The organism is Nocardioides sp. 1609, assembly GCF_004522105.1.
GTDB lineage: Bacteria > Actinomycetota > Actinomycetes > Propionibacteriales > Nocardioidaceae > Nocardioides.
Window position 1 is genome coordinate 1 of the sequence record NZ_SPUJ01000008.1, and the last position, 56,192, is coordinate 56,192.

Sequence of the window (56,192 nt, forward strand, 5' to 3'; positions counted from 1 at the left end):
GACACTAGCTTTCGCCAGAATCATTGCCGAAAAAAACCATCCAAACCCTCAAGAAAAGAGGACAGGACATACAAACTAATCCGTCGACTATGACACACTGTTGAGTTCTCAAACATCAGACGCACACGCCCTCAAGATCCTTGCGAGACCCGATCTGGCGCAACCTGTGAAACCTTACCTGGCCATCTCCACCGCGTCAACTCGAGGTTTCGGCGGCCGGTCCGGCCGGGTGCCGGGCGTGCAGACTCCCATCGTTCTTGGGCCTCCTGGCCCCGACTGGGAGTCGCTCACCGCGACGAACAGAACGTTAGAGCACGTCCCCGGGTCATGCAAAATCGGGTCCTCCGAAGCGTGCTCTAGCCCGTCGTTCCGGGCTCTACGACCGCTCGCGGGTGCCGTCGGTACGCCGAGACGGTCGGGTCGCCCGGGACCCAGAACCGCCACGGCCGGTCGGGCGCGCGGCGCAGGCCGGTCCGCGGTCCGCGCTCGTGGGCGGCGGCCGGCTCCCCCATCTCGAGGGTGACCGGTCCCCGCCGGAGGTCGGTGCCGTCGTGCGCCAGGCCGATGCCCAGCGCCCGGCAGAGGAGGGCCGGCCCCCGGGCCAGGTCCCTCCCGGCCACGCCCGGTCGGCGGTCGGCGACCGCGTCGTGACCGGCGACCACCTCGCCGGCGCGGAGCAGCACCGCGGCGGCGGTGCCCTCCTCCCCCACCACCACGTTGGCGCACACGTGCATCCCGTAGCTGAGGTAGCAGTAGAGCGACCCCGCGGGCCCGAACATGATCCGGGTGCGCGGGGTCGGTCCCCGGAACGCGTGCGAGCCGGGGTCGGCGGTGCCGGCGTAGGCCTCGACCTCGGTCAGGCGCACGGCGACGTCGCCGAGACGGAGCACGGCGCCGAGGAGTCTCGGCGCCACCTCCTCGGCGGGGCCGAGGAGGTCAGGCCAGTCGCTCACGGTGGGTGGCCGAGAGTGCCCGCAGCTCGGCCAGCTGCTCGCGGACCCGGACCGGAGCGGTGCCGCCACGCCCGTCGCGCGAGGCGACCGAGCCCTCGGCGGTGAGCACGAGCCGCACCTGCGGCGTCAGCACGGGCGAGATCGCGGCGAACTCCTCGTCGGTGAGGCCGTCGAGGTCGGTGCCCTTGGCCTCCGCCGCGCGGACGCACGCCCCGGCCAGCTCGTGGGCGATCCGGAACGGCGTCCCCTCGCGCACCAGCCACTCGGCGATGTCGGTGGCCAGTGAGAACCCCTGCGGGGCGAGCTCGGCCATCCGCTCGGTGTTGTAGACGAGCGTGGCCACCTGACCGGTGAACGCCGGGAGCAGCACCTCGAGCGTGTCGAGGGAGTCGAAGACCGGCTCCTTGTCCTCCTGGAGGTCGCGGTTGTAGGCCAGCGGCAGCGCCTTGAGCGTGGTGAGCAGGCCCGTCAGGTTGCCCACCAGCCGTCCGGCCTTGCCGCGTGCCAGCTCGGAGATGTCGGGGTTCTTCTTCTGCGGCATGATGCTCGACCCCGTCGACCACGAGTCGTGCAGCGTCACGAAGTCGAACTCGCGGGTCGCCCAGACGATGATCTCCTCGGCGAGGCGGGAGACGTCGATGCCCGTCTGGGCGCACACGAAGGCGAACTCCGCCACGAAGTCGCGCGAGGCCGTGCCGTCGATCGAGTTGGCGCTCGACCCCGTGAAGCCCAGCTCGGTGGCCACCAGCACCGGATCGAGCCCCAGGCTCTGGCCTGCGAGCGCCCCGGAGCCGTACGGCGAGTCCGACACCACCCGGGCGTGCCAGTCACCGAGCCGGTCGACGTCGCGCAGCAGCGTCCACGCGTGCGCCAGGAGGTGGTGGGACAGCAGCACCGGTTGCGCGTGCTGGAGGTGGGTGCGGCCCGGCATGATCGCGCCGAGGTGGGTCTCGGCCTGCTCCGCGAGTGCGTCGACGAGGTCGAGGACCAGGGCGGCCACCACCCGGCCGTGGTCGAGCAGGTAGCACCGGAACAGGGTGGCGATCTGGTCGTTGCGCGAGCGGCCCGCGCGGAGCTTGCCGCCGACGTCGGCGCCGACCTCCTCGATCAGGAGCCGCTCCAGCGCACCGTGCACGTCCTCGTCGGACTCCGCCGGCCGCAACCGGCCCGCGGTGAACGCCCCGGCGAGCACGTCGAGGCCCCGGTGCAGCTCGTTCTCCTCCGGCTCGGTGAGCAGTCCCGCGGCACCGAGCGCCTTGGCGTGGGCGTGCGAGCCGGCGATGTCGTAGAGCGCGAGGCGCCAGTCGAAGTGGGTCGAGCGGGAGAGCCGCTCGAGCTCGGGCGACGGCCCGCCCTCGAACCGGCCGCCCCACAGCTTGCCCTCGTTGGTCGTGCTGACCTCGCCCATCAGTCGGTACCGAACTCCATCGCCGCGGCGTCCAGCGCCTCGTCGCTGGTGTCGCGGCCGGCGTTCGGGTTGGCGGTGATCCGGTCGTAGCCGCCGCTCTCGATCTCGCCGAACAGAGTGCCGTTCTCGACGAGCACGTGACCCTGGTCGTGCGGCTGGTCGGCGTACAGCTCGAGCTTGGCGCGGGAGTCGGCGATGTCGAGGTTGCGCATCGTGAGCTGCCCGATCCGGTCGGTCGGGCCGAAGGCGGCGTTCTCGGTGCGCTCCATCGAGAGCTTGTCGGGGTGGTAGGAGAACGCCGGCCCGTCGGTGCGCAGGACCGTGTAGTCCTCGCCGCGCCGCAGCCGGATCGTCACCTCGCCGGTCACGACCGAGGCGATCCAGCGCTGGATCGACTCCCGCAGCATCAGCGCCTGCGGGTCGAGCCAACGACCCTCGTAGAGCAGCCGGCCGAGCCGGCGTCCCTCCGCGTGGTAGCTGGCGATCGTGTCCTCGTTGTGGATGGCGTTGAGGAGCCGCTCGTAGGCGATCCACAGCAGCGCCATGCCCGGCGCCTCGTAGATGCCGCGCGACTTGGCCTCGATGATCCGGTTCTCGATCTGGTCGCACATGCCGAGCCCGTGCCGACCGCCGATCGCGTTGGCGTGGTGGACCAGCTCGACGGCCCCGTCGGGCCCGTCGAAGACCTTCCCGTCGATCTCGACCGGACGGCCGCGCTCGAAGCGGATCGTGACGTCCTCGGTGTCGATGGCGACCGACGGGTCCCAGAACTTCACGCCCATGATCGGCTCGACGGTCTCGAGCGAGACGTCGAGGTGCTCGAGGGTCTTCGCCTCGTGCGTGGCGCCCCAGATGTTGGCGTCGGTGGAGTAGGCCTTCTCGGTGCTGTCGCGGTAGGGCAGCCCGTTCTCGACCAGCCACTGGCTCATCTCGGCGCGGCCGCCGAGCTCGCTGACGAAGTCGGCGTCGAGCCAGGGCTTGTAGATGCGGAGGTTCGGGTTGGCGAGCAGCCCGTAGCGGTAGAACCGCTCGATGTCGTTGCCCTTGAACGTCGACCCGTCGCCCCAGATGTCGACCCCGTCGTCGTGCATCGCACGGACCAGGATCGTGCCGGTGACCGCGCGCCCGAGCGGCGTGGTGTTGAAGTAGGTGCGGCCGCCGGAGCGGATGTGGAAGGCGCCGCACGCGAGGGCGGCCAGTCCCTCCTCGACGAGCTGGGGCTTGATGTCGACGTGGCGGGCCAGCTCGGCGCCGTACTCGAGCGCGCGACCGGGGACGCCGGCGATGTCGGGCTCGTCGTACTGGCCGATGTCGGCGGTGTAGGTGCACGGGATCGCACCCTTGGCCCGCATCCAGGCGACGGCGACGGAGGTGTCGAGGCCGCCCGAGAAGGCGATGCCGACCCGCTCGCCGACGGGGAGGGACGTCAGGACCTTGCTCACTGGTGCTCCTTGGGTTCGTGGTGCGTGTCGGTGGGTGCCGCGAGCGACAGGAAGCGGCGGGCGAGCGACTCGCCCCCCGCCGGGTCGCGGCCGATGACCAGGACCGTGTCGTCGCCGGCGATGGTGCCGAGGACGTCGGGCAACTCGGCCCGGTCGAAGGCCGAGGCCAGGAACTGGGCGGCGCCGGGCGGGGTGCGCAGGACGACGAGGTTGGCGCTGTGGTCGGCGCTGACCAGCAGCTCGCCGCAGAGCCGGGCCAGCCGGGCCACGGCGGCCACGGTCTCCCCCGGCGACTGCAGGCGGCGGTCGCCGCCCTCGCCGGGGACGGCGTAGACCAGCGACCCGGAGGCCGAGCGGACCTTGAGCGCGTCGAGCTCGACGAGGTCGCGCGACAGGGTCGCCTGCGTGACCCGGAGCCCCTCGTCGCCCAGCAGCCCGGCCAGCTCGGCCTGCGAGTGCACCTCGTGGTGGGTGACCAGGTCGACGATCCGCTGGTGGCGGGCGTTCTTGGTGACCGGGACCCGGGCGCTCCCGGTCTGGGCCTGGGCGGTCACCGCGACTCCTCGAGCAGGAACGCGAGCACGGCCTTCTGCGCGTGGCGTCGGTTCTCGGCCTCGTCCCACACGACGCTCTGCGGCCCGTCGAGCACCTCGGCGGCGATCTCCTTGCCGCGGTAGGCCGGCAGGCAGTGCAGGGCGATGGCGTCGGGACGGGCGAGCGCCATCAGCGCCGGCGTCAACGAGTAGGGCGCGAGCACCTCGGCGCGGGCGGCCTCCTCGGCCTCCTTGCCCATCGAGATCCAGGTGTCGGTGACGACGACGTCGGCGCCGGCGACCGCCTTCTCGGGCTCCGCCACGACGGTCGCGGACCCGCCGGTGGTCGCGGCGATCTCGCTCGCCCGCTCGACCATCGCGGCCCGCGGGGCGTAGCCGGCCGGAGCCGACACGCGCACGTGCATGCCGGCGGTGGCTCCGGCCAGCAGCCAGGAGCTGCCCATGTTGCAGGCCGCGTCGCCGACGAAGGCGACGGTTCGTCCGGCGAGACCACCCAGGTGCTCGCGCACGGTCAGCAGGTCGGCGATGAGCTGGCAGGGGTGGAAGTCGTCGGTGAGCGCGTTCACGACGGGGACGCCGGCGTGCGCGGCCATCGTGTCGAGGTCGCCCTGGTGGAAGGTGCGCCACACCACGACCGCCACCTGGCGCCCGAGGACGCGGGCGACGTCCTCGACGGACTCGCGGACGCCGATGCCGGCCAGCCTGCCCTCGACGAGCATCGGGTTGCCGCCGAGCTCGGCGATGCCGGCGCCGAAGGAGACCTGCGTGCGCAGGGTCGGCTTGTCGAAGATCATCGCGACCGAGCGCGGCCCCGCGAGCGGCCGGCGGGAGTACGGCAGCGCCTTCATCTCGGCGGCGAGGTCGAGCAGCCGCGCCTGCTCGGCGGGCGTGAGGTCGTCGTCGCGCAGGAAGTGTCGGATCGTCACGGGCTCTCCCCCATCGCGTCATCGAGGATCGCCGGCCACGCCGCCAGGAACGCCGTGGCGTCGTCGTCGGTGAGGACGAGCGGCGGCGCGAGCCTGATCCGCCGCGGTGTCGGGTTGTTGACGATGAAGCCGTGCGCGAGGGCGGCCGCGGCCACCTCGGCGGAGGCGTCGGCGGCCAGGTCGAGCCCGATCAGCAGCCCCTCGCCGCGGACCTCGGTGACCCGGGGGTCGGTGCGCAACCCGTCACGCAGCCTCCGACCGAGCGCCGTGGCGTGCTCGAGCAGTCCCTCGGCCTCGATCGTGCCCAGGACGGCGAGCGCGGCCGCGCAGGCCACCGGGTTGCCCCCGAAGGTGGAGCCGTGGTTGCCGGGCTGGATGAGGTCGGCGCTCGCCCCGAGCGCGAGGCACGCGCCGATCGGGAACCCGCCGGCCAGGCCCTTGGCCAGGGTGACGACGTCGGGCACCACGCCGCTGCGCTGGTGCTCGAACCAGAGGCCCGTGCGGCCGGCGCCGGTCTGGATCTCGTCGAACCACAGCAGCGCGCCGTGCTCGGTGGTGGTCTCGCGGGCACGGGCCAGGTAGCCGTCCGGCGGGACGACGACACCGGCCTCGCCCTGGATCGGCTCGAGCAGGACGGCGGCGGTCTCGTCGGTGACCGCCGCGGCCAGCGCCTCCGCGTCGCCGTACGGGACGAAGGTGACGTGCCCCGGGAGCGGCTCGAACGGCGTCCGGTAGGCCTCCTTGGAGGTCAGCGCGAGCGCACCCATCGTGCGGCCGTGGAACCCGCCCTCGGCGGCGACAACGTGGGTGCGACCCGTGCGGCGGGTGAGCTTGAACGCCGCCTCGACCGCCTCGGTGCCGGAGTTGGTGAAGAAGACCTTGCCCCCGGCCGGCCGGTCGTCACCGCCCAGCAGGGCCAGGAGCCGCTCGGCGAGCTCGACCTGCGGGGCGCTGGCGAAGAAGTTGGAGATGTGGCCGAGGGTCGACAGCTGGGCCGTGACGGCCTCGACGAGCGCGGGGTGGCCGTGGCCCAGGGCGTTCACGGCGATGCCGCCGAGCAGGTCGACGTACTCCGTGCCGTCGGTGTCCCACACGTGGGCACCCGCGCCGCGGGCGAGGGTGAGCCTCGGCGGGCCGAAGGCGTTCATCATCGACGCCGCGTGGCGCGCCCCCCAGGCCTGTCCGGGCGTGGCGTCACTCACCGGCGTCCCTCGCCTTCCGGGTCTTGGTCTCGACGCCGGGCAGCACCTGCGTGCCGACGCCCTCCTGGGTGAACAGCTCGAGCAGCACGGCGTGTGCCTCGCGGCCGTCGACCACGGTGGCACGCGGGACGCCGCCCTGGACGGCCTGGAGGCAGGCCTTCATCTTCGGGACCATCCCGCTGGCCAGGCTCGGGAGGATCTCGGCGAGCGCCTCGGGGCTGATCTCGCCGATCACGTCCTCGGAGCTCGGCCAGTCGAGGAACAGTCCCTCCACGTCGGTGAGGACGAGGAGCTTCTCGGCGCCGAGCGCGAGGGCGAGGGACGCGGCCGCCGAGTCGGCGTTGACGTTGTGGACCAGGCCGTCGGCGTCGGGCGCGACGCTCGAGACGACCGGGATCCGTCCGGCGCCGATGATGTCGAGGACCGCCTCGGGGCGCACGTGGGTGACCTCCCCGACCAGGCCGAGGTCGACCTCCTCGCCGTCGACGACCGTGTTGGTCGGGGTGGCGGTGAAGAGCTGGGCGTCCTCGCCCGAGAGCCCCACCGCGAGCGGGCCGTGCTCGTTGATCAGGCCGACGAGCTCGCGCTGCACCTTGCCGACGAGGACCATCCGGACGACGTCCATCGCCTCCGGCGTCGTGACCCGCAGGCCGCCGCGGAACTCCGACTCGATGCCGAGCTGGTCGAGCATCGCCGAGATCTGCGGCCCCCCGCCGTGGACGACGACCGGCTTGAAGCCGGCCAGCCGCAGGAACACGACGTCCTCGGCGAAGGCACGCTTGAGCGTGTCGTCGGTCATGGCGTTGCCGCCGTACTTCACCACCACGATCTTGCCGTGGTAGCGCTTCAGCCAGGGCAGCGCGCCCGCGAGGGTGCGGGCCTTGGCGGGGTCCGGCCGCGAGGGGTCGTGCCGTGACGGGTCGTTCGCAGTGGTGTTCATGAGGAGTAGGCGCTGTTCTCGTGGACGTAGGCGTGGGTGAGGTCGTTGGTCCAGACGGTGGCGCGTTCGCCGCCGGCCTTGAGGTCGATGGTCACGCTGACCTCGCGCGGGGCGAGGTCGACGAGGGCGGGGTCCTCGGCCGGGGTCGAGCTCCGGCAGACCCAGACGCCGTTCATGGCGACGTCGAGGTCGGCGGGGTCGAACGCCGCGGACGTCGTCCCGAGGGAGGCCAGGACGCGGCCCCAGTTGGGGTCCTTGCCGAAGACCGCGGCCTTGAAGAGGTTGCTGCGGGCGACGCTGCGGCCGACCTCGACGGCGTCGTCGGTGGAGGCGGCGTTGACCGTCGTGATCGCGATCTCGTGGTCGGCGCCCTCGGCGTCGCGGAGCAGCTGCATCGCGAGGTCGGTGCACAGCTGGGTGAGCGCCTCGGTGAAGTCGGGCAGCGACGGCGTGATGCCGCTGGCGCCGGAGGCGAGGACCGTGACGGTGTCGTTGGTCGACATGCAGCCGTCGGAGTCGAGCCGGTCGAAGCTGACCCGGGTCGCCGCGCGCAACGCGACGTCCAGGTCGGTGGCCGGGACGACGGCGTCGGTGGTGACGACGACCAGCATGGTCGCGAGCTGAGGCGCGAGCATGCCGGCGCCCTTGGCCATGCCGCCGATGCTCCAGCCCGCCCCCTCGACGACGGCCTGCTTGCTGACCGAGTCGGTGGTCATGATCGCGTGGGCGGCGTCGTCGCCGCCGTCGGGAGAGAGCGCGGCCTGCGCGGCATCGACGCCGGCGAGGAGGTCCTCGCGCGAGTTGGCCAGGCCGATGAGGCCGGTCGAGCAGACGACGACGTCGACCGCGCCGATGCCGACGGTCTCCCCGACGCGCTCGGCGACCGCGTGGGTGGTCTGGAAGCCCTCGTGGCCGGTGTAGCAGTTGGCACCGCCGGAGTTGAGGACGACGGCGCGCACGACGCCGTCCTTGACGACCTCCTGGCTCCACAGCACGGGGTTCGCCTTGCAGCGGTTGGCGGTGAAGACGCTGGCGGAGTCGAACGTCGGGCCGTGGTTGACGACGAGGGCGAGGTCCTTGGCGCCGGTGGACTTCAGCCCGGCGGCGACGCCGGCGGCCGAGAAACCGGCGGGGGTGGTGATGCTCATGGCGGTTCCTGGTCTGTGTGGTCAGGCGGGCGTGGCGAGGACGACGGTGTGTCCTCGTCGTCGCCACGCCTCGCCCGCGCGCTCGGCGGCGTCGGCCGAGACCAGCATCCAGACGTGGTCGTAGGCGGTGAGCACCTGCACCGCGATCGACTCCTCCGCGAGCGGCTCGAGCAGACCCACCAGCACGCCGGCGGTGTCGGCGGCACCGGCCGCGCCGGCGGCCTGGAACCCGATCAGCCCCCGCACTCCAGGCACCTTCTTCGGCACGCTGCGCCCGGCGCAGACGACCGTGGTCGCCGCCGCGGTCGCGGTGATCGAGAAGATCGAGGACGACTCGGCCCACTCGGGGATGTCGGCGCCCGAGGCGAGCTTGAGGACGGCGATCTTCTCGGGGAACTGCTCGATGGTGAGCAGGCCGTCGGTCGGGACGTCGGTCGGGTTGTCGGTGTTCACGGTGCGATTCCCACTGTCGTCAGGCCCAGGGTCTCCTCGAGACCCAGGGCGAGGTTGAGGCACTGCACGGCTGCGCCGCCGGTGCCCTTGGCGAGGTTGTCGACGGCTCCGACGGCGACCAGTCGGCCGGCCGCCTCGTCGACGGTGACCTGCAGGTGCACGGCGTTCGAGCCGAGCACCGACTGGGTCTGCGGCCACGAGCCGGGCGGCAGGACGTGCACGAACGGCTCGTCGGCGTAGGCCTTCACGTACGCGGCGTGCGCGTCGTCGGCGGTGATGCTGCCCGCGGCCCCGCGGAGCGGGGCCGAGCAGGTGGCGAGGATCCCGCGCGACATCGGCACGAGCAGCGGGGTGAAGCTGACCCGGACGACGCCGGCCCCGGCGAGGGGCTGGAGGTTCTGGGTGATCTCGGGCGTGTGGCGGTGCACCCCGCCGACGCCGTACGCGCTGGCGTTGCCCAGCACCTCGCTGCCGAGCAGGTGGGTCTTCGCGGCCTTGCCGGCGCCGCTGGTGCCGGAGGCGGCGACGACCACGAGGTCGGGCTCGACCAGACCTGCGCCGAGCGCGGGCGCGAGGGTCAGCGACGACACGGTCGGGTAGCAGCCGGGGACGGCGATGCGCGTGGCGCCCCGCAGCGCGTCGCGCCGGCCGGGGAGCTCGGGGAGCCCGTAGGCCCAGGTGCCAGCGTGCGGGCCGCCGTAGAACCTCTCCCACGCGGCGGGGTCCTCGAGCCGGAAGTCGGCGCCGCAGTCGATCACCACGACGTCGTCGCCGAGCGCCTCGGCGATCACCGCCGACTGGCCGTGCGGCAGCGCGAGGAAGACGACGTCGTGGCCCGCGAGGACCTCGACCGTCGTCGGCTCCAGGACCCGGTCGGCCAGCGGCACCAGGTGTGGCTGGAGCGGGCCGAGGTTCTCACCGGCGTTGGAGCCGGCCGTCAGGGCGCCGATCTCGACCGCGGGGTGGCCGAGCAGGATCCGCAGGACCTCGCCCCCGGCGTACCCGCTGGCGCCCGCGACGGCTACGCGCGACTTCGTCGTCATGCGCATGACAATACAGTCTGATGAATGTTCATGCACATCGGGGTGGTCCACGCGACGGGTCCCGGCGCCTGTCGGCGCCCGCGCCTACCGTGAGGACATGACGCGTCTCGCCTTCCCCGACTACCTCGACCGTATCCGCTCGGAGTCCGCCCGGCTCGCCGCCGTCCTCGCCGACTGTGATCCCGAGGCCCGGGTCCCGGCCTGCCCCGACTGGAGCGCCGACGACCTGCTGTGGCACCACTCCGAGGTGCAGTGGTTCTGGAGCGAGGTCGTCCGGCGACGGCCGGGCGGGCCGCCCGACGACGAGCTCCGGCGCGGCCGCGCCGACACGCACGCCGGGCTGGTGGAGCAGCACGCCCAGAGCTCGGCGTCGCTGGTCGACGCGCTCGCCCGGGCCGAGCCGACCGAGGCCGCCTGGACCTGGGCGCCGGAGCAGACCGTGGGCTTCACCTACCGCCGCCAGGCGCACGAGTCGTTGATCCACCGGCTCGACGCCGAGCAGACCGCCGGCGTCGAGTCACCGCTCGACCCGGCCCTCGCGGCCGACGGCGTCGCGGAGCTGCTGGAGGTGATGTACGGCGGCGAGGCGCCCGAGTGGGGTCGGATCGAGCCCGGCGCCCGGCACGTGCGCGTCGACCTCACCGACACCGGCCACGCCCTCTGGACCCAGCCGTGCACCTTCCTCGGGACCCACCCCGAGTCCGGGAAGGTCTACGACGGGCCGCACGTGCTGCTCGTCGCCGACCCCGGCACCGAGCCGGACGCCGTCGTCGCCGGCACCGCCGCCCACGTCGACGCGTGGCTGTGGAAGCGGCGCGAGCGCGACGGCATCACCGTCGAGGGAGACCCAGCGGCGTTCGACGCCCTGCTCGCCGCCGTCAGCCCGCCGCTGGACTGAGCCGGCCCGGGGTCTCGTCGGCGCTCGCTGGCGCTCCCTCGCCCGACCTCCGGAGCGTCAGGAGCTCGCTGGTGCCGAGGGGTCGGCGGCCGGGCGGAACCAGTGCTGCGGCGCCGGTGCGGTGTTGGTCCAGATGTGCTTGGTCTCGCGGTACTCCTCGAGGCCGGCGGCGCCGAGCTCGCGGCCGATGCCGGACTGCTTGTAGCCGCCCCACTCGGCCTGGGCGACGTAGGGGTGGTAGTCGTTGATCCACACCGTCCCCATCCGCAGCCGGGCCGCCACCCGCCGCGCCAGCGCCTCGTCGGTGGTCCACACGGCCCCGGCCAGGCCGAAGATCGAGTCGTTGGCCAGGGCGACCGCCTCGTCCTCGTCGGCGAAGGTCTCCACGGTCAGCACCGGCCCGAAGGACTCCTCCGACGTCACCGCCATCGACGAGGAGCACCCGTCCAGGACGGTCGGCAGGTAGTAGAAGCCGTCGGCCAGCGCCGGGTCGTCGGGACGCCGTCCGCCACAGCGCAGCACGGCGCCCTCGGCGAGCCCGGCGGCGACGTAGGCCTCGACCTTGTCGCGGTGCGCCGCGCTCGTGAGCGGGCCGGTCTCGGCGTGCTCGTCGAAGGGCCCGCCGAGCCTGATCCGCTCCGCGCGGGCGACGAGCTCGTCGACGAAGCGGTCGTGCAGGTCCTCGTGGACCAGCAGCCGGGCGCCGGCCGAGCAGACCTGCCCGGAGTGCAGGAACACCGCGGTGAGGGCGAGGTCGAGGGCGGCCTCGACGTCGGCGTCCGCGAAGACGATGTTGGGGTTCTTGCCCCCGAGCTCCAGCGCGACCTTCTTGACCGTGCCGGACGCCGTGGCCATCAGCTGCTTGCCCGTGCTCAGGCCGCCGGTGAACGACACCAGGTCGACGCGGGGATCCTCGGCCAGCGGGGCTCCGGCGGAGGGGCCGGCACCGAGGACGAGGTTCGCGACGCCCGGCGGCACCCCGGCCTCCTCCAGGATCCGCACCAGGTGGATCGCCGTGTGGGGGGTGATCTCGCTCGGCTTGAGCACGAACGTGCAGCCCGCGACCAGGGCCGGCGCCACCTTCCAGGAGGTCTGGAGCAGCGGGTAGTTCCACGGCGTGATCAGGCCGCAGACGCCGACCGGCTCGTGCACCACGACCGAGTGGGCGTCGTCCCGCCCGGTGTCGATAGTGCGCGGCTCGTCGGTCACGGAGGTGGCGTAGTGCCGGAAGACCGAGACCACGTCGTCGACGTCGTACTCGCTCTCGACCAGGCGCTTGCCGGTGTCGAGCGACTCGGCGCGGGCGATCGCCGCCCTGTCCCGCTCGAGCAGGTCGGCGACGCGGGTCAGGACCGCTGCGCGCTCCGCGACGCTCAGCCCCGGCCACGGTCCGAGGTCGAAGGCCACCCGGGCGGCGCCGATCGCGTCGAGCGTGTCGAGCGCCGACGCCTCGTCGACCGTGCCGACCAGGGACCCGTCGGCCGGGCAGCGGATCTCCCGCGTCCCTCCCTCGGTCGCAGCCCGCCACCGGCCGCCGATGAACAGGTCCGGCATGCAGCTCCTCCGTCGGTCCCTCGTTGCTCGGGCGCACCACCAGGTGCGACGAGCGACCACCCTGGCGGGGGCCCGTCGCCGGTGTCAACGTGACGTCCCCGCGCGCCGCCGGCCGGAGACGGTCGCGGCCTGTGCCGCACCCCCGCCGGGGCGTGAAACCGGCGTGAAGGCGACCTGAAACCGGCCCGGCACAGTCTGGCCGGCATGAACCGACTCACGCTCCCCGCTCCGCACGGGGCCGTCCCCGGCGGCGACACGCACGACCTGGCCGTCCACGCCACCGGCCTGGTCAAGACCTTCGGTGGCGTCAATGCCGTCGACGGCATCGACCTGCAGGTGCGCCGCGGCGAGGTGTTCGGCGTCCTGGGGCCCAACGGCGCCGGCAAGACCACCATGATCCGGATGCTGGCCACCCTCCTGCCGATCGACGGCGGGGAGGCCAGCATCTTCGGCGTCGACGTCCGCCGCCGCGGCCACGAGGTGCGTCAGCTCGTCGGCGTCACCGGCCAGTACGCCTCCGTCGACGAGAACCTCACCGCCCGCGAGAACCTGTGGCTCTTCGCCCGGCTGCAGGGCATCCCCTCGCGGCGCGCGAGGGCGACCGCCGAGGAGCTGCTCGCGAGCTTCGAGCTGGAGACCGCGGCCGACCGGCCGATCTCCCAGTTCTCCGGGGGCATGCGCCGCCGTCTCGATCTCGCGGCCAGCCTCATCACCCGTCCCCCGCTGATCTTCCTCGACGAGCCGACCACCGGGCTCGACCCGCGCACCCGCGGCCAGATGTGGGACACCATCCGCTCGCTGGTGGCCGACGGCTGCACCGTGCTGCTGACGACGCAGTACCTCGACGAGGCCGACCAGCTCGCCGACCGGATCGCGGTCATCGACCACGGCCGGACCGTGGCGGAGGGCACGCCCGACCAGCTCAAGTCCGGCGTCGGGACCTCGACGCTCCAGCTGAGGCTCGCCGACACGACGCGCTCCGCCGACGCCGCGGACGTCGTCCGCCGGCTCCTGGGCGAGGAGCCGGCCCTGACACCGGAGTCCGGCGGCCTCAACGTCGCGCTCACCGACGCCGACCGCGCCGCCGACGTCCTCATCGCGCTGCGGCAGGCGCAGATCTCGATCGCGTCGGTCAGCGTCGCGAAACCCACTCTCGACGAGGTGTTCCTCGCCCTCACCGGCCGGCCCACCGACGACGAGACCACCACGACCCCGGAGGCCTCCTGACATGACGACGCTCCTTCCCTCCGCCGACCCCGGGTCGGCGACCGCCGAGCGGGTGCTCGCGCCCCACGTCTCGCTGCGCGACACCGTGAGCCAGACGCTCTCGATGGCGTGGCGCGCGACGAAGAAGATGCGCCGCAACCCGGAGCAGTTCTTCGACGTGACCTTCCAGCCGATCCTCTTCACCGCGATGTTCGCCTACATCTTCGGCGGGGCGATCTCGGGCGGCGTCGCGGCGTACCTGCCGCTGATCATCCCGGGCATCCTGGCCCAGACGGCGCTGACCGCCTGCATGGCCACCGGCATCCAGCTGCGCGAGGACATGGACAAGGGTGTCTTCGACCGCTTCCAGTCGCTGCCTATCGCCCGGATCGCGCCGCTCGCCGGGCCGATGGTGGCCGACCTGCTGCGCTACGCGATCGCCGCGACGCTCACCGTCGCCGTGGGCCTGCTGATGGGCTACCGCCCCGGCGGCGGCCCGCTCGGCGTCCTGGCCGGCATGCTGCTCACCGTCGTCGCGGGCTGGTCGCTGGCCTGGATCTTCACCTGGCTCGGCACGGTCGCGCGGACCGCGCAGAGCGTGCAGGGCATCTCGATGATGATCATGTTCCCGCTGACGTTCCTCTCGAACGCCTTCGTGCCGGTCGACACCCTCCCGGGCTGGCTCGCCGCCTTCGTGCGGGTCAACCCGGTCAGCCACGTCGTCTCCGCCGTGCGCGACCTGATGAACGACGGCGCGGTGACCGGCGAGGTCGCGTGGGCGCTGCTCGGCTGCGCAGTCGTCGTCGCGGTCTTCGCGCCGCTCGCGGTGCGCTCCTACAGCCGGACGGTGTGACCCGGCCGGGGCGGCCGGCGCGCGCGGCCGGCCGGCCCTACCCCAGCCGCGCGAGGGCGGCGCGGGCCGCGGCGACGACGTCGGCGCCGCGGCGGCCGTCGTAGGACGCGACCACGCGGTCGAGCTCGCCGGGGGCGGCGGCCTCGGCCGCGGCGGCGAGGGGCTCCCAGGCCATCGAGGGCGAGTAGCGGCTGTAGGAGCAGCGCTCGGCGAGGGCCAGCAGTCCGACGCCCCGGTCGACGTCGCCCTCGCGCAGCAGCGCCCACGCGCCCAGGCCGAGCAGCACGCAGCCGACCACGGGCAGGTCGAGGCGGACCCGGTCGGGGTCGAGCACCCGCTCGGCCTTGCCGAGCAGCGCCAGGTGGAGCAGGTCACCACCCCGGCCGCCGCCGTGGCGGGCGTGGGCGGTGAGCGCGGCGCTCTCGGCGAACAGGGTCCAGGGCTCGAAGCCCTCCTCGATCCGGAACCCCGGGAACCGGAGCACCCGCACGTGGGCGACGGCCTCGTCGTACAGCGCCAGACCGTCGGCCACCTCGCCGCGGGCGAGCGCGAGCTCGGCGCGGGTGGCGGGGACGACGACGGTGCCGCCCCACAGTCCGGTGCTGCGGCGCGCGGCCATCTCGTCGAGCAGCCGCTCGGCGTCGTCGAGGCGGTCCGCGAGGATGGCGCCGTAGGCCAGGATCGCCCGGAGCTGGATGGCGTCGTCGTCGGCCTCGAGCGCGTCGAGGACGGCGAGCGCGGCGTGGGCGTGCGGGGTGGCGAGGTCCATGCGTCCCAGCTGCGAGTAGATCCCGGCGAGCTGGGTCTGCTGCAGGGCCCGGGTCCACGGGCCGTCGTCCTCGCGCCAGAGGTCGAGCGCGCGCAGCGCCGCGGCGGCCGCGCCCTCCGGGTCGCCCCGGTTCTCGAGGCCGTGGCTCGACCACTGCAGCGCGAGCATCGCCAGGTGGCGGTCGGGGTCGTCGGCGAAGGCCATCAGGTCGGGATCGGTGATCTCGTCGGAGGCCGACAGCAGCCTCGACAGCGCCCGGGTGCCGGGGTCGCGCGACGCCGGCGCCAGGCGCTCGAACAGGGCCCGGACCCGCGGGGGCTGGGTCATCTCGGCGACCGCGGTGTTCATGACCAGGACGCCGGCCGCGCCCGCCGTGGCGTCGGCCAGCTCTGCGGGCGGGTCCCACCCGTCCACCACCTGCTCGAACGCGTCGAGGACGGCGATCACCCGGGCGTGCTCGCCCCGGATCGTCCACGAGCTGCCGAGCGCCCCCAGCAGGACGACGGCGGTCTCCGGGTCGCCCTGCGCGAGCGCCTCGCGGAGCACGTCGGCGAGGTTGTTCTCCTCCACGACCAGGCGACGCACGACGGCCACCTGGTCCCGTCCGTACAGGCCGGTCGCGGCGCGGGCGGAGACGTCGACCGCCCAGGCCCGCAGCGCCGAGCGGGCGTCGTCGTGCTCGTCGACGTCGTCGAGGCGCTGGCGCCCGAACTCGCGCACCGTCTCGAGCATCCGGTAGCGCATCGCGTCGTCGTCGTCGCGCACCGTCACCAGCGACTGCCCGGCCAGCGACTCCAGCGCGGCGAGCGCCTCGGGACCGACCAGCGCCTCGGCCCCGTCGAGGGAGAAGCCGTCGTGGAAGACCGACAGCCGGCGCAGCGCGCGCTGGTCACCGTCGTCGAGCAGGTTCCAGGACCAGTCGATGACCGCGAGCAGGGTCTGGTGGCGGTCGGGTGCGCCGCGGTCGTGGCCGCGCAGCAGCGCGAACCGGTCGTCGAGGCGGCGGTCGATGTCCGCGACCGACATCGCCCGGACCTTCGCCGCGGCCAGCTCGATCGCGAGCGGGAGCCCGTCGAGCCGGGCCACCACCCGGCGCACGGCGTCCTCGTCGAGGCGGACGCCGGGGCGGGCGGCCTCGGCGCGCTGCCGGAACAGCAGCACGGCGGCGTCCTCGTCGAGCTGGCGGAGCGCGAAGACCCGCTCGGCGGCGATCGCCAGCGGCGCCCGCGTCGTCGTGACCACCCGCAGGCGGCTGGTGGAGGCGACGAGGGCCGCGACCAGGTCGGCCACGGCGGCGACGACGTGCTCGCAGTTGTCGAGGATCAGCAGGGTCGGCGCCTGGTCGAGCTGCTGGGCGATCCGGCCGCGCACGTCGGCGCGCTGCTCGGCGGTGAGCACCCGCCGTCCGCTCACCGAGTCGCGGACGCCGAGCGCGGAGCCGACCTCGCCGACGACGTCGTCCGGGGAGGCGACGCCGGCGAGCTCGACGAAGTGGACGACGGGCTGCTCGGCCTCGCGGCCGAGCAGGTGGGCCAGCCGGGTCTTGCCGAGGCCACCCGGCCCGAGGATGGAGGTGACCCGCGACTCGCGCACCAGGGCGCGCAGCGCCCGCACGTCGTCGTCGCGCCCGACGAGCGTGGTGGCGTCGAACCGGACGCCGGTGCGGACCGGGTTGTCGGCGGCGAGCAGGTCGGCGTGCACGGCCTGGAGCGCGGGGCCGGGGTCGACGCCGAGGCGGTCGCGCACCGAGGTGCGGTGGGCCTCGTAGCGCGCCAGCGCGGTCGGCGCCCCGTGCACGGCGGCCTCGCTGCGCAGCAGCGCGGCCAGCGTCGCCTCGTCGGGCTCGGGCACGCCGAGCAGCAGGGCGAGGGCCTCGGCGTGCTCGCCGAGCGCCGAGCACGCGCGGCCCAGGACACCGACCGCCTCGGCCTGCAGGGTGCGTGCGGTCGTCCGGGCGTCCTCGACGGCGTCCGGCGCGGCGCCGGTGTCCGCGACCGGGACGGCGAGCGCGGGCCGCGCGTGGTCACGGGCCCCGACGAGGTCACCGGCCTGCTCGGCACGACGGGCGAGGTCGACCGACCCGGCGAGCGACGTCAGGTCGACGTCGTCGGGGGCCAGGCCGATCCGGTAGCCGCCGTCGGCCCGGACCACGGTCTCCGGCGCGGTCTGCGTCCGGGTCCGCGAGACGACGACCTGGAGCGCCTTCGCGGGGTTGGCGGGGACGTCGTCGGGGCCCCAGACGGCCTCGACCAGCACCCGCTCCCCCACCACCCGGCCGCGCGCGGCAGCCAGCACGGCGAGCAGCGCCTGGCTGCGCTCACCGGTGACGGCCCGGCCGGCGTACGAGACCTCGGCGAGCAGCCGCAGCCCGATCCCACGGCCGCTCACCGACGTCGGCCCGGCCTATCGCTGGACGGCACCGCAGCGCTCCACGGCCGCGGCGACCGCTGCGTCGCGGGCGGCGCTGGTCTCCGGCTCGGTGAGGGTGCGGTCGGGGGCGCGGAAGCGGAGCGCGAAGGCGAGCGAGCGCCGGCCGCTGCCGACCTGCTCGCCGGTGTAGACGTCGAAGAGTCGGATCGACTCGAGCAGCTCGCCGGCCCCGGACCGCAGCGCGTCCTCGACCGCGGCGACCGTGACGGCGTCGTCGACGACGAGGGCGACGTCCTCCTTGGCGAGCGGGTAGGACGAGAACGACGGCCCCGGGACGACGTCACGGGCCTCGGCCAGCACGACGTCGAGGTCGATCTCGACCGCCGCGCTGCGCCTCGGCAGGTCGAACGCCGCGCAGACCTTCGGGTGCAGCTCGCCGGCGTGGCCGACGGGCCGCCCACCGACGAGCACCTCCGCGCAGCGGCCCGGGTGCCACGGCGCCCGGACGGCGGCGCGGGTCTCGACCGCCAGGCCGAGCTCGGCGCCGAGCCGGCGGACCACGGCGAGGGCGTCGGACCAGGCGGAGTCGCGACCGCTGCCCCACCAGCCGGCGCGCTCGCGCTCACCGGCGAGGACGACGCCGAGGTGCAGCGGCTGCACCGGGATGGCGGCGTACAGCTGGGCGAGCTCCTCGTCGGTGGGGCGCCGGTCGACGCCGTGGATCGGGGCCGGGCCGCGGTCGGCGGGGAACGCGACGGTGCCGGTCTCGAAGAGGGCGACGCCGGGGGCGCCGCGACCCAGGTTGCGGGCCGCGGCCCTGAGCAGGCCCGGCAGCAGCGTGGTCGTGTAGCCCGGCTCCTCCGAGGAGATCGGGTTCGCGAGCCGCACGGTGTGGCGCCGGGGGTCGTCGGCCGGCAGCCCGAGCTGGTCGAGGACGGCGTCACCGACGAACGGGAAGCTGATCACCTCGACGAGCCCCGCCCCGGCCAGGGTGCGGCCGGCGCGACGGCGCAGCCGCTGCTCGCGGGTCAGCCCGCGGCCGGCACCCGGCCTCGGCAGCACCGACGGCACCTGGTCGTAGCCGACGACCCGGGCGACCTCCTCGACCAGGTCGTGGGGGTCGGTGAGGTCGGGACGCCACGGCGGCGGGGTGACGGTGAGCAGGGTCGCGACCTCGGCCCGCGCCTCGTCGACGATGCAGCCGACGGCGCGCAGGTGCGCGAGCGTCGTCTCGCGCGGGACCGACATCCCGGTGATCCGCTCGGGCAGGTCGGAGGCCATGTCGATCGTGGGCTGCGCGGGCGCGGAGCCGACGACGGTGACGCCGGGCGCGGCGGTGCCGCCGCCGTGGGTCGTGAGCAGCTCGACGACGCGGTCGGCGGCGGCCTCGGTGACGGTCGGGTCGACGCCACGCTCGTTGCGCTTGCCGGCCTCGGAGGAGATCTTGTGCCGCTTACCGGTGCGGAACATCGAGACGGCGTCCCAGTGGGCGGCCTCGATGAGCACGCGGGTGGTCGCGTCGGTGATCTCGGTGTCGGCGCCCCCCATGACGCCGCCGAGGCCGATGATCCCGGAGTCGTCGGTGACGACCAGGTCGCCGTGGGCGAGGGTGCGCACGGCCCCGTCGAGGGTGGTGAGCCGCTCCCCCGCGGTGGCGCGCCGGACACCGAGGGTGCCGGTGAGCCGGTCGGCGTCGTAGCCGTGGATGGGCCGGCCGATCTCGAGCATCACGTAGTTGGTGACGTCGACGGCCAGCGAGATGGGTCGCATCCCGGCCTGGACGAGGCGCTGGGCCATCCAGTCGGGCGTCGCCGCCGTCGGGTCGAAGCCCTCGACGAGCCGGGCGACGAAGAGCGGGCAGCCCTCGGCGTCCTGGACGTCGACCGGGTAGCCGTCGGCGTTCGCGGCCGGCAGCGCCCGTCCGCCGAGGTCGGCGGGGTCGGTGAAGGCGGCGCCGAAGCCGAGGGCGGCGTCGCGGGCGATGCCGCGCAGGCTCAGGGCGTAGGCGCGGTCGGGGTTGATCTCGAACTCGATGACGTCGTCGTGCAGCCCGAGCACGTCGAACGCGTCGGCGCCCGGCTCGCCGGCGTCGGCGGGCAGCACGATGATGCCGTCGTGCTCGGTGCTGATCCCGAGCTCGGCGGCCGAGCAGATCATCCCGGCCGAGACGTGGCCGTAGGTCTTGCGCGCCGAGATCGCGAAGCCGCCCGGCAGCACGCCGCCGGGCAGGACGACGACGACCAGGTCGCCGACGTCGAAGTTGTGCGCGCCGCAGACGATGCCCTGGGGCTCGCCGGTGCCGTTGGCGGCGCCGACGTCGACGGTGCACCAGTTGATGGTCTTGCCGTTCTTCTGCGGCTCGGGCTCGCGGGTGAGCACCCGGCCGACGACGAGCGGGCCGGTGATCTGGTCACCGGGCGCCTCGATCGCCTCGAGCTTGAGTCCCAGGGCGGTCAGCCGCGCCGCGAGCTGCTCGGTGGTGACGTCGGCCGGCAGGTCGACGTACTCGCGGATCCAGGAGACGGGGGCCTTCATCAGAGCTCCGATCCGAAAGCGGTGGTGAAGCGGACGTCGCCCTCGAAGAGGTCGCGGAGGTCCTCGATGCCGTGGCGGAACATCAGCGTGCGGTCGATGCCCATGCCGAAGGCGAAGCCGGTGTAGCGGTCGCTGTCGACGCCGCAGGCGCGCAGCACCCGCGGGTTGACGACGCCGCAGCCTCCCCACTCGATCCAGCCCTCACCGCGGCAGGTGCGGCAGACGTCGGTGCCGTCGGCGTTCAACGCGGTGCCGCGGCAGACGAAGCAGACCAGGTCGACCTCGGCGGACGGCTCGGTGAAGGGGAAGAACGACGGGCGGAAGCGGGTCACGATGCCCTCGCCGAACATCGCGGTCGCGAAGTGGTCGAGGGTGCCCTTGAGGTGGGCCATGGTGATGCCCTCGTCGATCGCGAGGCCCTCGACCTGGTGGAAGACCGGGCTGTGCGTGGCGTCGTACTCGTCGGTGCGGAAGACCCGGCCGGGGCAGACGACGTAGATCGGGGGCGTGCGGGTGAGCATGGTGCGCGCCTGGACCGGCGAGGTGTGGGTGCGCAGCACGACCCCGTTGTCGGCCGGATCGGTCCAGAACGTGTCCTGCATGGTGCGCGCCGGGTGGTCGGGCCCGAGGTTGAGCGCGTCGAAGTTCAGCCACTCGGCCTCGATGACCGGACCCTCGGCGACCTCCCAGCCCATCGCGACGAAGATGTCGGCGATCAGCTCGGAGCCGGTGGTGACCGGGTGCCGCGCGCCGGCGGGCACGCGGTCGGTGGGCAGCGTGACGTCGACGGTCTCCTCGGCCAGCATCCGCTCCTCGTGCTCGGCCTCGAGCACGACCTGGCGGGCGGCGAGCGCCTTGCCGACGGCGCCCCGGGCCTGACCCACGCGCTGGCCGGCCTCCTTGCGGGCCTGGGGCGGCAGCGCGCCGATCTCGCGGTTGGCCAGGGCCAGCGGGGACCGGTCACCGGTGTGGTCGATCCGCACCTGCTTGAGCGCGTCGAGGTCGGCGGCTGCGCCGATGGCGGCCAGGGCCGCGTCGCGGGCGGCGTCGACCTCGTCGGGCTTCAAGGTGCTGACCTCCACGGGGTCGTAGTCGGTGTTGGGTCCTGACATGGTGGTGAGTCTAGGAACGACGCCCCTCCCGTCGCGAACCGGTTCCGCCCCGGCCGCCTCGCCGGCGCCGGTCTCAACCCGCACCTCGCCCGCACCCCGGCCGTACGGTGGCGTCGTGCGCCTCCTGGTCCAGCTCGTGCGGTTCGCGTGGATCGAGGCCCAGTCGTGCCTGTTCGCGGCCGCGCTGTTCGCCGGCCTGGTCGTGGCGCACGTCGTCCCGCTGCCGCTGGCCCGGTACGACGCCCTGCTGGCCTGGTGCGTCGTGCTGACCCTCGGCTTCTGGGCGCTCGGCCTCGAGACCTGGCGCGAGGTGCTGGTGATCGTCGCCTTCCACCTGGTCGGCCTGGCGCTGGAGGTCTTCAAGGTGGGGGTCGGGTCGTGGTCCTACCCCGAGGGGGCCGTGACGAAGGTGTGGGACGTCCCGCTGTTCGCGGGCTTCATGTACGCCGCCGTGGGGTCCTACGTGTGCCAGGCGTGGCGTCGCTTCGACCTCCGGGTCAGCGGGTTCGACGCCGTGCCCGCGACGGTGGTCGCCGTCGCGGTCTACGCCAACTTCTTCACCCACCACTGGATCGTCGACCTCCGCGTCCCGCTCGCGGTGCTGGGGCTCGTCGTCCTGCGCCGCGCCTGGGTGGGCTTCTCGGTCGGCACCGAGCGCCACCGGATGCCGCTCGCGCTGTCGTTCGTGCTCATCGGGCTCTTCGTCTGGGCGGCCGAGAACCTCGCGACGTACCTCGGCGCCTGGGCCTACCCCGGCCAGGTCGACGGGTGGGAGGTCGTGCACGCCGCCAAGATCGGGTCGTGGGCCCTGCTGGTCACGATGAGCTTCGTGCTGGTGGCCGGGCTCAAGCGGTGGGAGGGCGAGCTGTACTCGGTGGTGCACCAGCCGGTCACCCGGGCCCGGCGCCCGGATCGCTCGCGTGCAGCCGCAGCGCCGCCTCCGCGCGGCTGACCAGCTCGGCGCGCAGGTCCGGCGGCGCGAGGAGCTCGACGTCGCCGGCGAAGGTGAGCAGCAGTCCGATCGCCTGGGACCGGGTGCGCATCACCAGCCGGAGCCGGGTGCGGGGGTCGCCGACGACCGCCGGCAGGTCGACGGCGCCGGCGCCCGTGGCGACCTGGAACGTCGCCAGCCGGCGGAACAGGGCGAGCGCCGCGGGGGCGACGGCGACGTCCATCTCGACCGACTCGCCGACCTCCATCGTCCGCCGCGACGCCTCCCACTCGGCGGCCAGGTCGAGGTCGGCCGGGCGGCGCGCCGGCTCGGCCAGGACGACGGCGTCCTGGATCCGCGAGACCCGGTAGGTGCGCCGTCGCCCGCGGTGCGCGGCCAGCAGGTACCAGCGCCCGGCGTTCTCGACCAGGCCGTACGGGTCGACGGTGCGGGTGCCCTCGCTGCCGTCGGCGGCGGCGTACCGGATCCGCAGGCGGCGCGCGCCCGTCGCGGCCTCCCGCAGCAGCGGCAGCACCGGCACCTGCTCGGCGGCGGCGAACCAGCGGCGCCGGTCGACCACCAGGACGGCGGCCAGGGCGTCGGCCTCGTCCAGGGTGCCGCTGGGCACGGTGGCCGCGAGCTTGGCGAGGGCGTTGCCGAGCTCGGGGCCGAGGCCGAGCTCGCTGGTCGCGCCCCGGGCACCGCCGAGGAAGAGCGCCTGCGCCTCGCGGGTCGTCAGGCCGCTGGCGTCGCTGCGGTAGCCGGGCAGCAACGAGCACCCCCCGCCCCGGCCGCGCTGGAGGTAGACCGGCACACCGGACGCCGAGAGCGCCTCCATGTCGCGCAGGATGGTGCGCTCCGAGACCTCGAGCAGCTCGGCGAGCCGCGCGGCGGGCTGCCGGCCGTGCCGCTGCAGCAGGTGCAGGAGGCGGAGCAGGCGGTCGGCGCGCACGTCCCGGATCCTGCCAGACAAACCTGACAGGAGGTGTCAGGTATTGCCTCGAGACTGGCTACATGACCACCGACACCAGCACCCAGACCAGCACCGATCCCCGCGCCCTCGTCCTCGCCGCCGCCGCCCAGGCCCGGGTCCGGATCGACCGGGTCCGCGCCGACGACCTCGACCGCCCCACGCCCTGCGACGGCTGGACCGTCCGCGACCTGCTCTCGCACCTGCTCGCCGTCGCGGACCGGATCCCGGCGATCCTGCGCGGGAGTGACCCGGACCTGCTGCCGCGCACGGTCGACGGCGTCGCCGACGACGGCTGGGCAGCCGCCTGGGCCGCCCGCGAGCCCGACCTCGCCGCCGCCCTCGCCGAGCCCGACGTCCTCGGTCGCACCGTCACCCACCCGGCCGGCGCGATGCCGGCGGCGGGAGCGATGCTGGCCTACACCAGCGAGCTCTGCGCCCACGCGTGGGACCTCGCGGCCGCGCTCGGCGACACCACCGGCTTCGACGACCGCCTCGCCGAGCCGTGCCTGGCGCCGCTGCGGGCGTTCCTGCCCCCGGAGGTCCGCGGCGCCGACGAGGTGCCGTTCGGGGCCGTCGTCCCGGTCGACGACGACCGACCCGCCACGGAGCGGCTGGTCGCCTGGTACGGCCGCGACCCGGAGTGGCGCCCCTGACCGACCGGGCCCGACCGGGGCCCGACCGGGGCCCGCCGGGCCTCTCCCTAGGCGAGCTCGGCCGGCACCCCGGGCCAGGTGCAGGTCAGCAGGGCGCCGCCGCCCGGGGCGTCGTCGACGGTGACCGTGCCGCGGTGGGCGCGGACCAGCCCGTTGACGATGTAGAGCCCGAGACCGGAGCCCCCGCCGGTGCTGGTCCAGAACTTCGTGAAGACCCGGCGGCGCAGCTCGCGCGGGATCCCCTCCCCCTCGTCGGCGACGGTGACCTGGACGCCCGGCGGGCCGTCGGCGGAGGCGGGGACGGCCTGACGGGTCACCGTGACCCGCACGACGCCGTCGCCGTGGCGCACGGCGTTCTCGACGAGGTTGGTGACGACCTGGACGAACTTGTCGGGGTCGACCATCACCGGCGGCAGGTCGGCCTCCTGCTCGAGGCGGACCTCGGTGGCGGTGCCGGCGGCCACGGACTCGACGATCCGGCTCACCAGGGCGCCGGCGTCGGCCGGTCGGGGGTAGAGCTGGAGCCGGCCGGTGTCGATCCGGGCGACGTCGAGCAGCTCGGCGATGAGGCGGCTGAGCCGGTCGGAGTCGGCGTTCACGGTGTGCAGCATCAGCAGCTTCTGGTCGTCGTTGAGCCTGTCCCAGCGGTTGATCAGCGCCTGGACGAAGCCCTTCACCCCGGTCAGCGGCGAGCGGAGCTCGTGCGCGACGGTGGCGACCAGGTCGGAGCGCTCGCGGTCGAGCCGGGCGCGCCCGCGGCCGGACCGCAGCGTGATCGCCATCGACGTCACCGGCCCGAGCCGCTCGGTGCGGTGCAGTCGCGCCGCGACGAGCACCTCGGTGCCGTCGGGCAGCAGCCAGGCCTGCTCGGGGATCCCGGTCCGGGTCCGCAGCCCCTCGAAGGGCCGGTTGTGGGTCGCCCAGTCGGCGGCCTGCCCCTGCAGCCGCAGCACCTCGGGCAGCGGCCGCCCGCGCACGTCGTCCGGCCCGGTGCCGAGCATCCGCGCGGCGACCGACGAGACCAGCGTGACGACGCCGTCGCCGTCGGTGACCACGACGCCGTCCGGCAACGTGTCGGCGAGGCTCTGGTCGGTCACGGGCCCACGATAGGGCCCGCCGACCGCCGTCCCGCCGGTCGGTCAGCGGTGGTGCCGGGCCGACTCGTAGAGGCAGAGCGCGGCGGCGGTGGAGAGGTTGAGGCTCTCCGCGCGGCCGTGGATCGGGATGCGGACGCGGTGGTCGGCGAGCGCGGCGAGGTCGTCGGGCAGGCCCCAGGCCTCGTTGCCGAAGAGCCAGGCGGTCGGGGCCGCGAGCACCTCGGCGGCCGCGGTGTCGTGCAGGTCGAGCTCGCCGGCGCCGTCGGCGGCCAGCACGGTGAGCCCCGCGGCTCGCGCGGCCCGGACGGCGGCGGCGGCGTCCGGCTCGACCGCGATCGGCAGGTGGAAGACGCTCCCCACGCTGGCCCGCAGGGTCTTCGGGTTGTACAGGTCGACCGAGTGCCCGGCCAGGACGACCGCGTCCGCGCCCGCGGCGTCGGCGGTGCGGACGACGGTGCCGGCGTTGCCGGGGTCGCGGACGTCGGCGCAGATCGCGACGAGCCGCAGGGCCCGGTCGGGCCCGTTGTCCGGCCCGTTGTCGGGCCCGCCGTCGAGCACGTGCTCGAGCGGCCGGTCGAGGTAGCGGCAGAGCGCGACGACGCCGGCCGGGCTGACGGAGTCGCTGAGCGAGTCCATCGCGCGGTCCTCGACGAGGGTGACGTCGGTGCGCGGCGGGAGCAGCCCGGCGCCGGCGGGCGTCGCGAAGACCTCGACGACGCAGCCAGGCAGCGCGAGCGCTCCCTCGACGGCCTTGGGTCCGTCGGCAAGGAAGAGCCGCCGCTCGGAGCGTTCCGAGCGGCGGCTGAGCTTCCGGATGTCCTTCAGACGGCTGTTGCCGACTGCCAGCGCCGGGGTCGGCTCTGTGTTCAGGCCGAGACCCTGGGCGCGTTGACGTCCTCGGGCAGGGCGGCCTTGGCGGCCTCGACGAGCACGTTGAACGCGGCGACGTCGTTGACCGCCAGGTCGGCGAGGATCTTGCGGTCGACCTCGATGCCGGCCAGGTTGAGACCCTGGATGAAGCGGTTGTAGGTCAGGCCCTGCGCGCGGGCGGCGGCGTTGATCCGCTGGATCCACAGGCGACGGAAGTTGCCCTTGTTCTTCTTGCGGTCGTTGTAGCTGTAGACCAGCGAGTGGGTGACCTGCTCCTTGGCCTTGCGGTACAGGCGCGAGCGCTGGCCGCGGTAACCGCTGGCCCGCTCGAGGGTGACCCGACGCTTCTTGTGGGCGTTCACTGCGCGCTTGACGCGTGCCATCTTCGTACTCCTTGCTCGGAATGCTCGGTGCTGGTGGGTGGTGCGAGGGTCAGATGCCGAGCATCTTCTTGGCGCGCTTGTTGTCGGCCTTGGCCACCTCGACGGTGCCCGACAGGCGACGCGTGACCTTGGAGGCCTTCTTCTCCAGGTTGTGCCGCTTGCCGGCCTTCTCCCGCAGGATCTTGCCCGAGCCGGTGACCTTGAAGCGCTTCCCGGCGCCGCTGTGGCTCTTGTTCTTCGGCATGACTGTTCTCCTCTTGGTGGTGCTCGTCGTACGTCCCGGGGCCGCGGCGGCGGCGCCGGTCAGTCTGGTCGGGTCTCAGGCCTCGATCTCGGGATCGAGGTTCTCGGAACGGCCACGCTCGCGCTTCTTGGCCACCGGTCCGGCGGCGTGGGCGGCGTCGCGCTCGGCCTGCTCCTCGGCGACGACCGCGGCGCGCTCGGCCTCCTTCTCGGCCTTCTGCACGGCGTGGTCGAGCTTGGCCTCGGCCTTCTTCTTGTGCGGGCCGAGCACCATGATCATGTTGCGGCCGTCCTGCTTGGGCGAGGACTCGACGAAGCCCAGCTCGGTGACGTCCTCGGCCAGGCGCTGCAGCAGCCGGAACCCGAGCTCGGGGCGGTGCTGCTCGCGGCCGCGGAACATGATGGTGATCTTGACCTTGTCGCCGGCCTTGAGGAACCGGACGACGTGGCCCTTCTTGGTCTCGTAGTCGTGCGCGTCGATCTTCGGACGAAGCTTCATCTCCTTGATGATCACGTTCGTCTGGTTCCGGCGCGCCTCACGGGCCTTCTGGGCGTTCTCGTACTTGAACTTGCCGTAGTCCATGAGCTTGCAGACCGGCGGTCGGGCCATGGGGGCGATCTCGACGAGGTCGAGGTCGGCTTCCTGGGCAAGGCGCAGCGCGTCGGCCGTCGGCACGATGCCGACGGTCTCGCCGCTGGGTCCCACGAGCCGGACCTCCTGTACGCGGATCCGGTCGTTGATGCGGAGCTCGGTGCTGATGGGTCCTCCAGTAGTCAGACAGCAGGTGGCGCGGCAGCCCTGAACGAGGTTGGTCAGGAAAAACAGAGAAGGCTTCCGCGATATGACGTCAGCGGAAGCCAGCCACGACCACCTGAGCCTGCTCAGCGTGCATGGTGTGCACGAGTGCGAGGCCGGAGCCCTTGAACCGGACCCGACGACCTGTGGAGCGTGCGGTCGGTGCGGGTGGGAGACGATCGAACCTGGTCCCCGCTTGTAGAGCAGTGGCCACACGGGTGCGGTCACTGCTCGGTCAACACGTAATGCTAGGGCACGATTCCCGGCTCGCCGAATCGGGCCGGGTCGGGCGCGATCCAGGCGAGGTCGGCCCCCACCCGGGCCAGGGTCCACCCGGCCGCGAGGGCGCGGAGGTGGTCGCCCTCGACGACGACGCGGACCGGCCCGGCCAGGTCGAGCAGCAGGGCCGCCGCCCCCTCCTGGACAGCGGCCAGCGCCGCGGTCCGCGCGGTGACGGGCACCGGGCGGACCTCGGGGTTCCAGGTCGCGAGCGACGCGGTGGAGGAGAAGCCGAGCAACCCCCGGCGGCCGTCGGCGCCCTGCACGAGGACGGCGGCCATGTCGCTGGTCTTGTCGTGGGCCAGGCCGCGCTCGTCGAGCTCGACCTCGCCGGCCACCGCGACCACCGGGACCAGGACGCGGGAGGACTGCAGGGCGGCCAGCACGCCACCGAGCGCGGCCGGGGAGGCCGGGTCGGCGGCGTACACCGTCAGCGCCGCCGTCAGCGCGGGGTCGGCCTCGCCGGCGTCGTCCGGGAACGCCGGGGCCAGCAGCTGGCGCCCGCCGGGCGGCTGGAGGTCGGTCACGGTGACCCATCCTCCCACCGGGTCGGCGACCGGTCACATCACCCGACCCCACCGAGGCCGGGACAGGCCGCGGTGTGGCGGTCTGTGACAGGCTGGCGCCATGGACGACGTGAGCTACGGCGTGCTGGCCCTCGCCCTCACCCTGGTCTTCGGCGCCGCGACCTGGGTCGCCTACCAGCGGCGCGGGCTCGGAGCCGGTCTCAAGGGCGCGGGGATCACCCTGCTCCCGCTGGCGGCGTACCTCACCAAGACGCTCGAGATGTTCGCGCGGGTGGGCGACGCGATCGGCGACTGGGCGGTGCGGCTGGTCTTCAGCCCCGTCGTGTGGGTCGGGATCGCGGTGGCCGCGGTCGCGGTGCTGCTGTTCGGGGCCGGCCGGCTCGTCGACCGGCGTGGTGGCGGGGCCCCGGCCCCGAAGAAGCAGGGGAAGCAGCGCGCGGCGACCGACCCAGCCGCGTTCTCGACGACGGCGCCCGCCTCCGGGGCGGCGGCCAACCGGCGCAAGGGCGCGCCCGCGATCGACGACGACCTCGCCGACATCGAGGCGATCCTCAAGAGCCGGGGCATCAGCTGAGCGGACCCCGCGGGCCGCTCGAGACGGTCCTCGAGCTGCTCGAGGACCGGGCCCCGACGCTGGGTGCGGCCCGTCTCGTGTGCGTCGACGGCCCGGGCGGGTCCGGCAAGACGACGCTCGCCCGCGCGCTCGCCGCCGCGACCGGGGCGCCCGTCGTCCACATGGACGACCTGTACGACGGCTGGGCCGGCCTGGACCGGGTCGACGCCCAGCTGGCGACGCTGCTGGTCCCGCTCGCCGCCGGCGAGCCGGGCCGCTACCGCCGCTACGACTGGCACGCCGGCGCGTTCGCCGGGGCCGTCACCGTCGCGCCCCACGACCTGACCGGCGACCTGCTCGTCGTCGAGGGGGTCGGCTCCGGCTCGTCGACGTACGCCGACCTGACCACCGTGCTGGTGTGGGTCGAGGCGCCCCGCGACGTCCGGCTCCGACGTGGGATCGAGCGCGACGGCGGGCACCTGCGCAAGCAGTGGCTGGCCTGGCAGGACGCCGAGGACGCGCACCACGCGCGGCACCGGACCCGCGAGCGGGCCGACCTGCTGGTGGACGGGACCGCACCGGCTGGGTGAGGATCGGGTCACCGTCAACATCCATCTCGGGAGACGACCTGATGACCCTGCCCGTCCAGCACCACCCCGGCCAGCACCCCGGCCAGCACCGCCGCACCACGCGGGTCCTCGTGACCGCCGCTGCGCTCGCCGCCACCGCGCTCACCGGCCTCACCGCCGTCCCCACCGCCCGGGCCACCGCACCGGGCGGCCCGCCGGCCGCCACCGACGGCTTCGACGCCACCCTCACCCGCTGGGACGACGGCCGCGACTTCCGCACCGGGCGGCTCGACGGGCTGAGGGTCCGCGGCGGCCGGCTCGAGCTCGACCGGGTCCGCACCCTCGCCGAGGTGCCGTACGTCGACCCGCACGGCCACGGGACCGGCCGCGTCTACGAGGCGGGCACGTGGACCTCGCCTGTCGTCCGGCTCGGCTACAGCACCGACGAGGCGATCTCGTCGTGGAACGCCACCACGCCGACCGGCACCTGGGTCGAGACGTCGTTCCGGGGCCGGCACACCGACGGCAGCTGGACGAAGTGGTACGTCCTGGGTCGCTGGACCTCCGGCATGGACTTCGCGGCCGGCGACATCCACCGCACCTCGCTCGACGGCCAGCGCGACGACGACGGCACCGTCTACACCGACACCTTCTCCAGCAGGACCGGCCGGGAGCCGGTGGCCTTCCAGACGAGGGTCACGCTGCTGCGCCCGGTGGGGGCGCGCACGAGGCCCGCCCTCGAGGGTGTCACGACGATGACCAGCGAGCTGGTGCCCGACGAGGCACCGCCCACCAGCGAGTTCACCCTGGGTCGCGCTGTCGAGCTGCGGGTGCCGCGGTACTCGCAGAACATCCACCGCGGCGAGTACCCCGAGTACGGCGGCGGCGGCCAGGTGTGGTGCTCCCCCACGTCGTCCTCGATGGCGATGCGGTGGTGGGGACGCCGCTTCGCCCCGAGCGCGCGCGACCTCGCCGGCATCGTCGCCCCGAACGGCGACCCGCAGGTGCCGTACGCCGCCCTGCACACCTGGGACTACACCTACGAGGGCGCGGGCAACTGGCCCTTCAACGCCGCCTACGCCCACAGCCACGGCCTCGACGCCTTCGTGACCCGGCTGCGCTCACTGGCCGAGGCCGAGCGGTTCGTCGCTGCCGGGATCCCCGTCATCACCTCGCTGTCGTGGGACCTCGAGGAGATGCCGGAGGCCGGCTACGCGACCGACGGGCACCTGATGGTCATCGTCGGCTTCACCGCCGACGGCGACCCGATCCTCAACGACCCGGCCTCGAGCAGCAACGAGGAGGTCCGCAACGTCTACACCCGCGAGAACTTCGAGAAGGTGTGGCAGGGCTCCACCGGCGGCGTCTCCTACATCTACACCGCGCCCGGCACGCGGCTCCCGCGGACCGTCCCGGGGCAGACCCCCAACTGGTGAGAGCCTGGCTCCGTGCTCCCTCCCAGCGGTGACCAGTTCGCGATCTCGGCCGGCGGCTACCACGCGGTGGTCACCGAGAGCGGTGGCGCGCTGCGCTCGCTGACCCACGACGGCCGGGCCCTGGTCGACGGGTTCGCCGAGGACGAGACGTCCTTCGGCGGCCGTGGCCAGCTGCTCGTGCCGTGGCCCAACCGGATCCGCGACGGGCGCTACTCCTTCGACGGGGTCGACCTCCAGCTGCCGCTCACCGAGCCGAAGCGGCACCACGCCTCGCACGGGCTGGCGCGCTGGGTGGCGTGGACCCTCGAGGAGCACACGGCGTCGTCGGTGACGCTGCGCTACCGGCTGATGGCGCAGTCCGGCTACCCCTGGACCCTCGACCTGCACGTCGTCCACGACCTGTCCGCCGACGGGCTCACCGTCACCCAGTCGGCCACCAACCTGGCCGGCGCCCCCGCGCCGTACGCCTCGGGAGCACACCCCTACCTCACCGTCGGCGACGGGCCGGTCGACGGCTGGGAGCTGACGCTGCCCGCGGCCACCCGGTCGGTCACCGACGACGCACTGATCCCGGTCGGCCGCGAACCGGTCGAGGGCACGGCCTACGACTTCCGGACGCCGCGACCGGTCGGCGACCTCGAGCTCAACACCGCCTTCACCGACCTCGAGCGCGACGACCGGGGTGAGGCGACCGTCGTCCTGCGCGACGCCGCGACCGGCCGCGGCGTCGCGTTGTGGGCCGACGCCGGCGTCCGGTGGTTCCAGCTGTACACCGCCGACGACGTGCCGGCGAGCGCACGCCGCTCGGTGGCCGTCGAGCCGATGACGGCGAACGCCGACGCGTTCCGCACCGGCGAGGACCTGCTCACCCTCGAGCCGGGCGGCGACGTCTCAGTGACGTGGGGGATCCGCGCGGTCGACGAGGAGGCGTAGCTGGCGCACGGCCTGCTTGGCCCGCGCGCCGTCGGAGCCCTGGATGCCCATCACCGACGCCGTGGTGCCGTCGGCCAGGTCGAGCACCACCCAGGGCGCGCCGGGGTTGAGCCGGACGGCGACGATCTCGGCCCAGTCGTAGACCCGCCTGCGGTAGCCGTTGACCACGACCAGACCCTCCTCGCGCGCCTCGGCCCGGCACCGGGCCAGCGCGTAGAGGCAGGAGAACCCGAGCAGGTACATCGCGATCACGGTGCCGCGCTGCAGCCAGGTCACCGAGTCGCGCGTCTCCTGGTCGAACCCGACGAACCACATCAGCGCGGTGATCGCGAACAGCGCGCTGCCACCGGCGATCCCCGCGATGCGGGGGCCGAGCGGACGCCAGGTCACGGGCAACGCCGGCAGGCCCGCGGCCCCCGGCTGCTCAGAGCCGGCAGGCATGGATGTCGGTGAGCAGGATGCCGCGGGCACCGAGGTCGTAGAGCTCGTCCATCAACCGCTGGGAGCCGTCGCGGGGCACCATCGCGCGGACCGCGAACCAGCCGTCACGGCTGAGCGGGGCGATCGTCGGGCTCTCGATGCCGGGCGTGAGCAGCATCGCGGCCTCGAGGTCGGCCTCGGCGACGTCGTAGTCCATCATCACGTAGCTGCGCGCGACCAGGACGCCCTCGACCCGGCGGCGGAAGACCTGGAACCCGTCGGGCGGTGCGGCGCCGTCGGCGCCGGCGCGGGTGATCAGCACCGCCTCCGACTGCAGGATCGGCTCCCCGAAGGTCTCGAGGCCGGCCTGGCGCAGGGTCGACCCGGTCTCGACGACGTCGGCGATGACGTCGGCGACCCCGAGCTGGATGCTCGACTCGACGGCGCCGTCGAGCCGCGTGACGGTGGCCTCGAGACCCCGCTCGTCGAGGAAGGCCTGCACCACGCCGACGTACGACGTGGCGATCCGGGTGCCGGCGAGCTGCTCGAGGTCGGTGAAGCGGCCCCGCGGTCCGGCGAAGCGGAAGGTGCTGCGCCCGAAGCCGAGGGTCAGCGCCTCCTGGGCCTGGGCGCCGGAGTCGCGGAGCAGGTCGCGGCCGGTGATGCCGACGTCGAGGGTGCCCTCGCCGACGTACAGCGCGATGTCGCGCGGGCGCAGGTAGAAGAACTCGACGCCGTTCTCGGGGTCGGACAGCGTGAGCTGCTTGCTGTCGTCGCGCTGCCGGTAGCCCGACTCGCGCAGGATGTCGGCGGCCGCGGTGGCCAGCGAACCCTTGTTGGGGATCGCGATCTTCAGGGTCATGGGGTTCTCTCGGCTGGGGGCGCTGCCGGGTGCGCGGGCCGCGGCACGGGGCCACCGGTCCGCGACCCGTTCACAGGTGGGCGTAGACGTCGTCGAGGGAGATGCCGCTGGCGATCATCAGCACCTGGGCGTGGTAGAGCAGCTGGCTGATCTCCTCGGCCGTGCGCTCCTTGCCCTCGTGCTCGGCGGCCATCCAGGACTCGGCGGCCTCCTCGACCAGCTTCTTGCCGATGGCATGGACGCCGGCGTCGAGCTCGGCGACCGTGCCGGACCCCTCGGGTCGCGTGCGGGCCTTCTCGGTCAGCTCGGCAAACAGCCCGTCGAACGTCTTCACGGTGGGTCAGCCTACGGGCGGGCGATCCCGCGCAGCACACGGGCGGTGGCGAGGGCGGCGGACGTCGCCTCGTAGCCCTTGTCCTCCACCGAGCCCTCGAGCCCGGCGCGGTCGAGCGCCTGCTGCTCGGTGTCGCACGTCAGGACGCCGAAGCCGATCGGGGTCCGGTGGTCGAGCGCGACCCGGCCCAGCCCGTCGGTGGCGGCGGAGCAGACGTAGTCGAAGTGCGGCGTGCCACCCCGGATGACCACGCCGAGGGCGACGACGGCGTCGTATCCCTGGGCGGCCAGGGCCGCGGCGGCGACCGGGAGCTCGAAGGTGCCGGGCACGCGGACCACGACCGAGTCCTCGACCCGGTGGTCGGCCAGCGCCCGCTGCGCGCCGGCGAGCAGCCCGTCCATGACGACGGTGTGCCAGCTCGCCGCGACGACGGCGACCCGCAGGTCGTGGCCGTCGAACGGCTCGTCGGTGGGTGCTCCGTGTCCGGCCATCAGAGGTTTCCTTCCAGGGGGTCGAGCGGGTCGTGACCGGCCAGGTCGGGCTGGTCCGGGTCGGGCTGGTCCAGGTCGGGGAGGTGGTGGCCCATCCGGTCGCGCTTGGCCAGCAGGTAGGCGATGTTGTGGCCGTTGGGGTGCGGCGTGAGCGGGACCCGCTCGGCGACCGGGACGCCGTACAGCTCGAGGTTCTCGACCTTGTCGGGGTTGTTGGTCAGCAGCCGAACCGACTCGATCTTGAGGTCCTTGAGGACCTGCGTCGCGGTGCCGTAGTGACGGGCGTCGGCCGGCAGCCCGAGGTCGAGGTTCGCGTCGACGGTGTCGCGTCCGCCGTCCTGGAGCTGGTAGGCCTGCAGCTTGGCGACCAGTCCGATGCCGCGGCCCTCGTGCCCGCGCAGGTAGACGACGACGCCGCGGCCCTCCTCGACGATCCGCTCCATCGCCTCGTCGAGCTGCGGTCCGCAGTCGCACCGGCTGCTCCCGAAGACGTCGCCGGTGAGGCACTCGGAGTGCACCCGGGTCAGCACCGGGTCGGGACCGGTGAGCGAGTCGGCGCCGTCCTCGCCGTAGACCAGCGCGATGTGCTCGGAGCCGTCGGTGCTGACGCGGTAGCCGTAGGCGGTGAAGTCGCCGAAGCGCGTCGGCAGCCGCGTCTCCGCCACCCGCTCGACGAGGTTCTCGTGGCGCCGGCGGTAGCGGACGAGGTCCTCGATGGAGATCATCGCCAGCCCGTGCTCGTCGGCGAACTCGCGCAGCTCCGGCGCCCGCTTCATCGTGCCGTCGTCGTTGACGACCTCGACCAGGACGCCGGCGGGGGTGAGCCCCGCCAGGGTGGCGAGGTCGACGGCGGCCTCGGTGTGCCCGCGCCGGTTGAGCACGCCGCCGTCGCGGTAGCGCAGCGGGAAGACGTGGCCGGGCCGGGTGAGCTCCCACGGCTCGGTGGCGGAGTCCGCCAGCACCCGCGCGGTGTGGGCCCGGTCGGCGGCGCTGATGCCGGTGCTGACGCCGTCGCGGGCGTCGACCGAGATCGTGTACGCCGTACGCAGCTTGTCCTTGTTGTGCGGCGTCATCAGGGGGATCTCGAGCCGGTCGAGCATGGCACCCGGCATCGGCACGCAGATCACGCCGCTGGAGTGGCGGATCGTGAACGCCATCAGCTCCGGTGTCGCCTTGCTGGCGGCGAAGATGAGGTCGCCCTCGTTCTCGCGGGTCTCGTCGTCGACGACGACGACGGCCCGGCCGGCCGCGATGTCGGCGATCGCCCGCTCGACGCTGTCGAGCCGGACGCCCTGCCCGGCGGCCCGGCCGGTCGTCGGGCCGGTCGTCGGGCCCGTGGTCGGGGTGCTCACGTGAGTGCTCCTTCTCGGGGGTGGCCCCCGCGGTTGTCGGCGGACGCGGCGACGGGCTCGACCCGTCGTCCGACCCGCCACCAGGTGACGAGGCCGGCGACCACGAACACCGCGTAGAACAGGTACATACCGGCGGTCGGGTAGTAGCCGGCCCGGACCAGGCTGGTCACGCCGACGACGTCGACGAGCAGCCACACCACCCAGAACTCGGTCAGGCCGCGGGCCATGCCGTAGGTGGCGAGCATCGAGCCGGCCAGGATCCAGGCCTCGGTCGCCACCCCCCACGAGCCGATCCGCTGGAGCGCGACGTAGGCGACGGCGTACCCGACGACGCCGAGGCCGAGGAGTCGCAGCCGCTCGGCGCCGGTGGCCCACCGGGGCGCCACCGCACCGCCGTCGCTCGCGCCGCCGTAGCGGCGGGCCGCCGACCAGCGTCGCCAGCCGTAGACGCTCACGGCGGCGAAGAACACCTGGCGGCCGGCCTGGCCCCACAGCGGCTCGCCGGTGACCCCGCCGAGCTCGCCGGAGACGAAGACGGTGAACAGCAGGACGTTGCCGACCAGGCCGACCGGCCAGGCCCAGATCAGCCGGCGCATGCCGAACAGGGCGCTGGCCAGGCCGAAGCCGTTGCCGACGACCTCACGGACGGCGAGGGCGCCGTCGCCGACCGGGATGGTGCCGTGGAGCAGCCACTCGAGCGGGCTCACGGGGTCACCGACGGATCCGTGTCGCGCCAGGCGAGCAGCCGCTCGACGTGCTTGGCGAGGACGTCGACCTCGAGGTTCACCCGGTCCCCCGGCTGCCGGGTCCCGAGCGTCGTCCGGGCGAGGGTCTCGGGGATCAGGCTGACGGTGAACCGGTCGGTGCCGGCCTCGACGACGGTCAGGCTGATGCCGTCGACGGCGATCGAGCCCTTGTCGACGAGGTAGCGCCCGAGCTCCGAGGGCAGCGACACCTCGACGACCTCCCAGTGCTCGCTGGGCGTGCGGGAGAGCACCTCGCCGACGCCGTCGACGTGGCCCTGCACGATGTGCCCGCCGAGCCGCTTCTCCGCGGTGACGGCGCGCTCGAGGTTGACCCGGTCACCGGGCCGGACGCCGTGCAGGGACGTCTTGTCGAGCGTCTCCTGCATGACGTCGGCGGTCCACGTGGTGTCGGTGCGCTCGGCGACGGTCAGGCAGCAGCCGTTGACCGAGATCGAGTCCCCGAGCCCGGCGTCCTCGAGCACGGTGGCGGCCCGCACGGTGACGCGGATGGCGTCGCCCTGGTCCTCGACGGACTCGATGGTGCCGAGCTCCTCGACGATTCCGGTGAACATGTCAGTCCTTTCGTGGCGCGGGGGCGCCCGAGGCGCGGGGGGTGAGTGTGAGGCGGACGTTCGGCTCCTCGCCGTCGATCCCGGGCAGGACGGTGACGTCGTCCACCACCGGGCGGAACGCCTGGTCGATCCCGGTGATTCCGAGGTCGCCGACCGCGGACCGGCCGGCACCGAGCAGCATCGGCGCGACGTAGGCGACGATCTCGTCGACCAGCCCGGCCCGCAGGAACGCGGCGGCCAGCGTCGGCCCGCCCTCGAGGAAGACGTGCTGGCGGCCGCGGGCGGCCAGGTCGGCCAGCGCCACGTGGGGGTCGCGGGTGCGGAGCCGGACGGTCTCGGCGTCGCCGTCGAACACCCGTCGGGCCGGGTCGAGGGCGCGCTCCCCCATCACCGCGCGCAGCGGCTGGACGTCGAGCGGGACGCCGTCCTCGTCGCGCACGGTGAGCAGCGGGTCGTCGACGGCGACGGTGTTGGTGCCCACCAGCATCGTGTCGCACAGGGCGCGCAGCCGGTGGGTGTCGAGGCGCGCGGCCCGGCTGGAGACCCAGCGCGAGGTGCCGTCGGCGGCGGCGCTGCGTCCGTCGAGGGTCGCGGCGAACTTCCAGGTGACGAACGGGCGCCGCTCGCGCAGGGCGACCCGGTAGACCTCGGCCAGCCGGGCGGCCTCGTCGGCGAGGAGCCCGGACTCGACCTCGATGCCGGCGGCCTCGAGCGCGGCGCGGCCGCCCGCGGCCACCGGGTTGGCGTCGGCCTCGGCGAAGACCACCCGGCGCACGCCGGCGCGGACGAGCGCCTCGGTGCAGGGGCCGGTGCGGCCGGTGTGGTGGCACGGCTCGAGCGTCACCACCGCCGTCGTGCCGTGGGCCGCCGCGCCGGCACGGGCCAGGGCGTCGGCCTCGGCGTGCGGGGTGCCGGGACCGCGGTGGTGGCCCTCGGCGACCGTGCGGCCGGCGTCGTCGAGCAGCACGCACCCGACCCGGCGGGTGTCGGCGACCATCGCGACGCCGGGCGTCGCGGCCAGCACGAGCGCACGGCGCATGGCCGCACGCTCGGCCGCTGCCGCGGGGTTGCCACCCATGTCGTCTCCGGTCCGGTCGGGCTCACGGACTCCGGGGACGACGGTCGTGGACGGTCCCGAGGCTCGGGCGACGTCGGCGAACCACTGCGTGCGCTTACCATCCGGACTTTCACCGTCGGTCCAGGAGTTCCACCTGGTCAACCGCTCACTGGAGGTGAGCGGGTCGCGGACTGTCACCGCCGGCTCGGAATTGCACCGACCCCAGAGCACGCGAGCGAAGGATGCTGCTTTGTTCACTCGTCGGGTCGAGTTTGCCACACGCCCGGCTCCTCGGCGGTGTGGGCCACCTCACCCCGGGCGCCGCGCCGGGCGTCGACCAGGCAGAGCACCCCCAGGTAGCCCCAGCCGATCCACAGCGGCCAGGGCAGCGACGCGATCACCGCGACCGCGGCCATCACGCCCCCGACGAGCAGCCACCCGCGGACCCACGGGTCGGCGGCGACCCGGTCCACGTCGTCCATGCCTCGAGTGTGGTGGCTCATGGTGAGTTAGACAACTAAGACGCGCGAGTTACTGCGGTCCCTGAGCGCGCAATTGCCGCGAATTGGCCAGTTCCCGCCCCCGCGACCGAGCCGACCTCGGCAATTGCACGGATCTGGCCGTCACAGGCGCGGGTCCACCGGCTCGCTCTCCAGCGCGAGGACGGCGAACGCCAGCTGGTGCACCCGCCACAGCGGCTCGCCGGCCACGAACGCGGCGAGCGCGTCGACCCCGAGCCCGTGCTCGCGCAGGGCCAGCGACTGCTTGCGGCCCAGGTTGCGCTGGCGCAGGACGTCGAGCGCGTCGGTGTAGTCGGGGCCGTAGATGATCCGCAGGTACTCCCGGCCGCGGACCTTGAGGCCGGGCTGCACCCGCCGGTCGTCCGGACCGGGCACCGCCGCCGGCTTCACGACCATCCCCTCGCCGCCGGCCCCCCGCGCGTCGGTGAGGTCGAGCCACCAGCGGGTGGCGGCGTCGCGGTCGGTGTCGGAGGCCAGGTCGACCGCGATGCTCCGGGTCGGGGTCAGGAACGCGCCGGCAGCGCCGACGAGGCGCCCGAGCACGTCAAGGTGCCAGGCGTGCGGCTGCTCGAGCGCCAGCGTGCGGCCCTCGGCGGCCAGCACCTGGAACGGCGCGAACCGGACCCGCTCGACCGGGGCGAGTGGGTGGCCGGCGTCCGGCTCGCAGTAGCGCGCGTAGGCGTCGCGGAAGGCCCGGGCGTGGTCGAGTCGCCGCGACGTGCGCCCGGCCAGCTCGGCCAGCCTGGCCGTCATCGTGTCGTCGAGGCCCCGCGCGGTCGCGGCGGCGAGCAGGTCGCCGGCCACCGGGAGCGCCGTGCGGGCCGCGGCACCGACCGAGGCGTACTGGTCGCGGATCAGGCCGAGCGCCTTCGCCGACCAGGGCAGCAGCTCGCCGTCGAGCGCCACCCAGTCGGTGTCGAGCTCGTCGAACAGCAGTGCGACGGCGTCCCTGACCCGCGCCACCAGCGCCTCGTGCTGGGTGCGGTCGGAGAAGAAGGGCCGGCCGGTGCGGGTGTACACCGCACCGGACGTGCCGTCGTCGAGGCCGAACCGTCCGGCGGCCACCGCCGCGTCGCGGCACACGACGGCGATCGCACGGGAGCCCATGTGCTTCTCCTCGCACACGACGTGCGTGACGCCGGCCCGGGCGTAGGCCGCGAAGGCCTCCGACGGGTGCTCGAGGTACCCCTCGACCTCCGACGTCGGCGCCGGGGCCATCGTCGGGGGCAGGTAGACCAGCCACCGCGGGTCGACCGCGAACCGGCTCATCACCTCGAGCGCGGCAGCGGCGTTCTCCTCGGGCACCTTCACGCGGCCGGCGTGGGTGGATTCGAGCCAGCGGGTGCCGACGACGTCGTCGAGGCGCAGCGTGCCGGGCACGCGCGGCGCCCCGGCCACGGCGGCGCCCTCGGCGGCCACGGGCCGCACCGGGGCGTACCACTCCCGCTCGGCCGGGACGGCGACGAGCTCGCGCTCGGGGTAGCGCAGCGCCGTCAGGGCGCCACCGAAGACGACACCGGTGTCGAGGCAGATCGTGTTGTTGACCCACTCGGCTCTCGGCACCGGCGTGTGGCCGTGGACGACGGCGGCCGACCCGCGGTACTCCTGGGCCCACGGGTAGCGCACCGGGAGGCCGAGCTCGTCGGTCTCCCCCGTCGTGTCGCCGTACAGCGCGAAGCTGCGCACCCGGGCCGACGAGCGACCGTGGTAGGCCTCCTTGAGCCCGGCGTGGGCGACGACCAGCCGTCCGTCGTCGAGGACGTAGTGGCTGATCAGCCCGTCCATGAACTGCTGCGCCGCCGCGCGGAGCTCCGCGGGCTCGGCGGCGAGCTGCTCGAGCGACTCCTTCAGCCCGTGGGTCACCTGCACGTCGGCGCCCTTGAGCGCCCGGACCAGCTTGGCCTCGTGGTTGCCCGCGACGCACAGCGCGTCGCCGGCCGCGACCATCCCCATCACCAGGCGCAGGACGCCGGGCGTGTCGGGGCCGCGGTCGACGAGGTCACCGACGAACACCGCCGTGCGGCCGTCGGGGTGGTGCGCGCCGTCGTCGCGGACGGCGTAGCCCAGCGTGGTCAGCAGGGTGCGCAGCTCGCCGGCGCAGCCGTGGACGTCACCGATCACGTCGAAGGGACCGGTGTGGTCGCGCCGGTCGTTCCACGAGCGCTCGCGGCCGATGCTCACCGACTCGATCTCCTCGACCCCGTCGAGCACGTGGACCCGCCGGAACCCCTCGCGGCGCAGACCCTTGAGCGAGCGCCGCAGGTCGCGGTGCTGGCGGGTGACGACGTGGCTGCCGAACGTGCGGTCGGGCCGGGCGGCGTTGCGGCGCACCGCCTCCGCCTCCGGGACGTCGAGCACCACCGCGTCGACGAGGACGTCGTGGTCCTTGGCGAGCCGCACCAGCTGGGCGCGGGCGGCCTTCTGCACGTTGGTCGCGTCGACGACGGTGAGCAGGCCGCGGCGCAGCCGGGTGGCGACGATGAAGTCCAGCACCGCGAAGGCGTCCGGCGTCGCGGCCTGGTCGTTCGGGTCGTCGGCGACCAGGCCGCGGCAGACGTCGCTCGACACGACCTGGGTGGGCAGGAAGTGGCGGGCGGCGAAGGTGGACTTGCCGCTGCCGGAGATGCCGACGAGCAGCACGAGGCCCGTCTCGGGCACGGTGATCCGACGTCCGGCCTCAGCCACGGGTGAACACCCCCATCTGCGTCGGCGCGCCGAGGGTCTCGTCGGGCTCGCCGATCCCCCGGAGCTCGACGGTGTAGCCGTGCGCGCCGGCCACCCGGTCGCACCAGGCGGCGAACTCGGCACGGGTCCACTCGAAGCGGTGGTCGGGGTGGCGCATCCCGGTCAGCTCCTCGTAGCGGACGTTGTACTCGGCGTTCGGCGTGGTGACCACGACGGAGGCCGGGGCGGCCGCGCCGAGGACGACGTGCTCCAGCGCGGCGAGCCGCGACGGGTCGACGTGCTCGACGACCTCCATCAGGACGGCGGCGTCGTAGCCGCCGAGCCGCTGGTCCTCGTAGGTCAGCGCGCCCTGGAACAGGGTCACCCGCTCGGCCTGGCGCTCGCTCATCGACTCCAGGCGGAGCACCCGGGCCGCCTGCTCGAGGGAGCGCGAGGAGACGTCGACGCCCGCGATCCGGGTGAACCGGTGCTCCCCGACCAGCGCACGGAGCAGGGCCCCGCCACCGCAGCCGAGGTCGATCACCGACTCGGCCCCGACGTCGAGCAGGGCGCGGACGACGGCGTCGCGGCGCAGCGCCGCGAGCGGCACCCGTCGCGGGTCGGCGACCTCGGCCGGGACGTCGTCGGGCCCGGTGTCCCGGCCCTCCTCCAGCCCGTCGTCGAGCTCGGCCAGGCGGGCCAGCGCGGCGCGGGTGAGCGTCGTCCGGGCCAGGTAGCGGCGGGCGACGAGCTCGCGCTCGGGGTGGGTGGTGAGCCAGTCGCCGCCGGAGCGCAGCAGCTTGTCGATCTCGTCGGTGCCCTGCCAGTAGTGCTTGGCCTCGTCGAGCACCGGCAGCAGCACGTGCAGCTGGCCCAGCGCGTCCGCGAGCCTCAGGTGTCCGGTGATGGTCAGGTCGACGTAGCGCGAGTCGCCCCACTCGGGGAACGCCGGGTCGAGCGGCACCGGGAGCGCGGTGACGCTCCAGCCCAGCGGCTCGAACAGCCGGTGCGCGATGTCGGGGCCACCGCGGCAGGGCAGCACCGGGATCCGGATCTCGAGCGGGATCGGGTGGTCGGCGAGCTCCTGGCGCGCCGCGCACCGTCCCGCCCGGGCGGTGCTGAAGACGTCGGCGACCGCGACGCCGAGCAGGGACGACGCGGCGTAGGGCCGGTCGTTGACGTACTGCCCCAGGCTGAAGTCCGGGCTGTCGCGCCCCCGGGTGCGGGCCAGCCGGACCGGGTCGATCTCGAGGAGCACCGCCGCGGTGCAGCGGGCGTCGTCGGCCTCGGGGTAGAAGACGGTCGCGGTGCCGAAGGACTGTGTGAACTGCTGGACCCGCTCGGGGTGCTTGTGGAGCAGGTAGCCGAGGTCGGTCGCCGGGCCCGGCGTCGGGCCGGTGTCCCGGGCGGTGGTCGTGACGGTCAGCAGCACCGGCACAGTCTGCCCGCCCGGACGTCGTACGTCGCCCGAGTTCGGGTGCCCTCCGGCGTGCTTCAGGCGGCGCGGCCGTAGAGGGCGAGCACCCGCGTCTGCCGGTCCTCGTCGGCGTTGACCAGGATCATGTCGAAGGCGCCGTCGAGGTACAGCTGCTCGCCGGCGTCGACGGCGAAGGCGGCGAGGAAGTCCAGGACGACGTCGTCGAGGTCCGCGCGCATGCCGCGGGCCCGCGCGACGTCCCAGGCGTGCAGGGTCAGCTCGAGGGCGTCGATCAGCGCCCGGGGCTGCCGGGTGAGGTGCTCCTCGTAGGTCGCGAGCAGGTCGGCGGACTCGGAGGCGATGCCGGCTCGCGCCAGCACGGCGGCGTGGTTGTCGGCGACGTGGGTGACGACGTCCGAGATCGTCCAGCCCGGGCACGACGGCACGGGCAGCACCAGCTCGGGCGCGCTCAGGTCGGCGGTCGCGGCCCGGAACAGGGCGGCACCGCGGGCGTAGGCGGTCACCGGGCGCTCCCGGCCGACGGGCCTGCCGACTCGGCGCGCTCGCGGAGCGCGGCGACCATGGCGTCGGGGTCGTCGGCGGAGTAGACAGCGCTGCCGGCGACGAAGACGTCGGCGCCGGCCTCGGCGCAGCGCGCGATCGTCTCGAGCGAGACCCCGCCGTCGACCTGGAGCCAGGTCTCGAGGCCGTGCTTCTCGACCATCGCGCGGGCCCGGCGGATCTTCGGCAGCACGAGGTCGAGGAACGTCTGGCCGCCGAAGCCGGGCTCGACGGTCATCAGCAGCAGCATGTCGAGCTCGGGCAGCAGGTCCTCGTAGGGCTCGACCGGCGTCGCCGGCCGCAGCGCCATGCTGGCCCGTGCGCCCTGCGACCGGATCTCGCGCGCCAGCCGCACCGGCGCACTGGCCGCCTCCACGTGGAAGGTCACCGAGCCGCAGCCCGCCTCGACGTAGGCCGGCGCGTGCCGGTCGACGTCGGCGATCATCAGGTGCGCGTCGAGCGGGGTGCTGGTGCTGCGCGCCAGCGCCTCGACCATCGTCGGCCCGAAGGTCAGGTTCGGCACGAAGTGGTTGTCCATCACGTCGACGTGCACCCAGTCGGCGCTGCCGATCCGGGCGACCTCCGCCCCGAGGGCGGCGAAGTCGGCGTTCAGGATGCTCGGCGTGATCTGGACGTGTCCCACGGCAGGCAACCCTACGGCGCGGCGCCCGCCCCGACCGACGTGAGGTGCGGCCGCCGAGACCTTCCTCAGGCGGGGACGTCGGGGTCGAGGACGTCGAGCAGGTCGCGGTAGGCGATGTCGACGTCGCCGTGGCGGGTGACGAGGCGGTGGACGTGGGGGCGGGCGGCCACGACGTCGGCGAGGCCGTGGGCGTGCTCGACCAGGTGCTCGACGGCCTCGTCGGGCACGCGGGACTCGACGACCGCGCCGTGCAGCACGACCTCGACGAGCTCGGCGCCGGCCTCGAGGGCGACGTCCTCGTAGCGGGCGACCTGGTCGAGGCGCGCCACCAGCTGGGGGACGACGACGTCGTACCCCGCCTCGAGGTGGGCCCGGGCGAGCGCCAGGCTCAGGTGCCGGGCGGCCTCGGCGTGGTGGGCCGGGTCGCCTCCGATCCACCGGCGCAGCTCGTCGGCCTCGACGCAGAGGACGCCGGCGTGGTCGGCGAGGTAGCGCCGCGCGAGGGTCGACTTGCCCGATCCCGGCATGCCGTTGAGCAGGATGAGTCGCGGACGGGTCACCCGGCGGCCCCGTCGGGCTCGTCAGGCTCGTCGGGCTCGTCGGGGGCGGGGACGCCGGCCGCCTCGTCACGCTCGGCCCACGCCAGGAGCGGGGCGATGTCGAAGGTCTGCCCGGGGTCGTCGATGTCGGCGTGCAGGTCGCCGAGGGCGGCGAAGCGCTCGGGCATCGTGAAGATCGTGAAGTCGTGCGGGTCGGCGTCGTCGATCTCCTCCCAGCGCACCGGGGCCGAGACGCGGGCGTCGGCGAAGCCGCGCACGGAGTAGGCCGCCGCGATGGTGTGGTCGCGGGCGTTCTGGTTGTAGTCGACGAACAGGTGGTGCGGGTCGCGGTCCTTGCGCCACCAGGTCGTCGTGACGTCGTCGGGGGCGCGCCGCTCGACCTCGCGGGCGAAGGCGAGCGCGGCGCGGCGCACGCTCTTGTGGCCGTGGTCGGGGTGGATCCGCACGTAGACGTGCAGCCCGGAGCCGCCGCTGGTCTTGGGGTGTCCGACCGCCCCGAGCTCGTCGAGCACCTCGTGCGCGACCGCGGCGACCCGGCGTACCTGGGCGTAGTCGGAGAGCGGGCCGGGGTCGAGGTCGATGCGCCACTCGTCGGGCTTCTCGGGGTCCGCGCGCCGGCTGTTCCACGGGTGGAACTCGACGGTCGACATCTGGACGGCCCAGACCACGCTCGCGAGCTCGGTGACGCAGAGCTCGTCGGCCGTGCGGTTCCACCGCGGGAAGGTCAGCCGCACGGTCTCGACCCAGGGCGGGGCCCCGGCCGGGATGCGCTTCTGGTGCACCTTGTCGCCGGCGAGCCCCTTCGGGAACCGGTGCAGCATGCAGGGCCGCTCGAGGAGCGCGTTGAGGATCCCGGGGCCGACGGCGAGGTAGTACTCGACCAGGTCGAGCTTGGTGGCGCCCGACTCGGGGAAGTAGACGCGGTCGGGGTTGCTGACCCGCACCACCCGGTCGTCGACCTCGATCTCGACCGACGGGGACTTCGATGTCACCGGTCCAACCTAGGCCACGTCTCCCCGCCACGGCGGCGCCGGCGGCCAGGCGGCCCGCCCTAGTCTCTGCGCCATGGACCTCGACCAGCCTCCGGTGGTGCGCATCGCGGTCGGCACCTCCGAGGACGTCGACCCGCGGGCCTGGCCGATGACGATCCCCGCCGTCGAGCAGCTGGCCCGCGAGGGGCTCGAGCTCCCGCGGGGCGTGACGTTCCTGGTCGGGGAGAACGGCTCCGGCAAGTCGACGCTGGTCGAGGCGGTGGCGGCGGCGTACGGGCTCTCGGCCGAGGGCGGCTCGACGCACAGCCGGCACGCGACGCGCGCGACCGAGTCCCCGCTCGCCTCGGCGCTGCGCCTGCAGCGCGGGATCGGGGCGTCCCGGTGGGGCTTCTTCCTGCGCGCCGAGACGATGCACGGCTGGTACACCTACATGGACGACCACGGCGGGCCCCGCGACCCCGACTACCACGCGATGAGCCACGGCGAGTCGTTCCTGGCCGTGCTGCGCAGCAAGTTCGACGGCCCCGCGTTCTACTGCCTCGACGAGCCCGAGGCAGCGCTCTCGTTCTCCTCCACCCTCGCCCTGGTGGGCGTGCTGCACGACCTGGCGCGGGAGGGCGCCCAGGTGCTCTGCGCGACGCACTCCCCCGTGCTCGCCTCGTTGCCGGGCGCGAGCATCCTCGAGGTCGGCGAGTGGGGCTACCGGACGGCGGCCTGGGCGGACCTCGAGCTGGTCACGCACTGGAAGGCCTACCTCGACTCACCCGGGCGCTACCTGCGGCACGTGCTCGACTGAGCGTCCCAGGCTCAGGGAGAACGGCGCAGCAGCGCCACGAACATGGCGTCCGTGCCGTGCCGGTGCGGCCACAGCTGCAGGGTGCCGGGCAGCGGGCCGGCGGCGTCGGGGACCTCGGGGAGCAGCGCGCCGACGTCCTCGAGGACGACGTCGGAGCGGTTCTCCAGCAGGGACGCGACGACGCCCGACGTCTCGGCGAGCACCGGCGAGCAGGTGGCGTAGACGACGACCCCGCCGGGGCGGAGCAGGTCGACCGCGCTGCCGAGCAGCGCGCGCTGGAGCAGCACGAGCTCGAGCAGGTCGTCGGGACGACGTCGCCAGCGCGACTCCGGACGGCGCCGCAGGGCACCCAGGCCGGTGCAGGGGGCGTCGACGAGCACCCGGTCGACGGTGCCGGGTGACAGCGGCGGCCGCCGTCCGTCGGCGACCACGATGCCGGCCACCCCGCCGGTCCCCTGGAGGTCGGCGAGCGAGCGGCTGACCAGGCGGGCCCGGTGCGGCGCGCGCTCGACCGCCAGCAGCGACGCGCCGCGCTCGGCGGCGAGCGCGGCCAGCAGCGCCGCCTTGCCGCCGGGTCCGGCGCACAGGTCGACCCAGCGGCCGCCGTCGCCGCCCTCCGAGCGGACCTCGGCGCGGGCCAGGGCGAGCGCCACCAGCTGGGAGCCCTCGTCCTGGACGCCGGCCCGGCCCTCGGCCACGGCCGGGACGGAGCCGGGGCTGCCGCCGGTCAGCGTGACGCCGTACGGCGAGTAGGGCGTCGGCTCGCCCGGCAGCTCCTCGCGCGTGGCCCGGCCGGGGCGGGCCACCAGTGTCACCTCGGGCGGGACGTTGTCGGCGGCGAGCAGCGCGAGGAGCTGGTCCTGGCCGACGGCCTTGCGGAGCTCGTCGACCACCCAGCCGGGGTGGCTGAGCGCGACCTCGGGGTAGCGCAGGCTGGTCGGGTCGGGGGCGACCTGCGCCACCCAGGCGTCGAGGTCGTGGGCGGCGACCTTGCGCAGCACGGCGTTCGCGAACCCGGCCGCGCCCTGGTTGCCGGTGGCACGGACGAGGTCGACGGTGGTGCTGATCGCCGCGTGGGTGGGCACCCGCATGGCCAGCAGCTGGTGGGCGCCGAGGCGGAGCGCGTCGAGCACCTTGGCCTCGACCTTGCTCAGCGGCCGGTCGATGCAGGCGGCCAGCACGGCGTCGTACGTGCCACGCCAGCGCAGGGTGCCGGAGGCGAGCTCGGTGGTGAACGCCGCGTCGCGGGTCTCGAGCCCGAAGTGCGCGATCACCGCCGGGAGCACGAGGTTGGCGTAGGCGTCGTCGACGCGCACCGCCTTGAGCACCTCGAAGGCCGCGAGCCGCGGCACGTCGACGGGGCCGCGCGCGCGGCCGCCGCCCGGGCGGACCGTCGAGGTCACCCGCTCAGCCATCGCCGAGGTGCTCCTTGACGAGGCGCTTCGGAGCGCGCTTGGCCCAGGCATCGGTGATGATCTCCGCCAGCTCGTCGCGCCCGAGCTCGCCGAGCCGCGACTGCTGGACCAGGACGGCGGCGTGGCCGTCGAAGTGGTCGATGGTGAAGAACGGCGTGGCGTCGTCGTCGACGAGCGCCGCCTTCTCCGCCTCGGTCGGCGTCAGGATGACCACGAGGTCGTCGTACTCCTCGCCGGTCTCGGGGTCGACCGCGGAGGCGTGCGGGCGCCGGTACATCACGAAGCCCCTGCCCTTCGGGCCCGACGGCACCTTCCAGGTCGGCACGTCGCCCCACGACGTGCCGAGCTCGGTGTCGGGCAGCGCCGCGCAGATCTCGTCGACGTCGTCGGGGGTCGCCGCTCGGCCCCGCGCCCCGTCAGGCACGCGGACCGCCGAACCGGACGCCCGAGGCCAGCCGGACGCCGCGCGCCCAGTCGGCCGCCGCCATCTGCTTCTTGCCGAACGCCTTGACCTCGCCGAGCCGGACGGCGGTGGTGCCGGTGCCGACGAGCACCTCCTGCTTGCCGACCGCGAGCTCACCGGCGGGCAGGTCGACGTCGGTGATGCGCACAGGACCGATCTTGATCCGCTCGCCCTCGTGCGTGCTCCACCCCCCGGGTGCCGGCGTGCACGCGCGGATCCGACGGTCGACGGCGACCGCCGGCTCGGACCAGTCGACCTCGGCGTCCTCGACGGTGATCTTGGGCGCCAGGCTGACACCGTCCGTGGGCTGCTCGCGGGCCTCGATGGTGCCGGCGGCGAGGTGGTCGAGGGTGGAGACGAGCAGGCCGGAGCCCCCCTCGGCGAGGCGACCGAGCAGGTCGCCGGCGGTGTCGGTGGGCAGGATCCGCTCGGTCATGACGCCGAACGTCGGCCCGGCGTCCATCGCCTTGACGATCCGGAACGTCGTCGCCCCGGTCACCTCGTCGCCGGCCCACACCGCGTGCTGTACCGGTGCCGCGCCGCGCCAGGCCGGCAGGCAGGAGAAGTGCAGGTTGACCCAGCCGAGCGGCGGGATGTCGAGCGCCGACTGCGGCAGCAGCGCGCCGTAGGCGACGACGGGGCAGCAGTCGGGCGCCAGGGCCCGCAGCGCCTCCTGGAACGCCGGGTCGCGCGGGTGGTCGGGCTTCAGCACCGGGACGCCGAGCGCCTCGGCCCTCTGGGCGACCGGGCTCGCGACGAGCTTGCGGCCACGACCCGACGGCGCGTCGGGGCGGGTCACGACCCCCACGAGCTCGTGGGCGGACGCCGCGATCGCGTCGAGGGAGGGGACGGCGACCTCGGGCGTGCCGGCGAAGACGACGCGCATCACAGACCCAGCCCTCGGGTCGCGTGCGGGCTGACCTTGACCTGCGGACGCTCCAGCCCGAACCACTCGGACTCCCGGATCTCCTTCATCGCGGCCTTGCGCGCCGCGGTGTCGAGACGGTCGATGAACAAGACACCGTCGAGGTGGTCGGTCTCGTGCTGGATGGCCCGGGCGAGCAGCTCGGAGCCCTCGACGACGAGCGGCTCACCGTGCATGTCCCACCCGCGGGCGACGACCGAGAGGGCGCGACGGCAGTCGTAGGTCAGGCCCGGCAGCGACAGGCAGCCCTCGTCGCCGTCCTGGACCTCCTCCGACAGCGTGAGGTCGGGGTTGACCAGGTGCCCGACCTCGCCGTCGACGTGCCAGGTGAAGACCCGGAGACCGACGCCGATCTGCGGTGCCGCGAGGCCCGCGCCGGGCGCCTCGAGCATCGTCTCGGTGAGGTCGGCGACCAGCGTGCGCAGCTCCTTGTCGAAGTCGACGACCTCGAGCGCGGGACGGCGCAGCACCGGGTCACCGAAGAGCCGGATGGGCTGGATCGCCACGGAACTCCTTGTGCGGGACGGGATGTGCTCGGGTCGGCCATCCTAGAGGCGGCGGTCCAGACCTCGGCAGGATCCCCTTGCCCCGCCTCCGTGAACCCGCGCACACTCGGGCCATGTCGTCCACGGCGCAGGATCGACCGACGCGGGCGGCCTGGCCCCAGCTGCGCGGGCTGCTGCTCGGCGTCGCCGTGTGCGCAGGCTGCACCGCATGGGTCCTGTCCGGCCTGCTCGTGCTCTTTCCGGGCGTCGAGGACCCTGCGCTGAGCTGGCTGGTCCTCGGACCGGTCGCCGCAGCCTTCCTCGCCGGATGGGTCCTGCTGGTCCGACCGCACCTGCGGTGGGCGGCTGGCGCCCTGATCCTCGGCACGGCAGCGGCCCTCGGCCTGTCCTTCGCGGTCGTGCTGACCCTCGCCGCCCCCTCCATGTCCACCTGAGGCCCGCTGCGCCGGTCGAGCCGGAGCGCGCCAGCGCCGGGTCGAGGGACGCGGTGAGCCGCGTCCCCGTCGGCGAGCGTCCTGGTTTCCAGTGGTGGTCGCGGCTTCGGGCGGGGTTGACGCGCTACGCAAGACCCCCGAGTGGCAGACCGAGCCAGGGCCCCGAACGACGGGCTCGATGCAGCAGCCGTTCGCGCCCAAGAGGGCACCGCCACGTCGTCTCCACAGGTTGTCGAACACAGTAGCGAATCGATGCTGTTCGGGATAGAATTAGCTTGTGCCCGCAACCACCGCAGCCCAGGACGCCGACCCGGCACTGGCCACGGTGCGCGCCCGCCAGAGCACCGCACGCCAGGCCGAGGTCGCGACCCTGGTCGCGGTCCGCGACTGGGCCCTCGAGCACACCACCGACGACGACCCGGATGCCGTGACCTTCGGGGAGCGACCGCTGCCCCTCGGTGGTGTCGGGTGCCCGGTCATCGAGGAGTTCGCCGCCTACGACCTCGCCGCCGCGATGGACATGAGCACCGACGCCGGCCTCGGCTACCTCGGCCGCGCCCTGGAGCTGCGCTACCGACTCCCCCGGCTCTGGGCAGCGGTCCTCGACAGACGGCTCCCCGTCTGGAAGGCCGCCCGGATCGCCGAGGCCACCATGCGGCTCCCCCTCGACGGCGCCGCCCACGTCGACGCCCGCCTCGCCCAAGCCGTGCGCACCATCACCTTCGCCCAGCTCGACCGCCTCATCGACGAAGCCCTCGCCCGCTACACACCCCAGGACCTCGCCCCCGCCGGCGACGAGCGACACGCCTGGATCGACCTCACCCAGCCGACCCTCGAAGGCCACGTCCACCTCGAGGGACTCCTCTCCGTCCCCGACGCCCTCGACCTCGAGGACGCCCTCCGCACCGGAGCCGCCAGGCTCGCCGACGCCGGCTGCCAAGCGCCCCTCGACGTACGACGCTCCCTCGCCCTCGGCGACCTCGCCCGCGGCAACCAACCCCTCGACCACCCCAACCAGACCAGCCAGACCAGCCGGGCGCTGGTCCTCCACCTGCACCAGGACTCACCCGACCTCGCCCGCTGCGAGACCACCCGCACCCCGGTCACCGTCGAGACCATCCAGACCTGGTGCGCCGCGTCCACCAAGATCATCATCAAGCCGGTCATCGACCTCCACGACCACGTCCACGTCGAGGCCTACGAAGCCCCCGACCGCCTCCGTGAACACATCGAGCTGCGCGACCTCACCTGCGTCTTCCCCCACTGCCGCCGACCCGCCACCCGCTGCGACCTCGACCACATCACCCCCACGACCTCGGCGGCACCACCTCCAGCGACAACCTCGCCCCGCTCTGCCGCAGGCACCACCGCGCCAAGACCCACGGACGATGGCGCTACACGATGACCGAACCCGGCACGTTCGAGTGGACCGCACCCTCCGGCCTCACCTACCGCCGCGACCACCACGGCACCACCCCACTCCACCCACCACCAGCCGAACCACCAGCCGAACCACCAGCCGAGCCGGCCGGACCCTGACCACCCCGCCCCACACCCTGCCCCCAGCGGGGCCATCGGCACGCCCGGCGCCCCTCGGGGGCCAGGCGTCCTCTGCAGCTGCTGCGGCTTCCCGCCCGCGCACCAGCCCAGGTCGTCGCCCGGGCAGCACCGCTGCTCCCACCACGCGGACGAACCGACCCCTCTGACGGACGATGCCGTCCCAGTTGGCCTCGTCGACCACCTCGACTGCCGCTGCCGCGACCTCACCCTCGACGGGGATTCACGGCCCGCGCCCCCGCGGCAACGAGGTCGACCCCGTCGGCCGGCCAGTCGCGGTGGGCTCACCTCGGCGCGGACGTGCAGGGCAATCGTGTCTGGAACCAGCGGATCGGACCCTGCATCCGGTTCGAGGACTCGTCGACGGCGCTCCCGAGCGCGTGGGCGACGTGCTGCCGATGGATGCTCCCTGCGGCTAACTCGACCACGGTCGTCGGCTGATCAGAGATGGAGGGCCCGTCCGGGAAGGCAGAGGACGGTGGCGGATCGAGCAGGCCCGAGTCGACGGCCGGGCAGGAACTGCACCTCGGATCGTCCGAGCACGGTCACCGAGGCCGGCGCCGACGTGGTGCCGTAGTCGGCGCCTGGCAAGCACCAGGCGCCCGCCGCCCAGGAGGAGCTGCGACGCGCGAGTGCTTCACCACTGTCGATCCGGGACTGCCCCAACCGGCACGGCGATCCGCAGCACCTCGTCGTCACCGCCCGTGGGACGGGTGACCGCCGGGGCGTGCGGAGCGCCGGGACTGCAGGCGCCCGGCCCTGCGGTGACGATGACGCCGCGCGGGTCCGACGCCTCAGAGCTGCTGGGGGTCGACGCGCACCCGGACGGCGTCGAGCTTGCGGGCCGAGCGGATGCGCTGGAGGTCGCCGAGGGCGCGGGACAGGTCGGCGCCGTGGGCACGCGGCGTGCGGAGCACGAGGCGCTCCTCGTCGGGTCCGGCGGGCACCGGTCCGAGGACCTCGACGTGCGGGGGCGGGGCGAGCAGGGTGAGGGCGTCGTCGACGGCGCCGGGCTCCCCCGTCACGGTCGCCAGCCGGGTCGTCGGGGGCAGCCGCGCCTCGTGGCGGTCGTGGGCCTCGCGCCGGGCGAAGCCGGCGTGGTCCCAGCGCACCAGGGCCTGCAGCGCCGGGTGGGCGGGGTCGCCGACGGCCATCGCGCGTCCGCCGGGCCGGACCAGCCCGACGGCGTTGCTCCACCGGCGCAGCGCCTCCTCGGCGGCGCGGAGGTCGTCGCGACCCAGCAGCAGCCAGGTGTCGAGCAGGACGACGGCGGCGTACCCGCCCGCGGCGACCGGCTCGGCCCCGGGCGTGGCGACCACGATCGACGGGGTGTCGGGCACCTCGGCGAGCACGTGGTCGCCCGACGAGGTGCGCACGAGCGTGCTGGGGAACGCCCGGCCCAGCTCCTCCCCGGTGCGCGCGTCGCCGAGGACGGGGGCCCGCAGCCCGTGCGCCCCGCACTCGCGGCACGCCCACCCGACGGCCGGGGTGGCGCACCAGCGGCAGGCCGGCGGCGTCGTGGGCGAGGTGAGCGCCAGGGGGCCCGCGCAGGTCGCGCAGCGGGCCGGCGTCCGGCAGCGCTCGCAGGCCAGGGCCAGGGCGTAGCCGGCGCGCGGTGTCTGCACCAGCACCGGCCCCGAGGTCAGCGCCGAGCGCACCAGGTCGTGCACCTGGCGCGGCACCCGGGCGCCGGCGCCGTGCGGGTCGCGCTCGAGGTCGAAGTCGGTGGCCCCGGCGATCGCGACCGTGACGGCCGAGCGCAACCGCTCGCGCGGCGCGACGAGCTCGTGCGCCCATCCGCCCGGCGTGAGGTAGGCCGCCTCGACGCTGCGCGAGAACCCGCCGACCAGCGCCGCGACACCCTCCCGCTCGGCGCGCAGCAGGAGGACCTCGCGGGTGTGGGGGTAGGGCGCGCGCGGCTCGGCGTGCAGGTCGTCGCCGTCGTCCCACACGACGACCAGGCCGAGGTCGGCCACCGGCGCGAAGGCCGCGGCACGGGTGCCCACCACGACCCGCCGCGCGCCCCGGCTGACGGCGAGGAAGTCGCGGTAGCGCCGGGCCGGACCCGAGTCGGCGGTGAGGGTGACGTGCCGGTCGGGGCCTAGCGCGGCGGCCAGCGCGGCATCGACGCGGGCGACGTCCTTGCCGTCGGGCACGCAGACCAGCACGCCCCTGCCCGAGCGCACGGTCGCGGCGGCCGCACCGGCGACGAGGGTGGGCCAGTCGTCGCCGGGGGCGACGGTCCACACCGCCCGCGGTGAGCCGCCGTCGGCGAGGTGGCTCAGGAACGCCGGCCCGTGGTCGTAGCCGGCCCACCCCGCCGCGGCCCCGGTGTCGGCGCCGGCCCCGGTGCCGGCGCCGTGGGCAGCGGGCGCGGCCGGCGACGGCTGCTTCTCGGTGGTCGCGTGCCGCGGCGGGACGGCGAGCCGCAGCACGTCGGAGCGCACGCCGGCGTAGCGCTCGGCGACGTCGGCGGTGAGGGCGGCGACCTGCGGCGACAGCACCGGCTCGGGGCTGACCACGCGACGCAGCGGGGTCAGCCGGCCGGTGTGGTCGGTCTCCTCGGCGCGCTCGACGAGGTAGCCGTCGACGTCCTGGCCCGCGAAGCGCACCTTGACCCGGACGCCGGGGACGGCGGCCTCGGCCATCGTCGCCGGCACCGCGTAGTCGAAGGTGCGGTCGAGGTGGGCGAGGGGGACGTCGACCAGCACCCGCGCCACCGGACCCACCTCGGCGACCGCGGCCTCGGCGGCGTTGCGCGCCCTGGTCGCACGGGCCTTGGCCTGGGCCTCCTTGACCGTCGCGCGCACCATCCCGGGCAGCAGCTCGGGCTGCGGCACCTCGGGCCCGGGACGATCGGTCATGGCCCGATGTCTACCAGCGCGCACCGACGTCTCGCAGTGCCGGCGCGAGGTCGTGGCGACCCGCCACGGACACCAGGCCGGGTCGACGCGACGTCGCGCCGACCCGGCCTGTGGTGCAGCGTGGGCGGCTCAGACGCCGGTCGCCGCCTTGAGGGCGTCGGCGCGGTCGGTGCGCTCCCAGGTGAACTCGGGCAGCTCGCGGCCGAAGTGGCCGTAGGCCGAGGTCTTGGCGTAGATCGGGCGGAGCAGGTCGAGGTCGCGCAGGATGGCGGCCGGACGCAGGTCGAAGACCGAGAGGACGGCCTCCTGGATCTTCTCGTCGCTGACGACGCCGGTGCCGAAGGTCTGCACGAAGACGCCGACGGGCTGGGCCTTGCCGATCGCGTAGGCGACCTGGACCTCGCAGCGGCGGGCGAGGCCGGCCGCGACGACGTTCTTGGCGACCCAGCGCATGGCGTAGGCGGCCGAGCGGTCCACCTTCGACGGGTCCTTGCCCGAGAAGGCGCCGCCGCCGTGGCGGGCCATGCCGCCGTAGGTGTCGACGATGATCTTGCGACCGGTGAGCCCGGCGTCGCCCATCGGGCCGCCGACCACGAAGCGGCCGGTGGGGTTCACCAGCAGGCGGTAGCCCTCGGAGGGCAGCGAGAACGACGCCAGCACGGGGTCGATGACGTAGCGCTGGATCTCGGCCTCGAGCTTGCTGAGGTCGGTGTCCTCGGAGTGCTGGGTCGACAGCACGACGGTGTCGATGCGGACCGGGCGGTCGTCCTCGTCGTACTCGATGGTGACCTGGGTCTTGCCGTCGGGACGCAGGTTGGGCATGGTGCCGTTCTTGCGGACCTCGGTGAGCTTCTCGGCGAGACGCTGGGCGATCACGATCGGCAGCGGCATCAGCACGTCGGTGTCGTCGCAGGCGTAGCCGAACATCAGGCCCTGGTCGCCGGCGCCACGGGCGTCGAGCTCGTCCTCGGAGGCCCCGACGCGCTGCTCGATGCCGGAGTCGACGCCCTGGGCGATGTCGCTCGACTGGGCGCCGATGGCGACCTGGACGCCGCAGGTGGTGCCGTCGAAGCCCTTCTCCGAGGAGTCGTAGCCGATGTCGAGGATGGCGGCGCGCACCAGGTCGGCGACCGGCGCGTACGCCGTCGTGCGGACCTCGCCGGCCACGACGACGAGGCCGGTGGTCAGCAGCGTCTCCACGGCGACGCGGAGGTCCTCCTTGTTGGTGTCGTTCTCCATCAGGTAGTCGAGGACCGTGTCGCTGATCCGGTCGGCGATCTTGTCGGGGTGCCCCTCGGTCACGGACTCCGAGGTGAAAAGACGTCCAGCCACGGTCAAACTCGCTCTCGCTCAGATGGTGGGGTGCAGGGAGGTACTAGATGATGACCAGGATGCAAGACCGGCGTCTCACGGGGCGAATTGGCGGTCGAGTCGGCGCACGACCTCGTCCCAGATGACGTGCGCGAGGGCCGTCTTGGTGCCGTGCGGCACCTCGACGGCGGCACCGTCGGCGCCGAGGACGACGGCCTCGTTGTCGGGGCTGCCGAACACCGCTCCCCCGCTGACGTCGTTGACGACCAGCAGGTCGCAGCCCTTGCGGGCCAGCTTGGCGCGGGCCAGGTCGAGGACCGAGCCGGTGGCGTCACCGGTCTCGGCGGCGAACCCGACGATCACCGAGCCCGGGCGGGCCCGGTGGGTCGAGATCTCGCGCAGGATGTCGTCGTTCTGGACCAGGGTGATCGTCGGCGCCGAGCCGTCGCCGGCCTTCTTGATCTTGTCGCCGCTGACCTGGCTCGGACGGAAGTCCGCGGGCGCGGCGGCCATCACGACCGCGTCGGCGCTCGCCGCGGCGGCGACGACCCGGTCGTGGAGCTCGGCGGTCGTGCCCACCCGGACGACGGTGACGCCGGCCGGGTCGGGGAGGTCGACGTTGGCGGCGACGACGGTGACCTCGGCGCCGCGGGCTGCGGCCGCCCGCGCCAGCGCGTAGCCCTGGCGGCCGGAGGACCGGTTGCCGAGGTAGCGGACGGGGTCGAGCGGCTCGCGGGTGCCGCCGGCGGAGACGACGACGTGACGTCCGGCCAGGTCGAGCGCCGGTGCGACCCCGCGGGCGAGCACGTCGGCGCACACCTCGAAGAGCGCGGCCGGCTCGGGGAGACGGCCCCTGCCGGTGTCGGCACCGGTCAGCCGGCCCTCGGCGGGCTCGACGACCAGGACGCCGCGCGAGCGCAGCGTGGCGACGTTGGCGCGGGTGGCGGCGTGCTCCCACATCTCGGTGTGCATCGCGGGCGCGAGCACCACCGGGCAGCGGGCGGTGAGCAGGGTGTTGGTGAGCAGGTCGTCGGCCAGGCCGTGCGCCGCCCTGGCCAGCAGGTCGGCGGTGGCCGGGGCCACCACGACGAGGTCGGCGTGCTTCCCGATCCTCACGTGC

General features: G+C 74.2%; 55 protein-coding genes and 1 riboswitch (1 of these 56 running past the window's edge). Of the genes, 12 read left to right on the forward strand and 43 right to left on the reverse strand.

What is annotated here, in order from left to right:
- Positions 1 to 356 precede the first annotated feature (356 nt).
- The 10 genes from E4623_RS19755 to argC are packed head-to-tail and all read right to left on the reverse strand — an operon-like array spanning position 357 to position 10,069.
- Positions 357 to 953, reverse strand: a complete 597-nt coding sequence (locus tag E4623_RS19755; protein WP_134768299.1) for a DNA-3-methyladenine glycosylase — start codon at positions 951 to 953, stop codon at positions 357 to 359.
- Positions 937 to 2,361, reverse strand: coding sequence for an argininosuccinate lyase (gene argH, locus E4623_RS19760; RefSeq protein WP_134768300.1), 1,425 nt, complete (start codon positions 2,359 to 2,361; stop codon positions 937 to 939). Before argH ends, E4623_RS19755 begins: the two co-directional genes overlap by 17 nt.
- A complete protein-coding gene (gene argG / locus E4623_RS19765; protein WP_134768301.1) occupies positions 2,361 to 3,803 on the reverse strand; it encodes an argininosuccinate synthase in 1,443 nt (480 codons plus the stop codon). Before argG ends, argH begins: the two co-directional genes overlap by 1 nt.
- Positions 3,800 to 4,357: an arginine repressor gene (locus tag E4623_RS19770; protein ID WP_134768302.1), complete on the reverse strand. Its 558-nt coding sequence runs from the start codon at positions 4,355 to 4,357 to the stop codon at positions 3,800 to 3,802. Before E4623_RS19770 ends, argG begins: the two co-directional genes overlap by 4 nt.
- Positions 4,354 to 5,277, reverse strand: coding sequence for an ornithine carbamoyltransferase (gene argF, locus E4623_RS19775; RefSeq protein WP_134768479.1), 924 nt, complete (start codon positions 5,275 to 5,277; stop codon positions 4,354 to 4,356). The genes E4623_RS19770 and argF overlap by 4 nt, the downstream gene beginning before the upstream one ends.
- 2 nt (positions 5,278 to 5,279) lie before the next feature.
- Positions 5,280 to 6,485 carry an acetylornithine transaminase gene (locus E4623_RS19780; protein ID WP_134768303.1) on the reverse strand — a complete coding sequence of 402 codons (1,206 nt, stop codon included), beginning with the start codon at positions 6,483 to 6,485 and terminating at the stop codon, positions 5,280 to 5,282.
- Positions 6,478 to 7,425 (reverse strand): acetylglutamate kinase, encoded by a 948-nt coding sequence (gene argB, locus E4623_RS19785; protein ID WP_134768304.1) that lies wholly within the window; start codon positions 7,423 to 7,425, stop codon positions 6,478 to 6,480. The genes E4623_RS19780 and argB overlap by 8 nt, the downstream gene beginning before the upstream one ends.
- Complete coding sequence (argJ, locus tag E4623_RS19790; protein ID WP_134768305.1) at positions 7,422 to 8,573, reverse strand: bifunctional glutamate N-acetyltransferase/amino-acid acetyltransferase ArgJ; 1,152 nt, start codon at positions 8,571 to 8,573, stop codon at positions 7,422 to 7,424. The genes argB and argJ overlap by 4 nt, the downstream gene beginning before the upstream one ends.
- Before the next feature lie 21 nt (positions 8,574 to 8,594).
- Positions 8,595 to 9,026 carry an ACT domain-containing protein gene (locus E4623_RS19795; protein ID WP_167736766.1) on the reverse strand — a complete coding sequence of 144 codons (432 nt, stop codon included), beginning with the start codon at positions 9,024 to 9,026 and terminating at the stop codon, positions 8,595 to 8,597.
- Complete coding sequence (gene argC, locus E4623_RS19800) at positions 9,023 to 10,069, reverse strand: N-acetyl-gamma-glutamyl-phosphate reductase (protein WP_167736767.1); 1,047 nt, start codon at positions 10,067 to 10,069, stop codon at positions 9,023 to 9,025. Before argC ends, E4623_RS19795 begins: the two co-directional genes overlap by 4 nt.
- Before the next feature lie 97 nt (positions 10,070 to 10,166).
- Here argC and E4623_RS19805 point away from each other — a divergent pair, with 97 nt between their 5' ends.
- Positions 10,167 to 10,967, forward strand: coding sequence for a maleylpyruvate isomerase family mycothiol-dependent enzyme (locus tag E4623_RS19805; RefSeq protein WP_134768308.1), 801 nt, complete (start codon positions 10,167 to 10,169; stop codon positions 10,965 to 10,967).
- Between the two features lie 57 nt (positions 10,968 to 11,024).
- On the opposite strand, the gene E4623_RS19810 is transcribed toward E4623_RS19805, so the two are convergent.
- Positions 11,025 to 12,521, reverse strand: coding sequence for an aldehyde dehydrogenase family protein (locus tag E4623_RS19810; RefSeq protein WP_134768309.1), 1,497 nt, complete (start codon positions 12,519 to 12,521; stop codon positions 11,025 to 11,027).
- Between the two features lie 204 nt (positions 12,522 to 12,725).
- On the opposite strand from E4623_RS19810, the gene E4623_RS19815 reads away from it, so the two are divergent.
- Together E4623_RS19815 and E4623_RS19820 are read left to right on the forward strand one after the other, a co-directional pair.
- Complete coding sequence (locus tag E4623_RS19815) at positions 12,726 to 13,748, forward strand: ATP-binding cassette domain-containing protein (protein WP_134768310.1); 1,023 nt, start codon at positions 12,726 to 12,728, stop codon at positions 13,746 to 13,748.
- A 1-nt stretch (position 13,749) separates the two neighbouring features.
- Entirely contained in the window at positions 13,750 to 14,580 is an 831-nt protein-coding gene (locus E4623_RS19820) for an ABC transporter permease (protein WP_134768311.1), read from the forward strand.
- A 37-nt stretch (positions 14,581 to 14,617) separates the two neighbouring features.
- Here E4623_RS19820 and E4623_RS19825 read toward each other — a convergent pair whose 3' ends face one another.
- Genes E4623_RS19825 through pheS form a run of 3 tightly spaced genes read right to left on the reverse strand, consistent with a single transcriptional unit; the run spans position 14,618 to position 21,366 of the window.
- Complete coding sequence (locus E4623_RS19825) at positions 14,618 to 17,737, reverse strand: BTAD domain-containing putative transcriptional regulator (RefSeq protein WP_209020795.1); 3,120 nt, start codon at positions 17,735 to 17,737, stop codon at positions 14,618 to 14,620.
- Positions 17,738 to 17,752: 15 nt separating this feature from the next.
- Positions 17,753 to 20,254, reverse strand: coding sequence for a phenylalanine--tRNA ligase subunit beta (pheT, locus tag E4623_RS19830; protein WP_134768312.1), 2,502 nt, complete (start codon positions 20,252 to 20,254; stop codon positions 17,753 to 17,755).
- Positions 20,254 to 21,366 carry a phenylalanine--tRNA ligase subunit alpha gene (gene pheS, locus E4623_RS19835; protein WP_134768313.1) on the reverse strand — a complete coding sequence of 371 codons (1,113 nt, stop codon included), beginning with the start codon at positions 21,364 to 21,366 and terminating at the stop codon, positions 20,254 to 20,256. Before pheS ends, pheT begins: the two co-directional genes overlap by 1 nt.
- 115 nt (positions 21,367 to 21,481) lie before the next feature.
- Here pheS and E4623_RS19840 point away from each other — a divergent pair, with 115 nt between their 5' ends.
- Complete coding sequence (locus E4623_RS19840; RefSeq protein ID WP_245155189.1) at positions 21,482 to 22,318, forward strand: DUF817 domain-containing protein; 837 nt, start codon at positions 21,482 to 21,484, stop codon at positions 22,316 to 22,318.
- Here E4623_RS19840 and E4623_RS19845 read toward each other — a convergent pair.
- Positions 22,257 to 23,249, reverse strand: a complete 993-nt coding sequence (locus E4623_RS19845) for a WYL domain-containing protein (RefSeq protein WP_134768315.1) — start codon at positions 23,247 to 23,249, stop codon at positions 22,257 to 22,259. The genes E4623_RS19840 and E4623_RS19845 overlap by 62 nt on opposite strands.
- Before the next feature lie 62 nt (positions 23,250 to 23,311).
- Between E4623_RS19845 and E4623_RS19850 the strand changes: the two genes are divergently transcribed.
- Positions 23,312 to 23,923 (forward strand): TIGR03086 family metal-binding protein, encoded by a 612-nt coding sequence (locus E4623_RS19850; RefSeq protein ID WP_134768316.1) that lies wholly within the window; start codon positions 23,312 to 23,314, stop codon positions 23,921 to 23,923.
- 47 nt (positions 23,924 to 23,970) lie between these two features.
- On the opposite strand, the gene E4623_RS19855 is transcribed toward E4623_RS19850, so the two are convergent.
- The 6 genes from E4623_RS19855 to E4623_RS19880 form a co-directional block, all read right to left on the reverse strand.
- On the reverse strand, positions 23,971 to 25,020 hold the full coding sequence (locus tag E4623_RS19855; RefSeq protein ID WP_134768317.1) for an ATP-binding protein: 1,050 nt from the start codon (positions 25,018 to 25,020) through the stop codon (positions 23,971 to 23,973).
- Positions 25,021 to 25,062: 42 nt separating this feature from the next.
- Positions 25,063 to 25,656, reverse strand: coding sequence for an RNA methyltransferase (locus E4623_RS19860; protein WP_348537302.1), 594 nt, complete (start codon positions 25,654 to 25,656; stop codon positions 25,063 to 25,065).
- 230 nt (positions 25,657 to 25,886) lie between these two features.
- A complete protein-coding gene (rplT, locus tag E4623_RS19865; protein ID WP_134768318.1) occupies positions 25,887 to 26,273 on the reverse strand; it encodes a 50S ribosomal protein L20 in 387 nt (128 codons plus the stop codon).
- A 49-nt stretch (positions 26,274 to 26,322) separates the two neighbouring features.
- Positions 26,323 to 26,517 (reverse strand): 50S ribosomal protein L35, encoded by a 195-nt coding sequence (gene rpmI, locus E4623_RS19870; protein ID WP_134768319.1) that lies wholly within the window; start codon positions 26,515 to 26,517, stop codon positions 26,323 to 26,325.
- A gap of 75 nt (positions 26,518 to 26,592) precedes the next feature.
- On the reverse strand, positions 26,593 to 27,342 hold the full coding sequence (gene infC / locus E4623_RS19875; RefSeq protein ID WP_348537305.1) for a translation initiation factor IF-3: 750 nt from the start codon (positions 27,340 to 27,342) through the stop codon (positions 26,593 to 26,595).
- A gap of 218 nt (positions 27,343 to 27,560) precedes the next feature.
- Entirely contained in the window at positions 27,561 to 28,118 is a 558-nt protein-coding gene (locus E4623_RS19880; protein ID WP_167736768.1) for an SseB family protein, read from the reverse strand.
- Between the two features lie 100 nt (positions 28,119 to 28,218).
- Between E4623_RS19880 and E4623_RS19885 the strand changes: the two genes are divergently transcribed.
- From E4623_RS19885 to E4623_RS19900, 4 genes are all read left to right on the forward strand, one after another.
- Positions 28,219 to 28,692: a hypothetical protein gene (locus E4623_RS19885; protein WP_134768320.1), complete on the forward strand. Its 474-nt coding sequence runs from the start codon at positions 28,219 to 28,221 to the stop codon at positions 28,690 to 28,692.
- A 77-nt stretch (positions 28,693 to 28,769) separates the two neighbouring features.
- Positions 28,770 to 29,261 (forward strand): AAA family ATPase, encoded by a 492-nt coding sequence (locus E4623_RS19890; protein WP_245155190.1) that lies wholly within the window; start codon positions 28,770 to 28,772, stop codon positions 29,259 to 29,261.
- A gap of 41 nt (positions 29,262 to 29,302) precedes the next feature.
- Positions 29,303 to 30,676 (forward strand): C39 family peptidase, encoded by a 1,374-nt coding sequence (locus tag E4623_RS19895; RefSeq protein ID WP_134768321.1) that lies wholly within the window; start codon positions 29,303 to 29,305, stop codon positions 30,674 to 30,676.
- 12 nt (positions 30,677 to 30,688) lie between these two features.
- Positions 30,689 to 31,609, forward strand: coding sequence for an aldose 1-epimerase family protein (locus E4623_RS19900; protein ID WP_134768322.1), 921 nt, complete (start codon positions 30,689 to 30,691; stop codon positions 31,607 to 31,609).
- Here the strand turns inward: E4623_RS19900 and E4623_RS19905 are convergent.
- The 15 genes from E4623_RS19905 to ligD form a co-directional block, all read right to left on the reverse strand.
- The gene (locus tag E4623_RS19905; protein ID WP_134768323.1) at positions 31,568 to 32,050 is read right to left on the reverse strand and encodes a PH domain-containing protein; all 483 of its coding nucleotides are present in this window, start codon (positions 32,048 to 32,050) and stop codon (positions 31,568 to 31,570) included. The two genes, E4623_RS19900 and E4623_RS19905, sit on opposite strands and share 42 nt — an antisense overlap.
- A complete protein-coding gene (hisG, locus tag E4623_RS19910; protein ID WP_134768324.1) occupies positions 32,034 to 32,891 on the reverse strand; it encodes an ATP phosphoribosyltransferase in 858 nt (285 codons plus the stop codon). The genes E4623_RS19905 and hisG overlap by 17 nt, the downstream gene beginning before the upstream one ends.
- Before the next feature lie 70 nt (positions 32,892 to 32,961).
- A complete protein-coding gene (locus E4623_RS19915; protein ID WP_134768325.1) occupies positions 32,962 to 33,225 on the reverse strand; it encodes a phosphoribosyl-ATP diphosphatase in 264 nt (87 codons plus the stop codon).
- A gap of 11 nt (positions 33,226 to 33,236) precedes the next feature.
- Positions 33,237 to 33,716 (reverse strand): 6,7-dimethyl-8-ribityllumazine synthase, encoded by a 480-nt coding sequence (ribH, locus tag E4623_RS19920; protein ID WP_134768326.1) that lies wholly within the window; start codon positions 33,714 to 33,716, stop codon positions 33,237 to 33,239.
- Entirely contained in the window at positions 33,716 to 35,068 is a 1,353-nt protein-coding gene (locus E4623_RS19925) for a bifunctional 3,4-dihydroxy-2-butanone-4-phosphate synthase/GTP cyclohydrolase II (RefSeq protein WP_134768327.1), read from the reverse strand. The genes ribH and E4623_RS19925 overlap by 1 nt, the downstream gene beginning before the upstream one ends.
- Positions 35,065 to 35,775: a nicotinamide mononucleotide transporter family protein gene (locus tag E4623_RS19930; protein WP_134768328.1), complete on the reverse strand. Its 711-nt coding sequence runs from the start codon at positions 35,773 to 35,775 to the stop codon at positions 35,065 to 35,067. The genes E4623_RS19925 and E4623_RS19930 overlap by 4 nt, the downstream gene beginning before the upstream one ends.
- Entirely contained in the window at positions 35,772 to 36,386 is a 615-nt protein-coding gene (locus E4623_RS19935) for a riboflavin synthase (RefSeq protein ID WP_134768329.1), read from the reverse strand. Before E4623_RS19935 ends, E4623_RS19930 begins: the two co-directional genes overlap by 4 nt.
- 1 nt (position 36,387) lies before the next feature.
- Positions 36,388 to 37,425 carry a bifunctional diaminohydroxyphosphoribosylaminopyrimidine deaminase/5-amino-6-(5-phosphoribosylamino)uracil reductase RibD gene (gene ribD / locus E4623_RS19940; RefSeq protein ID WP_134768330.1) on the reverse strand — a complete coding sequence of 346 codons (1,038 nt, stop codon included), beginning with the start codon at positions 37,423 to 37,425 and terminating at the stop codon, positions 36,388 to 36,390.
- Positions 37,426 to 37,548: 123 nt separating this feature from the next.
- Positions 37,549 to 37,678: riboswitch (FMN riboswitch) on the reverse strand.
- 19 nt (positions 37,679 to 37,697) lie between these two features.
- Complete coding sequence (locus E4623_RS19945; protein WP_134768331.1) at positions 37,698 to 37,925, reverse strand: hypothetical protein; 228 nt, start codon at positions 37,923 to 37,925, stop codon at positions 37,698 to 37,700.
- 141 nt (positions 37,926 to 38,066) lie between these two features.
- Positions 38,067 to 40,622, reverse strand: a complete 2,556-nt coding sequence (locus E4623_RS19950; RefSeq protein WP_245155191.1) for a polynucleotide kinase-phosphatase — start codon at positions 40,620 to 40,622, stop codon at positions 38,067 to 38,069.
- 19 nt (positions 40,623 to 40,641) lie between these two features.
- Positions 40,642 to 42,060: a 3' terminal RNA ribose 2'-O-methyltransferase Hen1 gene (locus tag E4623_RS19955; RefSeq protein ID WP_134768333.1), complete on the reverse strand. Its 1,419-nt coding sequence runs from the start codon at positions 42,058 to 42,060 to the stop codon at positions 40,642 to 40,644.
- A 62-nt stretch (positions 42,061 to 42,122) separates the two neighbouring features.
- On the reverse strand, positions 42,123 to 42,569 hold the full coding sequence (locus E4623_RS19960; protein ID WP_134768334.1) for a maleylpyruvate isomerase N-terminal domain-containing protein: 447 nt from the start codon (positions 42,567 to 42,569) through the stop codon (positions 42,123 to 42,125).
- Complete coding sequence (rpe, locus tag E4623_RS19965) at positions 42,566 to 43,249, reverse strand: ribulose-phosphate 3-epimerase (RefSeq protein ID WP_134768335.1); 684 nt, start codon at positions 43,247 to 43,249, stop codon at positions 42,566 to 42,568. Before rpe ends, E4623_RS19960 begins: the two co-directional genes overlap by 4 nt.
- A gap of 65 nt (positions 43,250 to 43,314) precedes the next feature.
- On the reverse strand, positions 43,315 to 43,809 hold the full coding sequence (locus E4623_RS19970; RefSeq protein ID WP_134768336.1) for an AAA family ATPase: 495 nt from the start codon (positions 43,807 to 43,809) through the stop codon (positions 43,315 to 43,317).
- Positions 43,806 to 44,801 carry a non-homologous end-joining DNA ligase gene (gene ligD, locus E4623_RS19975; protein ID WP_134768337.1) on the reverse strand — a complete coding sequence of 332 codons (996 nt, stop codon included), beginning with the start codon at positions 44,799 to 44,801 and terminating at the stop codon, positions 43,806 to 43,808. Before ligD ends, E4623_RS19970 begins: the two co-directional genes overlap by 4 nt.
- Positions 44,802 to 44,874: 73 nt before the next feature.
- Here ligD and E4623_RS19980 point away from each other — a divergent pair, with 73 nt between their 5' ends.
- Complete coding sequence (locus E4623_RS19980; protein ID WP_134768338.1) at positions 44,875 to 45,597, forward strand: AAA family ATPase; 723 nt, start codon at positions 44,875 to 44,877, stop codon at positions 45,595 to 45,597.
- 11 nt (positions 45,598 to 45,608) lie between these two features.
- Here the strand turns inward: E4623_RS19980 and E4623_RS19985 are convergent, their stop codons facing one another.
- From E4623_RS19985 to def, 4 genes are read right to left on the reverse strand one after another with little or no spacing between them, the layout of a single operon-like run.
- Positions 45,609 to 47,012, reverse strand: a complete 1,404-nt coding sequence (locus E4623_RS19985) for a transcription antitermination factor NusB (RefSeq protein ID WP_134768339.1) — start codon at positions 47,010 to 47,012, stop codon at positions 45,609 to 45,611.
- Entirely contained in the window at positions 47,005 to 47,436 is a 432-nt protein-coding gene (locus E4623_RS19990; protein WP_134768340.1) for an MmcQ/YjbR family DNA-binding protein, read from the reverse strand. Before E4623_RS19990 ends, E4623_RS19985 begins: the two co-directional genes overlap by 8 nt.
- Positions 47,429 to 48,361 carry a methionyl-tRNA formyltransferase gene (fmt, locus tag E4623_RS19995; RefSeq protein WP_134768341.1) on the reverse strand — a complete coding sequence of 311 codons (933 nt, stop codon included), beginning with the start codon at positions 48,359 to 48,361 and terminating at the stop codon, positions 47,429 to 47,431. The genes E4623_RS19990 and fmt overlap by 8 nt, the downstream gene beginning before the upstream one ends.
- Positions 48,361 to 48,906 (reverse strand): peptide deformylase, encoded by a 546-nt coding sequence (gene def, locus E4623_RS20000; RefSeq protein WP_134768342.1) that lies wholly within the window; start codon positions 48,904 to 48,906, stop codon positions 48,361 to 48,363. Before def ends, fmt begins: the two co-directional genes overlap by 1 nt.
- Positions 48,907 to 49,019: 113 nt before the next feature.
- On the opposite strand from def, the gene E4623_RS20005 reads away from it, so the two are divergent.
- Together E4623_RS20005 and E4623_RS20010 are read left to right on the forward strand one after the other, a co-directional pair.
- The gene (locus tag E4623_RS20005) at positions 49,020 to 49,340 is read left to right on the forward strand and encodes a hypothetical protein (protein WP_134768343.1); all 321 of its coding nucleotides are present in this window, start codon (positions 49,020 to 49,022) and stop codon (positions 49,338 to 49,340) included.
- A gap of 277 nt (positions 49,341 to 49,617) precedes the next feature.
- Positions 49,618 to 50,745: an HNH endonuclease signature motif containing protein gene (locus tag E4623_RS20010; RefSeq protein ID WP_134768344.1), complete on the forward strand. Its 1,128-nt coding sequence runs from the start codon at positions 49,618 to 49,620 to the stop codon at positions 50,743 to 50,745.
- 946 nt (positions 50,746 to 51,691) lie between these two features.
- On the opposite strand, the gene E4623_RS20015 is transcribed toward E4623_RS20010, so the two are convergent.
- The 3 genes from E4623_RS20015 to coaBC all read right to left on the reverse strand — a co-directional run.
- Positions 51,692 to 53,761: a primosomal protein N' gene (locus tag E4623_RS20015; protein WP_167736769.1), complete on the reverse strand. Its 2,070-nt coding sequence runs from the start codon at positions 53,759 to 53,761 to the stop codon at positions 51,692 to 51,694.
- 129 nt (positions 53,762 to 53,890) lie between these two features.
- Positions 53,891 to 55,093 carry a methionine adenosyltransferase gene (metK, locus tag E4623_RS20020; RefSeq protein WP_134768345.1) on the reverse strand — a complete coding sequence of 401 codons (1,203 nt, stop codon included), beginning with the start codon at positions 55,091 to 55,093 and terminating at the stop codon, positions 53,891 to 53,893.
- 75 nt (positions 55,094 to 55,168) lie between these two features.
- Positions 55,169 to 56,192, reverse strand: partial view of a bifunctional phosphopantothenoylcysteine decarboxylase/phosphopantothenate--cysteine ligase CoaBC gene (coaBC, locus tag E4623_RS20025; protein WP_245155198.1) — the 3' portion only. It continues 188 nt past the right edge of the window; 1,024 of the gene's 1,212 nt are visible here — the last part of the coding sequence; the start codon falls outside the window, past its right edge — the gene reads right to left on this strand; the stop codon is at positions 55,169 to 55,171.

What these genes read in the sequence shown, in the direction of transcription:
- pheT (WP_134768312.1), bottom strand. Translation starts at nt 20,254, where the DNA reads ATGAAGGCCCCCGTCTCCTGGATCCGCGAGTACGTCGACCTGCCGGCC.
- E4623_RS20005 (WP_134768343.1), top strand. Translation starts at nt 49,020, where the DNA reads ATGTCGTCCACGGCGCAGGATCGACCGACGCGGGCGGCCTGGCCCCAG.
- E4623_RS19935 (WP_134768329.1), bottom strand. Translation starts at nt 36,386, where the DNA reads ATGTTCACCGGAATCGTCGAGGAGCTCGGCACCATCGAGTCCGTCGAG.
- E4623_RS19885 (WP_134768320.1), top strand. Translation starts at nt 28,219, where the DNA reads ATGGACGACGTGAGCTACGGCGTGCTGGCCCTCGCCCTCACCCTGGTC.
- E4623_RS19945 (WP_134768331.1), bottom strand. Translation starts at nt 37,925, where the DNA reads ATGGACGACGTGGACCGGGTCGCCGCCGACCCGTGGGTCCGCGGGTGG.
- E4623_RS19980 (WP_134768338.1), top strand. Translation starts at nt 44,875, where the DNA reads ATGGACCTCGACCAGCCTCCGGTGGTGCGCATCGCGGTCGGCACCTCC.
- argJ (WP_134768305.1), bottom strand. Translation starts at nt 8,573, where the DNA reads ATGAGCATCACCACCCCCGCCGGTTTCTCGGCCGCCGGCGTCGCCGCC.
- pheS (WP_134768313.1), bottom strand. Translation starts at nt 21,366, where the DNA reads ATGTCAGGACCCAACACCGACTACGACCCCGTGGAGGTCAGCACCTTG.
- ribD (WP_134768330.1), bottom strand. Translation starts at nt 37,425, where the DNA reads ATGCGCCGTGCGCTCGTGCTGGCCGCGACGCCCGGCGTCGCGATGGTC.
- rpmI (WP_134768319.1), bottom strand. Translation starts at nt 26,517, where the DNA reads ATGCCGAAGAACAAGAGCCACAGCGGCGCCGGGAAGCGCTTCAAGGTC.
- argH (WP_134768300.1), bottom strand. Translation starts at nt 2,361, where the DNA reads ATGGGCGAGGTCAGCACGACCAACGAGGGCAAGCTGTGGGGCGGCCGG.
- E4623_RS19815 (WP_134768310.1), top strand. Translation starts at nt 12,726, where the DNA reads ATGAACCGACTCACGCTCCCCGCTCCGCACGGGGCCGTCCCCGGCGGC.
- E4623_RS19895 (WP_134768321.1), top strand. Translation starts at nt 29,303, where the DNA reads ATGACCCTGCCCGTCCAGCACCACCCCGGCCAGCACCCCGGCCAGCAC.
- argC (WP_167736767.1), bottom strand. Translation starts at nt 10,069, where the DNA reads ATGACGACGAAGTCGCGCGTAGCCGTCGCGGGCGCCAGCGGGTACGCC.
- E4623_RS19860 (WP_348537302.1), bottom strand. Translation starts at nt 25,656, where the DNA reads ATGGACTCGCTCAGCGACTCCGTCAGCCCGGCCGGCGTCGTCGCGCTC.
- E4623_RS19810 (WP_134768309.1), bottom strand. Translation starts at nt 12,521, where the DNA reads ATGCCGGACCTGTTCATCGGCGGCCGGTGGCGGGCTGCGACCGAGGGA.
- E4623_RS19850 (WP_134768316.1), top strand. Translation starts at nt 23,312, where the DNA reads ATGACCACCGACACCAGCACCCAGACCAGCACCGATCCCCGCGCCCTC.
- rplT (WP_134768318.1), bottom strand. Translation starts at nt 26,273, where the DNA reads ATGGCACGCGTCAAGCGCGCAGTGAACGCCCACAAGAAGCGTCGGGTC.
- hisG (WP_134768324.1), bottom strand. Translation starts at nt 32,891, where the DNA reads ATGACCCTGAAGATCGCGATCCCCAACAAGGGTTCGCTGGCCACCGCG.
- E4623_RS19985 (WP_134768339.1), bottom strand. Translation starts at nt 47,012, where the DNA reads ATGGCTGAGCGGGTGACCTCGACGGTCCGCCCGGGCGGCGGCCGCGCG.
- fmt (WP_134768341.1), bottom strand. Translation starts at nt 48,361, where the DNA reads ATGCGCGTCGTCTTCGCCGGCACGCCCGAGGTCGCCGTCCCCTCCCTC.
- ribH (WP_134768326.1), bottom strand. Translation starts at nt 33,716, where the DNA reads ATGGCCGGACACGGAGCACCCACCGACGAGCCGTTCGACGGCCACGAC.
- E4623_RS20015 (WP_167736769.1), bottom strand. Translation starts at nt 53,761, where the DNA reads ATGACCGATCGTCCCGGGCCCGAGGTGCCGCAGCCCGAGCTGCTGCCC.
- E4623_RS19805 (WP_134768308.1), top strand. Translation starts at nt 10,167, where the DNA reads ATGACGCGTCTCGCCTTCCCCGACTACCTCGACCGTATCCGCTCGGAG.
- E4623_RS19905 (WP_134768323.1), bottom strand. Translation starts at nt 32,050, where the DNA reads ATGCCTGCCGGCTCTGAGCAGCCGGGGGCCGCGGGCCTGCCGGCGTTG.
- E4623_RS19820 (WP_134768311.1), top strand. Translation starts at nt 13,750, where the DNA reads ATGACGACGCTCCTTCCCTCCGCCGACCCCGGGTCGGCGACCGCCGAG.
- argB (WP_134768304.1), bottom strand. Translation starts at nt 7,425, where the DNA reads ATGAACACCACTGCGAACGACCCGTCACGGCACGACCCCTCGCGGCCG.